Annotated in this window: 64 protein-coding genes (2 of these 64 running past the window's edge); 50 read left to right on the forward strand and 14 right to left on the reverse strand. The window is 67.8% G+C overall.

The features are described 5' to 3' along the window. From sucB to NLX83_RS21385, 7 genes are all read left to right on the forward strand, one after another. Positions 1 to 683: the final stretch of a 2-oxoglutarate dehydrogenase, E2 component, dihydrolipoamide succinyltransferase gene (sucB, locus tag NLX83_RS21355; protein ID WP_254236846.1), read on the forward strand. The gene continues 1,048 nt to the left of window position 1, outside the view; the window shows 683 of its 1,731 coding nt (coding positions 1,049–1,731); its start codon lies off the left edge, out of view; it ends in the stop codon at positions 681 to 683. Positions 684 to 884: 201 nt separating this feature from the next. Next, the gene (locus NLX83_RS21360; RefSeq protein WP_254236847.1) at positions 885 to 1,775 is read left to right on the forward strand and encodes a TIGR01777 family oxidoreductase; all 891 of its coding nucleotides are present in this window, start codon (positions 885 to 887) and stop codon (positions 1,773 to 1,775) included. Next, positions 1,772 to 2,413, forward strand: a complete 642-nt coding sequence (locus NLX83_RS21365; RefSeq protein ID WP_254236848.1) for a phosphatase PAP2 family protein — start codon at positions 1,772 to 1,774, stop codon at positions 2,411 to 2,413. Before NLX83_RS21360 ends, NLX83_RS21365 begins: the two co-directional genes overlap by 4 nt. Then, entirely contained in the window at positions 2,400 to 3,137 is a 738-nt protein-coding gene (gene lipB, locus NLX83_RS21370; protein WP_254236849.1) for a lipoyl(octanoyl) transferase LipB, read from the forward strand. The genes NLX83_RS21365 and lipB overlap by 14 nt, the downstream gene beginning before the upstream one ends. A 62-nt stretch (positions 3,138 to 3,199) precedes the next feature. After that, entirely contained in the window at positions 3,200 to 4,315 is a 1,116-nt protein-coding gene (locus NLX83_RS21375; protein WP_254236850.1) for a serine hydrolase, read from the forward strand. Further along, complete coding sequence (locus tag NLX83_RS21380) at positions 4,312 to 4,794, forward strand: ArsR/SmtB family transcription factor (RefSeq protein WP_254236851.1); 483 nt, start codon at positions 4,312 to 4,314, stop codon at positions 4,792 to 4,794. The genes NLX83_RS21375 and NLX83_RS21380 overlap by 4 nt, the downstream gene beginning before the upstream one ends. A 4-nt stretch (positions 4,795 to 4,798) precedes the next feature. Beyond that, positions 4,799 to 5,986, forward strand: a complete 1,188-nt coding sequence (locus NLX83_RS21385; RefSeq protein WP_254236852.1) for a transglutaminase-like domain-containing protein — start codon at positions 4,799 to 4,801, stop codon at positions 5,984 to 5,986. On the opposite strand, the gene NLX83_RS21390 is transcribed toward NLX83_RS21385, so the two are convergent. Beyond that, positions 5,987 to 6,922 (reverse strand): LLM class F420-dependent oxidoreductase, encoded by a 936-nt coding sequence (locus tag NLX83_RS21390; protein ID WP_254236853.1) that lies wholly within the window; start codon positions 6,920 to 6,922, stop codon positions 5,987 to 5,989. It abuts the gene before it with no gap. Positions 6,923 to 6,950: 28 nt separating this feature from the next. Next, entirely contained in the window at positions 6,951 to 7,592 is a 642-nt protein-coding gene (locus NLX83_RS21395) for a TetR/AcrR family transcriptional regulator (RefSeq protein WP_254236854.1), read from the reverse strand. Between the two features lie 106 nt (positions 7,593 to 7,698). Between NLX83_RS21395 and NLX83_RS21400 the strand changes: the two genes are divergently transcribed. The 3 genes from NLX83_RS21400 to lipA are packed head-to-tail and all read left to right on the forward strand — an operon-like array spanning position 7,699 to position 10,176. Continuing rightward, on the forward strand, positions 7,699 to 8,172 hold the full coding sequence (locus tag NLX83_RS21400; RefSeq protein ID WP_254236855.1) for a hypothetical protein: 474 nt from the start codon (positions 7,699 to 7,701) through the stop codon (positions 8,170 to 8,172). A 45-nt stretch (positions 8,173 to 8,217) separates the two neighbouring features. After that, positions 8,218 to 9,141, forward strand: coding sequence for an oxidoreductase (locus NLX83_RS21405; protein ID WP_254236856.1), 924 nt, complete (start codon positions 8,218 to 8,220; stop codon positions 9,139 to 9,141). A gap of 30 nt (positions 9,142 to 9,171) precedes the next feature. Continuing rightward, positions 9,172 to 10,176, forward strand: a complete 1,005-nt coding sequence (gene lipA, locus NLX83_RS21410; protein ID WP_254236857.1) for a lipoyl synthase — start codon at positions 9,172 to 9,174, stop codon at positions 10,174 to 10,176. 145 nt (positions 10,177 to 10,321) lie between these two features. Here lipA and yidD read toward each other — a convergent pair whose 3' ends face one another. After that, positions 10,322 to 10,717 (reverse strand): membrane protein insertion efficiency factor YidD, encoded by a 396-nt coding sequence (gene yidD / locus NLX83_RS21415; protein ID WP_254236858.1) that lies wholly within the window; start codon positions 10,715 to 10,717, stop codon positions 10,322 to 10,324. Between the two features lie 127 nt (positions 10,718 to 10,844). Here yidD and NLX83_RS21420 point away from each other — a divergent pair, with 127 nt between their 5' ends. Both NLX83_RS21420 and NLX83_RS41925 read left to right on the forward strand, forming a co-directional pair. Next, a complete protein-coding gene (locus tag NLX83_RS21420; protein ID WP_254236859.1) occupies positions 10,845 to 11,573 on the forward strand; it encodes a DUF4191 domain-containing protein in 729 nt (242 codons plus the stop codon). Positions 11,574 to 11,810: 237 nt separating this feature from the next. After that, positions 11,811 to 12,938: a tyrosine-type recombinase/integrase gene (locus tag NLX83_RS41925; protein ID WP_254236860.1), complete on the forward strand. Its 1,128-nt coding sequence runs from the start codon at positions 11,811 to 11,813 to the stop codon at positions 12,936 to 12,938. A gap of 48 nt (positions 12,939 to 12,986) precedes the next feature. Here the strand turns inward: NLX83_RS41925 and NLX83_RS21430 are convergent, their stop codons facing one another. Next, positions 12,987 to 13,274 carry a hypothetical protein gene (locus NLX83_RS21430; RefSeq protein WP_254236861.1) on the reverse strand — a complete coding sequence of 96 codons (288 nt, stop codon included), beginning with the start codon at positions 13,272 to 13,274 and terminating at the stop codon, positions 12,987 to 12,989. 208 nt (positions 13,275 to 13,482) lie between these two features. Next, the gene (locus NLX83_RS21435) at positions 13,483 to 13,944 is read right to left on the reverse strand and encodes a hypothetical protein (RefSeq protein ID WP_254236862.1); all 462 of its coding nucleotides are present in this window, start codon (positions 13,942 to 13,944) and stop codon (positions 13,483 to 13,485) included. 411 nt (positions 13,945 to 14,355) lie between these two features. Here NLX83_RS21435 and NLX83_RS21440 point away from each other — a divergent pair, with 411 nt between their 5' ends. From NLX83_RS21440 to NLX83_RS21470, 7 genes are all read left to right on the forward strand, one after another. Then, complete coding sequence (locus NLX83_RS21440) at positions 14,356 to 14,589, forward strand: helix-turn-helix domain-containing protein (RefSeq protein WP_254236863.1); 234 nt, start codon at positions 14,356 to 14,358, stop codon at positions 14,587 to 14,589. Positions 14,590 to 14,673: 84 nt separating this feature from the next. Next, complete coding sequence (locus NLX83_RS21445) at positions 14,674 to 14,997, forward strand: hypothetical protein (RefSeq protein ID WP_254236864.1); 324 nt, start codon at positions 14,674 to 14,676, stop codon at positions 14,995 to 14,997. Further along, positions 14,994 to 15,413, forward strand: a complete 420-nt coding sequence (locus NLX83_RS21450; RefSeq protein ID WP_254236865.1) for a hypothetical protein — start codon at positions 14,994 to 14,996, stop codon at positions 15,411 to 15,413. The genes NLX83_RS21445 and NLX83_RS21450 overlap by 4 nt, the downstream gene beginning before the upstream one ends. Positions 15,414 to 15,512: 99 nt before the next feature. Continuing rightward, the gene (locus NLX83_RS21455) at positions 15,513 to 16,601 is read left to right on the forward strand and encodes a hypothetical protein (protein ID WP_254236866.1); all 1,089 of its coding nucleotides are present in this window, start codon (positions 15,513 to 15,515) and stop codon (positions 16,599 to 16,601) included. Further along, positions 16,598 to 16,939: a hypothetical protein gene (locus NLX83_RS21460; protein ID WP_254236867.1), complete on the forward strand. Its 342-nt coding sequence runs from the start codon at positions 16,598 to 16,600 to the stop codon at positions 16,937 to 16,939. The genes NLX83_RS21455 and NLX83_RS21460 overlap by 4 nt, the downstream gene beginning before the upstream one ends. A gap of 43 nt (positions 16,940 to 16,982) precedes the next feature. Continuing rightward, positions 16,983 to 17,762 (forward strand): hypothetical protein, encoded by a 780-nt coding sequence (locus NLX83_RS21465; RefSeq protein WP_254236868.1) that lies wholly within the window; start codon positions 16,983 to 16,985, stop codon positions 17,760 to 17,762. Next, positions 17,759 to 18,160 carry a hypothetical protein gene (locus tag NLX83_RS21470; protein ID WP_254236869.1) on the forward strand — a complete coding sequence of 134 codons (402 nt, stop codon included), beginning with the start codon at positions 17,759 to 17,761 and terminating at the stop codon, positions 18,158 to 18,160. Before NLX83_RS21465 ends, NLX83_RS21470 begins: the two co-directional genes overlap by 4 nt. 765 nt (positions 18,161 to 18,925) lie before the next feature. Here the strand turns inward: NLX83_RS21470 and NLX83_RS21475 are convergent. Further along, entirely contained in the window at positions 18,926 to 19,177 is a 252-nt protein-coding gene (locus tag NLX83_RS21475; protein ID WP_254236870.1) for a hypothetical protein, read from the reverse strand. A gap of 1,201 nt (positions 19,178 to 20,378) precedes the next feature. Between NLX83_RS21475 and NLX83_RS21480 the strand changes: the two genes are divergently transcribed. The 16 genes from NLX83_RS21480 (at position 20,379) to NLX83_RS41930 (ending at position 34,186) form a co-directional block, all read left to right on the forward strand. Beyond that, entirely contained in the window at positions 20,379 to 20,825 is a 447-nt protein-coding gene (locus NLX83_RS21480) for a phage terminase small subunit (RefSeq protein WP_254236871.1), read from the forward strand. Between the two features lie 34 nt (positions 20,826 to 20,859). Next, on the forward strand, positions 20,860 to 22,533 hold the full coding sequence (locus NLX83_RS21485) for a Terminase (protein ID WP_254236872.1): 1,674 nt from the start codon (positions 20,860 to 20,862) through the stop codon (positions 22,531 to 22,533). 57 nt (positions 22,534 to 22,590) lie between these two features. Beyond that, on the forward strand, positions 22,591 to 23,964 hold the full coding sequence (locus NLX83_RS21490; protein ID WP_254236873.1) for a phage portal protein: 1,374 nt from the start codon (positions 22,591 to 22,593) through the stop codon (positions 23,962 to 23,964). A gap of 17 nt (positions 23,965 to 23,981) precedes the next feature. Further along, on the forward strand, positions 23,982 to 26,036 hold the full coding sequence (locus NLX83_RS21495; RefSeq protein WP_254236874.1) for a VG15 protein: 2,055 nt from the start codon (positions 23,982 to 23,984) through the stop codon (positions 26,034 to 26,036). Further along, entirely contained in the window at positions 26,037 to 26,339 is a 303-nt protein-coding gene (locus NLX83_RS21500; RefSeq protein WP_254236875.1) for a hypothetical protein, read from the forward strand. A 31-nt stretch (positions 26,340 to 26,370) separates the two neighbouring features. Beyond that, positions 26,371 to 26,898, forward strand: coding sequence for a hypothetical protein (locus tag NLX83_RS21505; protein ID WP_254236876.1), 528 nt, complete (start codon positions 26,371 to 26,373; stop codon positions 26,896 to 26,898). 66 nt (positions 26,899 to 26,964) lie between these two features. Next, complete coding sequence (locus NLX83_RS21510) at positions 26,965 to 27,861, forward strand: P22 phage major capsid protein family protein (RefSeq protein WP_254236877.1); 897 nt, start codon at positions 26,965 to 26,967, stop codon at positions 27,859 to 27,861. 25 nt (positions 27,862 to 27,886) lie between these two features. Next, positions 27,887 to 28,294 (forward strand): hypothetical protein, encoded by a 408-nt coding sequence (locus NLX83_RS21515; RefSeq protein ID WP_254236878.1) that lies wholly within the window; start codon positions 27,887 to 27,889, stop codon positions 28,292 to 28,294. 19 nt (positions 28,295 to 28,313) lie between these two features. Beyond that, positions 28,314 to 28,652: a phage head completion protein gene (locus NLX83_RS21520; RefSeq protein ID WP_254236879.1), complete on the forward strand. Its 339-nt coding sequence runs from the start codon at positions 28,314 to 28,316 to the stop codon at positions 28,650 to 28,652. Beyond that, a complete protein-coding gene (locus NLX83_RS21525) occupies positions 28,589 to 28,933 on the forward strand; it encodes a DUF5403 family protein (protein ID WP_308209347.1) in 345 nt (114 codons plus the stop codon). The genes NLX83_RS21520 and NLX83_RS21525 overlap by 64 nt, the downstream gene beginning before the upstream one ends. 16 nt (positions 28,934 to 28,949) lie before the next feature. Next, positions 28,950 to 29,360: a phage tail termination protein gene (locus NLX83_RS21530; RefSeq protein ID WP_254236881.1), complete on the forward strand. Its 411-nt coding sequence runs from the start codon at positions 28,950 to 28,952 to the stop codon at positions 29,358 to 29,360. Positions 29,361 to 29,378: 18 nt separating this feature from the next. Next, entirely contained in the window at positions 29,379 to 29,951 is a 573-nt protein-coding gene (locus tag NLX83_RS21535; protein WP_254236882.1) for a phage tail tube protein, read from the forward strand. Positions 29,952 to 29,997: 46 nt separating this feature from the next. Further along, positions 29,998 to 30,345 (forward strand): phage tail assembly protein, encoded by a 348-nt coding sequence (locus NLX83_RS21540; protein WP_254236883.1) that lies wholly within the window; start codon positions 29,998 to 30,000, stop codon positions 30,343 to 30,345. Further along, positions 30,297 to 30,707: a hypothetical protein gene (locus NLX83_RS21545; RefSeq protein WP_254236884.1), complete on the forward strand. Its 411-nt coding sequence runs from the start codon at positions 30,297 to 30,299 to the stop codon at positions 30,705 to 30,707. The genes NLX83_RS21540 and NLX83_RS21545 overlap by 49 nt, the downstream gene beginning before the upstream one ends. Before the next feature lie 21 nt (positions 30,708 to 30,728). After that, complete coding sequence (locus NLX83_RS21550) at positions 30,729 to 33,266, forward strand: phage tail protein (RefSeq protein WP_254236885.1); 2,538 nt, start codon at positions 30,729 to 30,731, stop codon at positions 33,264 to 33,266. A 47-nt stretch (positions 33,267 to 33,313) separates the two neighbouring features. Next, the gene (locus NLX83_RS41930) at positions 33,314 to 34,186 is read left to right on the forward strand and encodes a phage distal tail protein (RefSeq protein WP_254236886.1); all 873 of its coding nucleotides are present in this window, start codon (positions 33,314 to 33,316) and stop codon (positions 34,184 to 34,186) included. 2 nt (positions 34,187 to 34,188) lie between these two features. Here the strand turns inward: NLX83_RS41930 and NLX83_RS21560 are convergent, their stop codons facing one another. Beyond that, on the reverse strand, positions 34,189 to 35,118 hold the full coding sequence (locus tag NLX83_RS21560; protein WP_254236887.1) for a hypothetical protein: 930 nt from the start codon (positions 35,116 to 35,118) through the stop codon (positions 34,189 to 34,191). 544 nt (positions 35,119 to 35,662) lie between these two features. Here NLX83_RS21560 and NLX83_RS21565 point away from each other — a divergent pair. Genes NLX83_RS21565 through NLX83_RS21575 form a run of 3 tightly spaced genes read left to right on the forward strand, consistent with a single transcriptional unit; the run spans position 35,663 to position 38,160 of the window. Continuing rightward, positions 35,663 to 36,280, forward strand: coding sequence for a hypothetical protein (locus tag NLX83_RS21565; protein ID WP_254236888.1), 618 nt, complete (start codon positions 35,663 to 35,665; stop codon positions 36,278 to 36,280). Beyond that, positions 36,277 to 37,410: a hypothetical protein gene (locus NLX83_RS21570; RefSeq protein WP_254236889.1), complete on the forward strand. Its 1,134-nt coding sequence runs from the start codon at positions 36,277 to 36,279 to the stop codon at positions 37,408 to 37,410. Before NLX83_RS21565 ends, NLX83_RS21570 begins: the two co-directional genes overlap by 4 nt. After that, positions 37,411 to 38,160, forward strand: coding sequence for a hypothetical protein (locus NLX83_RS21575; RefSeq protein ID WP_254236890.1), 750 nt, complete (start codon positions 37,411 to 37,413; stop codon positions 38,158 to 38,160). It begins immediately after the preceding gene. Here the strand turns inward: NLX83_RS21575 and NLX83_RS21580 are convergent, their stop codons facing one another. Then, positions 38,161 to 38,589, reverse strand: coding sequence for a hypothetical protein (locus NLX83_RS21580; RefSeq protein ID WP_254236891.1), 429 nt, complete (start codon positions 38,587 to 38,589; stop codon positions 38,161 to 38,163). Between the two features lie 153 nt (positions 38,590 to 38,742). Here NLX83_RS21580 and NLX83_RS21585 point away from each other — a divergent pair, with 153 nt between their 5' ends. After that, the gene (locus NLX83_RS21585; protein WP_254236892.1) at positions 38,743 to 39,579 is read left to right on the forward strand and encodes a peptidoglycan recognition protein family protein; all 837 of its coding nucleotides are present in this window, start codon (positions 38,743 to 38,745) and stop codon (positions 39,577 to 39,579) included. 89 nt (positions 39,580 to 39,668) lie between these two features. Here the strand turns inward: NLX83_RS21585 and NLX83_RS21590 are convergent, their stop codons facing one another. The 3 genes from NLX83_RS21590 to istA all read right to left on the reverse strand — a co-directional run bounded on the left by NLX83_RS21590 (position 39,669) and on the right by istA (position 42,405). Next, a complete protein-coding gene (locus tag NLX83_RS21590) occupies positions 39,669 to 39,929 on the reverse strand; it encodes a hypothetical protein (RefSeq protein ID WP_247763211.1) in 261 nt (86 codons plus the stop codon). A gap of 71 nt (positions 39,930 to 40,000) precedes the next feature. Further along, on the reverse strand, positions 40,001 to 40,792 hold the full coding sequence (gene istB / locus NLX83_RS21595) for an IS21-like element helper ATPase IstB (RefSeq protein WP_247763210.1): 792 nt from the start codon (positions 40,790 to 40,792) through the stop codon (positions 40,001 to 40,003). Then, positions 40,789 to 42,405, reverse strand: coding sequence for an IS21 family transposase (istA, locus tag NLX83_RS21600; RefSeq protein WP_247763209.1), 1,617 nt, complete (start codon positions 42,403 to 42,405; stop codon positions 40,789 to 40,791). Before istA ends, istB begins: the two co-directional genes overlap by 4 nt. 265 nt (positions 42,406 to 42,670) lie before the next feature. On the opposite strand from istA, the gene NLX83_RS21605 reads away from it, so the two are divergent. Beyond that, positions 42,671 to 42,892: a holin gene (locus tag NLX83_RS21605; RefSeq protein WP_254236893.1), complete on the forward strand. Its 222-nt coding sequence runs from the start codon at positions 42,671 to 42,673 to the stop codon at positions 42,890 to 42,892. Positions 42,893 to 43,013: 121 nt separating this feature from the next. On the opposite strand, the gene NLX83_RS21610 is transcribed toward NLX83_RS21605, so the two are convergent. Beyond that, the gene (locus NLX83_RS21610; protein WP_254236894.1) at positions 43,014 to 44,198 is read right to left on the reverse strand and encodes a helix-turn-helix domain-containing protein; all 1,185 of its coding nucleotides are present in this window, start codon (positions 44,196 to 44,198) and stop codon (positions 43,014 to 43,016) included. A gap of 221 nt (positions 44,199 to 44,419) precedes the next feature. On the opposite strand from NLX83_RS21610, the gene NLX83_RS21615 reads away from it, so the two are divergent. From NLX83_RS21615 to NLX83_RS21645, 7 genes are all read left to right on the forward strand, one after another. Continuing rightward, positions 44,420 to 44,866: a hypothetical protein gene (locus NLX83_RS21615; protein ID WP_254236895.1), complete on the forward strand. Its 447-nt coding sequence runs from the start codon at positions 44,420 to 44,422 to the stop codon at positions 44,864 to 44,866. Between the two features lie 814 nt (positions 44,867 to 45,680). Further along, positions 45,681 to 46,475, forward strand: a complete 795-nt coding sequence (locus NLX83_RS21620; protein WP_254236896.1) for a S1 family peptidase — start codon at positions 45,681 to 45,683, stop codon at positions 46,473 to 46,475. A gap of 83 nt (positions 46,476 to 46,558) precedes the next feature. Further along, positions 46,559 to 47,071, forward strand: coding sequence for a hypothetical protein (locus NLX83_RS21625; protein ID WP_254236897.1), 513 nt, complete (start codon positions 46,559 to 46,561; stop codon positions 47,069 to 47,071). A gap of 185 nt (positions 47,072 to 47,256) precedes the next feature. Then, positions 47,257 to 48,090, forward strand: coding sequence for a DNA-3-methyladenine glycosylase family protein (locus tag NLX83_RS21630; protein ID WP_254236898.1), 834 nt, complete (start codon positions 47,257 to 47,259; stop codon positions 48,088 to 48,090). Continuing rightward, positions 48,068 to 49,537 (forward strand): B12-binding domain-containing radical SAM protein, encoded by a 1,470-nt coding sequence (locus NLX83_RS21635; RefSeq protein ID WP_254236899.1) that lies wholly within the window; start codon positions 48,068 to 48,070, stop codon positions 49,535 to 49,537. Before NLX83_RS21630 ends, NLX83_RS21635 begins: the two co-directional genes overlap by 23 nt. Continuing rightward, positions 49,534 to 50,184 carry a dTMP kinase gene (gene tmk / locus NLX83_RS21640; RefSeq protein ID WP_254236900.1) on the forward strand — a complete coding sequence of 217 codons (651 nt, stop codon included), beginning with the start codon at positions 49,534 to 49,536 and terminating at the stop codon, positions 50,182 to 50,184. The genes NLX83_RS21635 and tmk overlap by 4 nt, the downstream gene beginning before the upstream one ends. A gap of 132 nt (positions 50,185 to 50,316) precedes the next feature. Beyond that, positions 50,317 to 50,745 carry an NUDIX hydrolase gene (locus NLX83_RS21645; protein ID WP_254236901.1) on the forward strand — a complete coding sequence of 143 codons (429 nt, stop codon included), beginning with the start codon at positions 50,317 to 50,319 and terminating at the stop codon, positions 50,743 to 50,745. Positions 50,746 to 50,956: 211 nt separating this feature from the next. On the opposite strand, the gene NLX83_RS21650 is transcribed toward NLX83_RS21645, so the two are convergent. Beyond that, a complete protein-coding gene (locus NLX83_RS21650; protein ID WP_254236902.1) occupies positions 50,957 to 51,361 on the reverse strand; it encodes an RDD family protein in 405 nt (134 codons plus the stop codon). A gap of 195 nt (positions 51,362 to 51,556) precedes the next feature. Here NLX83_RS21650 and glnA point away from each other — a divergent pair, with 195 nt between their 5' ends. The 3 genes from glnA to NLX83_RS21665 all read left to right on the forward strand — a co-directional run bounded on the left by glnA (position 51,557) and on the right by NLX83_RS21665 (position 55,757). Then, complete coding sequence (gene glnA / locus NLX83_RS21655) at positions 51,557 to 52,981, forward strand: type I glutamate--ammonia ligase (protein ID WP_254236903.1); 1,425 nt, start codon at positions 51,557 to 51,559, stop codon at positions 52,979 to 52,981. Positions 52,982 to 53,211: 230 nt separating this feature from the next. Beyond that, complete coding sequence (locus NLX83_RS21660; protein ID WP_254236904.1) at positions 53,212 to 54,456, forward strand: ATP-binding protein; 1,245 nt, start codon at positions 53,212 to 53,214, stop codon at positions 54,454 to 54,456. Between the two features lie 32 nt (positions 54,457 to 54,488). Next, the gene (locus tag NLX83_RS21665; protein WP_254236905.1) at positions 54,489 to 55,757 is read left to right on the forward strand and encodes an MFS transporter; all 1,269 of its coding nucleotides are present in this window, start codon (positions 54,489 to 54,491) and stop codon (positions 55,755 to 55,757) included. A gap of 38 nt (positions 55,758 to 55,795) precedes the next feature. Here NLX83_RS21665 and NLX83_RS21670 read toward each other — a convergent pair whose 3' ends face one another. Next, positions 55,796 to 56,451: the 3' portion of a penicillin acylase family protein gene (locus tag NLX83_RS21670; protein ID WP_254236906.1), read on the reverse strand. The gene runs 1,693 nt beyond the window's last position; 656 of the gene's 2,349 nt are visible here — the last part of the coding sequence; the start codon falls outside the window, past its right edge — the gene reads right to left on this strand; it ends in the stop codon at positions 55,796 to 55,798.

Below are 56,451 nucleotides of genomic sequence, written 5' to 3' on the forward strand. Positions count from 1 at the left end.
TCATCGCGCGCCGGATGCGGGAGTCGTTGCAGGCCACCGCGCAGCTGACCACCGTGGTCGAGGTGGACGTCACCAAGATCGCGCGGCTGCGCCAGCGGGCGAAGGCCCAGTTCGAGGCCCGCGAAGGCGTCAAGCTGTCCTTCCTGCCGTTCTTCGCCAAGGCGGCGGTCGAGGCGCTCAAGCAGCACCCGGTGCTCAACGCCGAGATCAACGAAGAGGCGAAGGAGGTCACCTACCACGCGGAGGAGAACCTCGTCATCGCCGTGGACACCGAGAAGGGCCTGATGGTCCCGGTGATCCACAACGCCGGTGATCTGAACATCGCGGGCCTGGCCCGCAAGATCGCCGACGTTGCCGAGCGCACCCGGACCAACAAGATCGGCCCGGACGAGCTCAGCGGTGGCACCTTCACCCTCACCAACACCGGCAGCCGCGGCGCGCTGTTCGACACGCCGATCTTCATGCCGCCGCAGGTGGGCATCCTGGGCACCGGCGCGGTCGTCAAGCGCGCGGTCGTGGTGACCGACGAGTCGGGCGGCGACACCATCGCCATCCGCTCGATGGTCTACCTGGCCCTGTCCTACGACCACCGCCTGGTCGACGGTGCGGACGCCGCGCGCTTCCTCACCACGATCAAGCAGCGCCTGGAAGACGGTTCCTTCGAGGCCGACCTCGGCGTCTAGCCCCGCACTCCGGCACGGGAGCGGCCCCCGGCGACCTCATCGGTCCCGGGGGCCGCTCCCGTTCCAGCGAGGGTCCGCCCGTCTTCAAGTACCGCGAACCCCACCCCCAGAGGTCGCAAACCGCAGCAAACACCTGGGCCCACATTCGATCTTGTGGTGGTGGGGTGTGCACGGAGGCGGGTGTTTGGGGAACATCGGGGTATGCGCGTTGTGATCGCAGGCTCGTCCGGTCTGATCGGCTCGGCCCTGATCCCGGTGCTGCGGCAGGCCGGGCACGAGGTGCTGCGCCTGGTTCGCCGCAGGCCGGCCGCCCCGGACGAACGGGGGTGGGACCCCTACGCGGGCAGGCTGGACGAGGGCGCGCTGGACGGTGCCGACGCAGTGGTGAACCTCTGCGGCGCGGGCATCGGGGAGCGGCGGTGGACCGAGGAGCGCAAGCGGGCCCTCATCACCAGCCGCATCGTGCCGACCCGCCTGCTGGCCGAGGCCGTCGCGGAGCGCAAGGTGCCGACGCTGGTCAACGGTTCGGCCGTGGGCTTCTACGGCGACACCGGCTCTCGGGTGGTGGACGAGACCGCCACCGCCGGTGAGGGTTTCCTCGCCGACCTCTGCGAGCAGTGGGAGCACACCGCGGAGCGGGCGATGGTGGGCGGGTCGCGGGTGGCGATGGTGCGCACCGGGTTGGTGCTCTCCCCCGCGGGCGGCCTGCTGGGCCAGCTGCGGCCGCTGTTCTCGCTGATGCTCGGCGGGCGGCTCGGCTCCGGCCAGCAGTACATGCCGTGGATCTCCCTGGACGACGAGGTCGGCGCGATCCGGTTCGTGCTGGAGAACGAGGCGGTCAGCGGGCCGGTCAACCTCACGGGCCCGCTCCCGGCGACCAACGCGGAGTTCACCGCCGCGTTCGGCAAGGTGCTCGGGCGGCCCGCGCCGTGGATGGTGCCCGGGTTCGCGCTGCGCCTGGCGCTGGGCGGTTTCGCCGACGAGGGCGCCCTGATCGGCCAGCGCGCCGTGCCCGCGGTCTTGGAGCGCACGGGCTACGAGTTCCAGCACCCGACGCTTGAGGCCGCGCTCGACGCCGCGGAGGACCGTTGACGGCGCCGTCCCGGCCACTGCTCGCGACGGTCGGCGGCACGCTCTTCGCGGCCTGCCTCGTCCTGGGCACCCTGGTCAACAACAACCCGCCCACGATCGACATCTGGTTCGTCGAGGCGTTCCGCGGCGAGCACGACCAGCTGCTCGGCCAGATCATCAAGCCGCTCACCGACGTCTTCGGGCCCGCGCTCGCGTTGTCGCTGATGGTGGCCCTGGTCTTCGGCTTCGGCTACTACACGGGCGTCGGTGACAGCGCCCGCGCCGGGGTGATGGTCCGCGCCGCGCTCGTGCTCGGGCTGTCATGGGCCGTGGTGCAGCTCAAGGGTGTTTTCGTGCGGACGCGACCACGCGTGTTTCCCGGCGAGAGCTTCCCCAGCGGGCATGTCACAGCCGTCACCGCGGTCACGGTCACCGTTGTCGTGCTGATCGTGTGGAGCGGTCGCGAACTCGCGCGCTGGCTGCCCGGAGCACTCGCGTTCGTGGTGCTCCTGGCCGCGTCCTGCCGCGTGATGCTCGGCGTGCACTACCTGACCGACGTGGTCGGTGGTTTCGTCGGCGCCCTGGGCGTCGGGTTGCTCGTCTCGGCGGCGGTTTGGCCTCCTGGCAAGGGAGTACTGTCGAACCGTGAGTCGTCCTGACATCTCCTGCCGCGTCGCGAGCACTCCGGTCCAGGTCCGCCACCTCGGGCTGATCGACTACGTCGAGGCGTGGGAGCTGCAACGCGAACTCGCCGCCGCGCGCGCCGACGACACCGGCCCGGACCAGCTGCTGTTGCTGGAGCACCACTCCGTCTACACGGCGGGCAAGCGCACGCAGCCGGAGGACTGCCCGGACGACGGCACCCCCGTCGTCGAGGTCGACCGCGGCGGCAAGATCACCTGGCACGGACCGGGGCAGCTGGTGGGCTACCCGCTGATCGGGCTGGCCGAGCCGGTGGACGTGGTCAACTACGTGCGGCGGCTGGAGCAGGCGCTGATCGTGGTGTGCCAGTCCTACGGGCTGGAGGTCGGCCGCGTCGAGGGCCGCAGCGGCGTCTGGCTGGCCGGGGACGCCACCCGGCAGGAGCGCAAGATCGCCGCGATCGGCATCCGGGTGCAGCGCGGCGTCACCATGCACGGCTTCTCGCTCAACTGCGAGCCGGACACCAAGGCGTTCGACCGGATCGTGCCCTGCGGGCTGACCGACGTCGGCGTGACCTCGCTGTCGGAGGAGGTCGGCCGCCGGGTCACCGTCGCCGAGGCGCTGCCGCTGGCCGAGCGCGCCGTGCTGGCCGCCCTCGAAGGCGAGATCCAGGTCAGCGAGATCAACATCGCCCGCGCCGCGCCCACCGCTCCCGGCATCACCTTCGCGCTGCAAAACTAGACGGCCACCGACCACCCTCTCTACTATTCCGGAATTACGGAAGACTAGAGGGGGAGTTCGGAATGCTCAGCAGAAGGCACCTGCTCGGCGCGGCGGCCCTGGCCGTGCCCGCGACGCTCGTCCTGCCCGGAATCGCGCAGGCGGAGCCACCCAAGACGCCGGATGCCTGGGTGGAGTGGTTGCGCGGCAACAAGGACAAGGTCGGCGTCCACCTCGACAACGGCAAGGGCGGCGTGGTGGCGCACCGCCAGGGGGTCGCGCAGCCGCTGGCGTCGGCGATGAAGATCGTGCACCTGGCCGCCTACGCCACCGCCGTCGCGGAGAAGCGCCTCGACTCGCAGCGCCGCGTGCGCATCGCCGACTGGGAGTCCTACTACCTGCCGAACATGGACGGCGGGGCGCATCCGGCCGCGCTCAAGCGCCTGAACATCCCGCTGGACCCGAGCGGCCTGTACGCGGCCGACCCGCGGCGCGAGGTGGCGCTCGACGACCTGGCGCTCGCGATGATCACCTTCAGCGACAACGCCGCGACGGACTACCTCGCCGTGCTGCTCGGCGAGCCGGAGCTGCGTCGCGCCGCCGCCGTGGTGGGCTGGGCGCACGCGGACATCCGGATGATCACCGGCGAGATGCTCATCGCCTTGCACGGCGAGGACCCCAAGCCGGTCGAGGTCCGCAAGGCCACCGGCATCAAGTACGCCAAGCGCTACGCGAGCGACCCGAAGTACCGCGAGTGGGTCATCGCCACGCTCTACCCGAAGCTGCCCGGGTACGAGGGTATGGCGCCGTGGGCGAACGCGACCTGGGCCGCCTCCGCGCACGACCTCGCCAAGCTGCACCGCGCGCTGGCCACCGGGAACTACCGCCCCACCGCGGCCGCGCCGATCGCCAGGACCCACCTGGAGCGCTCGTTCGGCCCGAATCCGAGGCCGGGCTTCGAATCCTTCGGTTTCAAGGGCGGATCGCTGTCCGGCGGCATCCTGACCCTGGCCTTCGGCGCGCGTCGCACGGACGGCACGGTCAGCTCGGGCGCGATGCTCTTCCGCGGGCTCAGCCTCGCGGAGTTCACCGAGCAGCGGTCGCTGGTCGACCTCGTGATCAACGCGGCCGTCGATCCGGCGTGGCAACGGAGGGTGGCCGACGCGCTCGGGACGCGGCCAGGCATGCTCGGAGGATGACCGAGAGCAAGCCGGGCGACCTCGCCGCCAGGGTCACCGAGCTGGAGCTCCGGGTCGCCGCGCTGGAGGGCCGCGCGGCGACCGGGGAGCCCCTGCGGGAGGACGGCGGCGGGCTGCTGGCGTACGAGGGCACCGTGACGCTGCACCACGAGCTGTCCTGGAAGATCCTCTCCCGGCCCGAACCGCTGCTCGGCCTCCCCGACGCGCCGCGGACCGAAGTCCTTGCGGCGCTGGGCAATCCGGTGCGCATCGCGGTGATCCGGCTGCTCGCCACCGACGGTCCGCAGCCCGCGTCGGCATTGCAGGCCGCGGCCGGGCTCGGTTCGACTGGGCAGCTCTACCACCACCTCAAAGCGCTCACCGGCGCCCGCATCGTGGAGCAGGACGGGCGCGGCAGCTACCGTTTGCGCCCACAGGCCACGGTCCCCGTCCTGATCATGCTGGCCGCCGCGTCGGACATCGCGGGCCAGCTGCACTGACCTCATGGAGAGCCCGGATATGCGCCGCCTGACCTGGTCCATCCACAACCACAGCGAATCGCCGATGACGCTGGTGCTGGCGCGGTTGCCCGACACACCGAGGCAGTCGGTCACGTCCTGCTCCGTGGACCCCGCGCCCCACGGCAGCACCGACGACGCGTGGCTGGTGTCCGTCCCGCCCGGCAGGCGTGCCGCTCTGCGAGCGGAAGTCCTTGTGCACCAACCTGATCCCGCGCGCGCGACGCCCGAGCTGTCCGAGGACGAGCGCGCCAGGTACACCGCCTCAACCGCGCTCGTCCCGCTGTCGGAGACCATCCGCGCGGAGGCGCTGCGGCTCGTCGGGGACCGGACCGAGCCGAAGGAGATCGCGCGGGCGTTCTTCGACGAGCTGGTCAGCGACCGCTACCGCTACGCCTGGCCGACCGGCGATCTCGGTGCTGAGGCGATGTTGCGGGACCGGAGCGGGGACTGCGGCGCCTACGCGTTCCTCTTCGTCGCGTGGTGCCGGGCGATGGGCATCCCGGCCCGGACGGTCTTCGGCACCTGGGCCACCGGGCGGCTCCAGGCGCACGCGTGGGCGGAGTTCCACGTCTCCGGGACCGGGTGGCTGCCGGTCGACCCGAGCTTCGCGTGGCTCACCGCGCACCAGCGCTGGCCCGCGAAGAGCAGGGAAGCCGTGGAGAGCAACTTCGGCGACCTGCCCGGCGAGCGGATCGTCTTCAGCCACGACGCCGAGTTCCCGCTGCCGGACGGCCTGGACCTGCCCGCGGCTCCGGAAGCCGCGGCGGGCGGGCGCAACAGCAAGTCGAGCTGGGACGGCACGATGCTGATGGCCGGTCGGCGCGTGCAGTGGGGCGCGGAGACGCTGGCGGGCAACGTTCCCTACCTCCAGCCCGCGTACCCGGTCTACGCCGATGGCAACGCCGACCCGCGCGTCACCCTGGGCAGCTGGCTGGTGGAGACCCCGCGCACCCGGCTGCTCGCCAAGCTCGGCTACGTGCTGTGCGCGCTCGCCGCGCTGCTGTTGCCGTTCCTGGCAAGGGAATCGGCGAACCCGGTCACCTCGGTGCTCGTGGTCGGCGCGGTCGTCCTGTTCGAGGTCTGGCTGATCGCGTCGCGGCGGAGCTTGCTCATCCCCGCCGCGACGCTGGTCGGCCTGCTGGGCTTCATGACCCAGAACCTGTTGACCTAGCTAGGAAACCTGCGGAAGCACCTCGCTGGCGATCAGCTCGATCTGGTCGAGGTCGCCGAGGTCCATCATCTGGAAGTAGACGCGGGTGATCCCGGTCTTGTCCTTCCACTGCCCCAGCTTGTCCACCACCTCGGCGGGCGAGCCCGCGAGGCCGTTGCGCCGCAGCTCCTCGGCCTCGCGGCCGATCGCGGCGGCGCGCTCGGCGAGCCTGGCCTCGTCCTTGGCGACGCAGCCGACCATGACGACGGAGCGCACCACCGAGCGCGGGTCGCGGCCCTTCTCCGCGCAGGCCGCCGCGACGCGTTCGAACTGCGTGACCGCGGTGTCGATGTCGGCGAAGGGCACGTTGAACTCGTCGGCGTAGCGCGCGGCCAGCTTCGGCGTGCGCTTCGCCCCGAGCCCGCCGATCAGCACCGGCGGATGTGGGCGCTGCGCGGGCTTGGGCAGCGCGGGCGAGTCGGTGAGCTGGTAGTGCTGCCCCTGGTAGGAGAAGGTCTCACCCTCCGAGGTCTGCCACAGGCCGGTGATCACCGCGAGCTGTTCGGCGTAGCGGTCGAACCGCTCCCGCACATCGGGGAACGGGATGCCGTAGGCGGTGTGCTCCTCGGCGAACCAGCCGGAGCCGAGGCCGAACTCGACCCGTCCGCCGGACATGTGGTCGACCTGCGCCACGGAGATCGCCAGCGGTCCGGGGTGGCGGAAGGTGCCCGCCGTCATCAGGGTGCCGAGGCGGATGCGCGAGGTCTCCCGCGCCAGCCCGGCCAGCGTGATCCACGCGTCGGTCGGTCCGGGCAGCCCGGTGCCCCCGCCCATCTTCAGGTAGTGGTCGGAGCGGAAGAACGCGCCGTACCCCGCGTCCTCGGCACAGCGAGCCACGCGCAACAGGTCGTCGTAGGTGGCCCCTTGCTGGGGCTCGGTGAAGATCCGGAAGTCCACGGGCACCGAACCTAGTGGCGCACACCACTCACTGCCCAGTGGCAACCGGGCAGTCGGTCCACCCGGTTTCCTTCAGCGCGCGCAGCCCGGTCACCACGCTCTCGATGCAGCGGCCGATCTCCTCGCTGGCCTTCTTCTGGTCCTCGGCCGCGGCGATCATGGTCGCTCCCCCGGCCAGCGCGCCGAAGAGCAGCCGCGCCATCGGCTCCTCCGGCAGCTCGCCGATCAGCCCGGAGTCCATCAGCCCGCTGACCGCCGTGCGGACCAGCCCGTAGCTGAACCGCTCCTCCGCCCGCTTCCACTGCTCGTAGCCCATCACCACCGGGCCCTCGTGCAGCACGATCCGCTGGTAGGCGGGTTCGAGGCAGACCTGGAGGTAGGCGCGCAGGCCCTCCAACGAGGTCTGCCACACGTCACCGGGCTGCGAGACGATCTCCGAGAGCCGGGCGAGCATGTCCTGCTCCACCGCGTCGAAAGCGGCCTCGAACAGGCCCTGCTTCCCGCTGAAGTGGTGGTAGAGCGCGCCCTTGGTGACCCGCGCCCGCTTGCACACCTCATCCAGCGAGGTGCCCGCGTAACCGCGCTCGGTGAACAGCACGACAGCCCCGTTCACCAGGGCTTTCCTGGTGGATTCCGAGTAGTCCACCCGCCGCGGCCGCGCTGTCGCCATGCTCACAACACTACGACATACCGAGAGTACGTACCGATGGTATGGTGACCGTGTCGGCCATACCGCCGGTATGGCGCAAACCACAGGTATGACGGGGAGGCAGGCCATGAGCTGGGAAGACTTCTACCGCCGCCGTGACGCGTTGGACGCTGCGGTCACTGCCGCCTGCGCCCGTTCCGATGCCCTGTTGCCCGCTGTCGCGGAGATTGAAGACGTGCCCGCCGCGCTGCACTACCGGTGGATGCTGCTGCTGACCTCGCGCGTGGACCTCGCGTTGCTGGAGGCCGAGCGCACCGGCGGCGACCGCGTCGAAGCCGTCTCCTCCGCCTGGCACCGCACCGCCGAGACCGAGCCCGCGCTGCGCCGGGTGCTCGACGCCAACCCCGTCCCGGACGCCTCGCTCGCCCGCGAGCGCCGCATGCTCGCGCTCGCCGCCGGACTGGCCGAAGCCGGGGACTCCTCCGAAGACATCGACCGGATCGGCGCGGCGTTCCTCGGCCTCGTGCGCAACGCACCGAAGCCCGTAGCCCGGCACTCCCCGCTCAGCGGGCTGCTCCGCAAGCTCGCGCTGAGTGCCTGACAAACCGCACTGGCGAGACCGACTACTCACAGGTAGGCATGGGACATGTCGAAGTGGACCGCAGCCGACATCCCCGACCAGTCCGGCCGGACCATCCTGATCACCGGAGCCAACTCCGGTCTGGGCCTGGCCAGCGCGACCGCGCTCGCGGCGCGGGGCGCGCGGGTGCTGCTCGCCTGCCGCTCCCCCGAGCGCGGCGCGAGCGCGCTCGACCAGGTCGGCCGCGTCGCCACGGGTGAGCGGCCGGAACTGGTCGCGCTGGACCTCGCCGACCTGTCCTCCGTGCGCAAGGCCAGCGAGGAGATCCGCGAGCGCACCGGTGACCAGCTGCACGTGCTGATGAACAACGCGGGTGTGATGGGCCCGCCGCTGCGCCGCACCACCGACGGCTTCGAGTCCCAGATCGGCACCAACCACTTCGGGCACGCCGCGCTGACCTGGCTGCTGATGCCCGCGATCCGCGACCGCGTGGTCACGGTGTCCTCCCTCGCCCACCGCCGCGGCGGACTGCGCGTGGACGACCCCAACTTCGAGCTGCGCCGCTACGACCCGGTCACCGGGTACGGCCAGTCCAAGCTGGCGAACCTGCTGTTCGCGTTCGAGCTGAACCGCAGGCTGGCCAAGTCCGGCTCGGACGTGCTCAGCGTCGCGGCGCACCCCGGCTTCACCAAGAGCGAGCTGTCCGCCAACATGGCCCGCTCGCGCGGCAGCAGGCTCATCGAGCGCGGCGCCGAGCTGGCCAACCGGGTGATCTCGCAGGACACCGCGACCGGGGCGCTGCCCCAGCTGTACGCGGCGACCATGCCCGACGTGCGCGGCAGCGAGTACTTCGGCCCCAGCAGCCTGCTCGAACTCTTCGGCTCCCCCGCCCGCGCCCGCGCCTCCGCGCGCGCCCGGGACCAGGTGCTGGCCCGCAGGCTGTGGGTGGTGACCGCCGAGCTGACCGGAGTCACACCCGACCCCTCCTGATTTCCGGACGAACGGGCGTAGGCTGGGCGCGTGACCGTGGTTCCTGAGGGCCGCAAGCTGCTGCGGCTGGAAGTTCGCAACAGCGAGACTCCCATCGAGAGAAAGCCCTCGTGGATCAAGACGAAGGCGAAGATGGGCCCGGAGTACTCCGAGCTCAAGAGCCTGGTCAAACGCGAGGGCCTGCACACGGTGTGCGAGGAGGCCGGCTGCCCCAACATCTACGAGTGCTGGGAAGACCGCGAGGCCACCTTCCTCATCGGCGGTGAGCAGTGCACCCGCCGCTGCGACTTCTGCCAGATCGACACGGGCAAGCCCGCCGCGCTGGACCGCGACGAGCCCCGCCGGGTCGCCGAGTCCGTCCAGGCGATGGGCCTGCGCTACTCGACGGTGACCGGGGTGGCCCGCGACGACCTGGAGGACGGCGGCGCCTGGCTCTACGCGGAGACCGTGCGGCAGATCCACGAGCTGAACCCGGGGACCGGCGTCGAGCTGCTGATCCCGGACTTCAACGCCGACCCCGAGCAGCTGGCCGAGGTCTTCGGCTCGCGCCCGGAGGTGCTGGCGCACAACCTGGAGACGGTGCCGCGCATCTTCAAGCGCATCCGCCCGGCCTTCCGCTACGAGCGCTCGCTCGACGTGATCACCCGCGCCCGCGAGGCCGGGCTGGTCACCAAGTCCAACCTGATCCTGGGCATGGGCGAGGAGCCGGAGGAGGTCACGGCCGCGCTGCACGACCTGCACGAGGCGGGCTGCGACATCATCACCATCACCCAGTACCTGCGGCCGAGCCCCCGGCACCACCCGGTGTCCCGCTGGGTCAAGCCGCAGGAGTTCGTCGACCACTCGAAGAAGGCCGAGGAGATCGGCTTCGCGGGTGTGATGGCCGGGCCGCTGGTGCGCTCGTCCTACCGCGCGGGTCGCCTCTTCACGCAGGCGGTGCGCCACCGCGGCGAAGAGGTCCCGGAGAACCTGCGCCACCTCAGCGAGCAGGGCACCGCCGCGCAGGAGGCCAGCGCCGTCCTCGCCCGCCAGTAACGTCCCAGCGGGGTTCCACCGTCTTCAAGTACCGCGAACCCCGCCCAAAACCGTCTCAAACGACACCAAACCCTCCTGCGACAGCTGACATCGGTGGCCGGGATGCGCCGTGCTTGAAGACCAGCGCACCCCGGCCCACCTAGCGTTATCCGCAGGCGGTGACCCGCGCGGCGGCAAGGCGTAGTCCGCTGCGCCCGCCGTGCCGGTGCACGGCGTCGACCGCGAACGCGCTGCACGAAACCGGCTGCGGGCAGGCGACCGTGAAGCGCGAGAGCAGCGCCTGGTAGCCGCGCAACGCGCCGAGCGCGAACCGCCTCGACGCGGCACCGTCTCCCACCAGGCGCGATGCCGCCATCAGCAGCGCGGACGGCCTGGGCAGCAACGTGAAGTTGCCGCCGCCACCGCCGCCCCCTCCGTCGCCACCACCACCGCCGCCGTCGCTGCCGCCTCCCCCGTCAGTCCCGGAGTTGCAGCCGCCACCGCTGCCGTTGTTCGAGGACGCAGCCCCGCTCCACCCGCTGTTGCCTTTGCGTCGTGCCATCGCGGACCCCTAACGATCGCTCACTTGGCGCATCGGACAGCTCCGATACTCCAGACTTCCGAGGCACCGCGCCAGGAACTCGTCGGCCCGGCGCAACGGCCCGCGCTCACGGCCGTATCCTGGAGGCATGGCCCCCAAGCAGGACAAGGCTGCCGCCAAGGAAGCGAAGCGCGCACGCCGCGAAGCATCCCGTCAGCGCCGCAAGCAGATCTTCGAGGCGTTCAAGATGCAGCGCCGCGAGGACCGCGGCCTGATCCCGTGGATGCTCGGCGCGTTCCTGGTGGTGGCGGGCGGCATCTTCGCCCTCGGCCTGATCTGGGACATGCACTGGGTGTTCCTCGCCCCGGGCATCGCCTTCGGCGTGCTCGCGGCGGTGGTGATCTTCGGCCGCAGGGTGCAGCGCAACGTCTTCACCAAGGCCGACGGCCAGCCGGGTGCGGCGGCGTGGGCGCTGGACAACATGCGCGGCAACTGGCGGGTCACCAAGGCCGTCGCGGGCACCACGCAGCTCGACGCCGTGCACCGGGTCGTCGGCCGCTGCGGTGTCGTGCTCGTCGGTGAGGGCGCTCCGCACCGCGTGAAGCCGCTCCTGGGCCAGGAGAAGAAGCGCATCGCCAGGGTGATCGGCCAGACCCCGATCTACGACCTGATCGTCGGCAACGAGGACGAGCAGGTCCGGCTCAAGGACCTGCAGCGGCACATGACCAAGCTGCCCCGCAACATCACCAAGGCGCAGGTCGAGGTGATCGAGACCCGGCTCTCGGCACTGGCCGCGCGCGGAGCCGCGATGCCCAAGGGCCCGCTGCCCCAGGGCGCCAAGATGCGCAACGTCCAGCGCGCGATGCGCCGCCGCTAGCCCCAAGAACCCCGTTTCGTACTCATAACGGGAGGCCCCACGGAGGCAGATCCACCGAGGGGACGTACCCGCAGGCTAGCGGCCCGCACCGGGGCCGTCGGGGGTTTGCGCCGAGGGGCGTGGGGCGAGCACTTGCCCCGCGACCTCGGCGGGAAGCCCTGGAGTGTCGGTGCTGGTCGGTAGCCTGGGGGCACGGGTAATCGCTAACGCGCGGGTGCGTGAAGGGACCCCCCGCGAGTGAGCGTCAAGAGCACCATCCCCGGTACTGGTTGGGTCGAGGATCTTCCGTCGGGCAACTTCCGGGGCCGTTATCTGGACCCGGTCACGGGTAAGAAGCCGGGCAAGTCGTGGCCGTCCTGGGATGAGGCCAACGCCTGGCAGATCGAGAGGCGTCTGGACGTCCATAGCCTGTACACCGATGCGGGTGTGGAGCTGCGGACGTTGCAGCGCGGCGTCCCGCTGTTCGAGGCGTTCGCCACGGAGTGGGTGAAGACCCACCCGACCAACAGCGCGGCAACGCGCCGCACCTACGGCAGCCATGTCCGGGCGCTCAACGTCCACCTCGGCGACAAGCGAGTGGATCGGATCGAGGAAAACCACGTGCTCGTCATGATGGGTGCGTGGCGGGAAGCCGGGTTGTCCTCGGGCACGATCGCCGCGCGGCTGGTGGTCTTTCGCCAGATCATGAAAGCGGTCCATCGGAAGTACAAGACCGAGGACCCCTCTGCCTCGATCTCGGCGCCGCCGTCGGGGCGCAAGCCGGACCGGATTCTGTCCGAGCAGGAAGTGTGTCTGCTGTTGGCGTTCATGCCGCATTGGCTGTGGCCCGCTGTGCTGTTGGCCTTTGACTGCGGGCTGCGCTTGGGCGAGGTCTTGGGACTGCGGGTGCTGCGGCTGGACCTGGACGGCGCCATGGTTGAGGTGGCGGATGTGTTGGAAGAGAACGGGAATCTCCGCAACTACCCGAAGGGCAAGGTGGCCGAGACGATCCCGTTGACGCCGCGCGTGGTAGCAGCCCTGCGCGGGCACCTGGTCGACTTCCCCGCCGGACGCATGGAAACGGTCTTCCGGGACCCGAAGACGGGCGGGCCGGTGGGGCACGCGCAGTTGAAGTACCAGTTCTACAAGGCACGCAAGGCCGCCGGACTGGACGACCCGCAGCCCACCTTCCACGACCTGCGGCACTCGTGTGCCACGCGTCTGGCGCGGCGGGGTGTTCCGGCCACGATCATTCAGATGATCTTGCGGCACAAGAACCTCGCCACGACTCAGCGCTACATCGAACGCGCCGCGCAGACCGATCAGGCCGCGTGGATGCGCTTTGCGTTCGAGGGTGGGGAGTCGCCGCTGCCGGTGGCCGCGTAGTGGGCAGGTGCCGGACCCGTCGGGGGGCGTCGGGTCCGGCACCTGCGGTCAGGGGGCCGCACGAGGGGAAGGCGCGGCGGGAAGGCGCCGAGTCGAGCACGCGGTGAGCAGGGTCCGCGACAGCCGATGTATCAGGGAGCGCTCGCCCTCGGCGAGTTTGGCGCTGTTGTGTTCGGCAACGAAGACGCACTGCCGAGCGAACTCGCTCACCTGGACCGGGTCGGCGAACCGCAGTCGCGGCGAGACCAGCAAGACCAGAAGGCCGTCCTCGGCCTGGTCCATCGCGAGTGTGGCAGTGGTCAACGTGTCATCGACGCGAACACGCAAGCCGTCCATTCATCCCCTCCGTCTGCGTCCACATCGGACGCACCCCACTTGCCCCGCTGCTCCGCCCCCCAGCGGCACTACGGCACGGGACAAGCGCTCCTGCCTCGGTAACCGGGCCATGCTCGTTCGCATACCGACCGACCGGTTACTTTGGTCATCGTTGCAGGAGGGTGGCGGCGTTACCCACCAGTTATTGCAAGTTGCATCTTCTGGGTGACTACGCGCCCGAGTCCCCGGCTCGCCGCGCTCCGGCGACCATCTCGCGCACGATCCGTTGCGGCACTGCGGGGAGGTCGCGGAAGTCCGCGAGGACGTCCCGCGCGAGCCGCTGACCTTCGGGCGAGAGCGCCCTGAAGTCAGCCACCAGCGCCGCCTCGGCGTCGGTCAGAACCACATCCGCCTTGGCCGACTCGCCCGCCGCGAAACCGGCATCGGCCAGCGCCGCTTCCGACAACTCGGCCAACGGAGCCCCGATCGCCTCGGCGATCTTCAACAGAAGGTCCGGACTGGTTCGCCTGTACTTGTCTCGCGTCGACGGCTTGAGGTAGTAGGCAATCGCCCCCGCCTGCAATCCCGCTTCGCGCTCCAACTGGGCGACCGAGCGACCGGCGACATATCGGCGGATCACTTGTCGTAGCAACGGTTCCGCGCTCTCGCGCCCCTCATCCCCCCTGGACACGCTTCCCCCTTCAAGGTCCTCGTGAGACCTCTGTGTCATGCGTGCCGCAGCACGCCGAACGAGTCGACCTTAACGGCTTCGCCGCGCTCGGATGCGTGTTCGAGCACCCGATTGATCTTGCTCTCACGAAGCCGCGCGCGTCTCCGAGCGACACAGCACGCCAGATCATGACACGTGACGCCAAGCACCGTGGCATCGGTTGACAAAGGTGTCTGGAGATCGGCACGGTAGTCACAGGTCGGGGCACGGCACGGACGGTTCGCAGGAAACAACAACCGCCATCAACGCCCGCACCCGCGCGCAGCATCCGGAATGCCTGGACTGGCCCTCGGTTGCCGTGCCCCGACCACGCACACGTAGTTCATCCGAGGCGCCGGGGGGCGCCTTGTCGCTGACCGGGGGACGTTCGTCATGACCAGCGCAGGCCGCGCCGCTGCCACATCCGAGCTGAGCTTTCAGGAGGCGGCGCGCGAGCTGGGAGTGTCCACCCGCACCATCACTCGCCTGCGCGCCTCCGGTGAGCTGGCCGTGGTCATGATCGGCGGACGGCCCCGCGTGCCCGCCTCGGAGATCACCGACTATCGCGCCCGCGCGCTCAAAGCCGGTCGCAACGCCGCCGCCGCACGCCGCCGCGCCACGCGCTGACGCGCCCTCTCCTCTTTCCGCCACACCGCGCCTGCGGGCGCGTGTGCCTACCGACGTCCTCGGCCGTCAGGAGGCGGCTCCGCCATGCCTGAAACACCCACGCGCACAACACCATCCGGCCCGACCGAGGTGGAGTTGGACGAGCACCGCGCCGTGATCGAGTTGATCGGGCAGGTACGCGCCCAGCGTGAGCGCCTGGCCGCCGTGCTCACCACCTTGGAAACCTCGGTGAAGGCGCGGATGGGCGAGGCCGAAGTGGGCACGCTCGACGGCGAACCCGTGGTGCGCTGGACGGCGACCCTGCGCACGTCCCTGTCTCAGCGACTCGTCAAGGCGTTGCACCCGCAGGTGGTCACCGAGTGCTTGGAAACCCAGCGGGTCCGCACGTTTCGGTGGGTGAGCCGGTGATCGGCGAGCCCGAGGACGGCGTGCTGCCCGATGAGATCGAGCTGAAGCGCGTCACCGTGCCCGCCGCCCGTCGGGCCGTGCGGGCGCCGGTCGACCGGGGCGATGTCGTCTCCGAGGTGTGCGCACTGCTGGTGCTGGACCCGATGCACGCCCGCGACACCGAGGCCGTGGTGTCGGCAATCCTGGCCGCCGCCCTACGCCAACCACACCACCTGGTCACCGCGAACACCTGGCGAGCGCACCTGCCTACGTGGGTGGCGCCGCAGATGGTGGGAGCGACGGTCAAGCGCCTGGTGGACGCCAAGGTCTTGTTGCCGACCGGCCGGTGGGTGCGGTGTTCCGATGCCGCCGCGCGCAACGTCGGCAAGCCGCAGCCGGTCTACCGCCTCGCGCCCGAACTGGCCGACACAGCCTGACGAGCAGCGGTTTCACCCCGTCTTCGATGTCACCGCGGAACGTCTCTGCGCGTTTCCGCGGGCACACCTTTCCGTTACACAGCAAGGGAGTTCTTCACTGTGGCGCGTGACCACGCCCGTATCGAGTGCGGCATCTGGGCCGAAGGATCGGACTTCCGCACCCTCGGAGAGGGGGCGCAGCGGCTGTACTTCCTGTTGCTCTCGCAGGAAGAGCTGTCCTACTCCGGGTTGCTGCCGTTGCGGGTGCGCCGCTGGGCACGGATGTCGCCGAGCAGCACCCCGGAGAGCATCGCCGCCGCGCTGGCCGAGCTGGACGCCGCCCGCTACGTCGTCACCGACCACGACACCGAGGAAGTCCTGGTGCGCGCCCTGATCCGCCGCGACGGGATCTGGAAGCAACCCAACATCCTGGCCGCCGGGCTCCGGCAGGCGTTCAGCATCACCTCGGCGCTACTGCGGCAGGCTCTTGCCGCCGAGCTGCGGCGCCTGCCCGCCGAGGTCTGCGGCCCCACCCCGGCGTTGGTCGCCGAGGCGTTGGTGGCCGGTGCCCAGCACGCCCCCGAAGCCCTCGCGGCACGCCCCGCTCGCCGCACCACCAAGGCCACCCCGCCCGCCGAGCCGAAGCGGCGCACCACCCGCTCGGCGCCGCCCGCCGAGCCCGCTCCTGCACCCGCCGAGACCCCTCTGGACGCCCCGGAAACCGAGGGTTCGCCGAAGGGTTCCGGGAACCCTTCGGCTCAGTCTCAGGGGGTAGGGGGAAGGGTTATAGCTGTTAAGCCTGAGTTGGTACCAACTCAAGTTGGTGTGTCGCGCGAGCGCGCGAGCACCGCGCACCGACGTCTCGCTGAGCACCTGGTGGCCGAACACACCCCGCCCCAGCCCCAAGCCGTCCGCGCCAAGCTGATTGGGCACGCCGAGCGGTTGCTGGGTGAGGGCATCGTCGAGGCGCACGTGGCCGCCGGACTGCGCCGATGGTCAAGCAAGACCCTTGGCGCGGCGATGCTCGGCGAACTGGTCGCCGAAGCCATGCGCAGCAACAAAACAGCAGGTCAGACGATGCCGGCTGGGGCCGACGCGAAGGTGGCGGGCTGGTTGGAGCTCGCCGGTCAGCTCGGCGGCGCCCACGCGCCCGGTTGGGGTGCGCTGCCGCAGCTCGGCCCCGCGATCAGCGCCGGGGGCCGAGGGTGACCGGCGAGGAAGCCGCCGCGCTGCTCGCGGCGGTGGCCTCGGTGGACCGCATGGCCCAGCGCCCGTCTGCGGCCGTGGCGACCGGGTGGGCCGAAGTGCTCGCCGAGGTGCCGCTGGCCGTGGCCCTGCACGCCGTCGGCAAGCACTACCAGCGCACCAAGGACCCGATCAGCCCGGCCGACATCTGGGCCTTCCACCGCCGCCGTCAGCTCGCCGAAGCCGAGCGCCGAGCCAACCTGCCCTCGGGCTTCACCGACCGGGCGCAGGCCGCCGCCGCCGGACGCCGGGGTATGGGCCGCATCCGCGCAGAAATGGGCTGGGAGAACCGGACCCGATGACCACACCGCCTATCCACACCATGATCCACAACCGGGGGACAACGTGACCGTGCTCGACTGGGACACCGCCTACCGCTGCCACCGAGGCCACCGTTGCACCGACGCCGAACGCGTCGAACTCGCGCTGCTCGCCCCGCACTTGGTGCGCGCCGACGGCCCTCGGTGGGTTCGCCTCGGCGCCCGCATCGCCACTTTGAACGGCTTGTGCTCGGTGTGCACCGAGCATGTGCGCCGCGCTATCTCCGCCCTCCCGTTGGACTACGCCGAGTTGTCCACCGTCCTCGGGGTCAGCGGCGGCGGGGGCGCTGAGCGGGTCGCCGGATCACGCGAGCTGCCCGTGCCTGTGCGCCTGGAAGTCGAAGCCACGCAACGGAAAATCGCCTTCGAGGCTGACCGGTGGGCCGAGATCGTCGCGGACGTCCGCTGCCTGTCCTGGGCGGTGGACGGGCTGCGGCCCGCCGTGATGATCGAGCGCGCCGCCGCGCTGCTCACCGAGCGCCTGGACGTGCTGCTGACTGTGCCGCCGTGGCCGGTCACCGAGTGGAACGCCGAGGGCGCCGAGTGGTCCGTGGTCGAGTGCGACGGACTCACCGGCGCGCTGACCCTGATGGCGCTGCACACCGCCGTCACGGCGCTGGCCGGACGGGCCGAGCAGGACACCCGCCTGCCGATGCCCTGTCCGCGCTGCGAACGCCTTGCGCTGCGGCGGCCCAACGGGACTGATCACGCGGACTGCCGCGCCTGCCACCACCGCCTCACCGCCGACGACCTCGACGCGTTCACCGTGGCGCTGACCGGCTCGGCGCCGGGGGTGTTGCGGTGAGCCGCGCGTGGCCGTGGCCCGCTGACACCGCGTTGGACCGCGCCCGCCGCCTCGCGCTCGGCTACCGCGCTGCGCTGGCCGAGGCCGACCCGCAGCGCTGCGCCCAGCTCGACACCCACGCAGTGAACTTCGGCGAGGCGTGGGTGAACCACACGCCGAGCACCCTCGCCCCGGACGCAATGCTCTCGGCGGTCGAACTCGCCGAGGCGTTGGGCGTCACTCCGGAGCGCATCCGCAAAGCCGCCAGCAGAGGCACGATCGACCGATTCCCCACTTCGGCGGGACCGCGTTACCGCGCCGGTGATGTCCTTGACTGGCTCGCCATACAGCGTCGCGCTCGCCACCGCCAGCCATATGTCGACAGACAGCGCCACGACATTGACGGCGACCAAACGTGACTGTCACAGTTATGGCCTACCACCAGTCTGCCTACAGGCCGCAGAGCTGTGCGAATAACTGAAGAGATCGGGGGGTTGCGGAATCTTCGACTCCGCAACCCCCACAAGATCAGCTAGACCGAATCCAGCTCAAGGTCACGTGAACGACCTTTGCCGCCGCCGCAGTCATCGCCACCAAGCGCTCGGCGCCCCGAGGAAGCGCGCTGACCAGCGCCTCAAGTGCCGCTGTGGCGCCGCAGAGGTAACAAGCGGTTCCCTTGGACGCTGATCTGCACGACGTTGCGCAATGACGAAACATTCCCCTGCTCCACAACTGAGGAAACGGACCTTCCCTCGCGAGGTCTGAACGGACTTTGCGCTGACGAGGCCAGTGTCAGCGACTAAATAGGCACCCGTGGAGAAGGTATCCAGATTCGGCACCGCTGTCACCATGTCTAGAGTGGAAGCGAGGTGGAAGGTAATCCGCAATTGCGGCTCAGTTGCCGCAAGTTGCCTGGAAAGTGAGGCTCAAGTTGCCAACTTGATCTCTATTTTCTCCAGTTTCTGCGGAATGATCTTCCACTTTTGCCTACTGTTGCCGACTCAGCTTCCACATCGAGGCTTACCCGTTCGGGTGATGGCCGCCCCTCGCGGCAGGCTTGCGTCAACCAGCATGGTCAACCTCGGCCGCGCTCGGCCAGAAGGCCCCTGCTGCCCTCGGACCATCTCCTTCCGGTCCGAGGGCATCTCTATGCTCGGGGGTGGTGGGTGCCCGGCTGGCGAGGATCAACCCGACGCTCTCGCCTGCCGCCGGACTGGCCGCAGCGCCGCGCCCGCGTGCTCGCCCGTGACCCGCTCTGCTGCCACTGCTACCGCGCGCCGTCCACCGAGGCCGACCACATCGTGCCCGGCGACGACCACCGGCTGACGAACCTGCAAGGGCTCTGTTCCCCTTGCCACCGAACGAAAAGCGGCCGAGAGGGCGCCGCTGCCGCGCACGCTCTCCGCGAGCCACGGCACCGTCCACCCGAGCCGCACCCCGGACTACTGCGATAGGAGAACGACCATGCGCGTGCGCATGCTGACCGACCTCGGCGGGCATCCCGCCGGAAGCGTCATCGAACTGGACGCAGCAAGCGCGGAGTGGCTGTTAGAACGTAGCCACGTCGAAAACGAAGCGAAGAACGAGTCAGAATCTAGTTCGCCTAGCAGATCGAACGGAAGATCGCGCAACTAACCGGTGCGCTGATGTGTGACACGTGGGATAGCACAGATTCTGTGCTAGCGGGCTAGCACAAGAAGTTACCATCTGACTGGTAACATGGTTCTAGCTTGCGCAGGTGACAAACGCGCAAGGCGTGCTCGATCTTCATCGTCGAGTGCGTGTTAGGGGTCGGCGCCCGGCGCGCTAACGCCGGGACACCGACTGGCCGGTGCTTATTCCGAGTCGAACCAGTTGGACAGACTAGAGACCCGGAGCACCACGAGCAGGAGCCTGAACCAGAACTTCGGGCTCCTGCTCCGCACCTTCAGGTGCTTGACGATGCGTCGCAGACGAGCCCCGAGCGAGCCAGCTGACGGCTGCTCCCTCGGCTCTGGTGGTTCCCGATCGCTTGAGTCGTGCACATCTTCCCCTTCCTGTCCTTGCGCCGAGTAGACGCGGGACGCGCCTGCGTCCCCCGAACGCAGGCAAAGGGAGTTGTTCACCACTCACGTCCACAATATCGCAGTCCGTCAGCGACTCACGCAGGGAGCAGTGGACATATGGCGCGCCATGTCGCCAGAGTTCCCGCGAGGGATTGGTTGCTCACCAAAAGAGCTGGTCAGAGCTAGCTCGCTGTCTCACCTTACAAAATGTTGTAAGGTGACCAGCTCACCCGAAAGTGTAGTAGGAAGCCCTGTCCTACCGTATGGTTAGCGATTGATGCTACTGGCAACCCGTATTCGGATTTCCAGTTTCCGGTAATCCCGTATACGGCTTCCTGGTGCTGGTCTCGATTGCCGTTCCGCTGCCAGGCGACTGGCTTGGCAGGGGGAGGCCCCCGGCAGGAACATCTCGCCCCCGCCTTGTCATAGCTAGCCGCCCTCTGTACGGGTCTGGGAGTTCCGGCCGCTCGGCGGCGGGGGCTGGCGCGGCGGCCAGCTCGCCGAGCGCGTGGCCCAGCCTGAGCCGAGCCGGATGTGGACGGTCTCCGCTTTGCTGGGCGAGTACGGAAAGCGAATTGCGCGAGGGGGTGCCATGGCTGGATACGGTCCGCCACCCAACAAGAAAAAGCGTCGCCGCAATGCCGATCTTTTCCAAGGGCAGCACGTCGCTGTTTCCGCTGACGGGCCAACGGATGCCCCCGACTTGCCGAATGCTTCGGCTTTCTCGGAGTGGACGCGGTCATGGTATGAGACATGGACCCGCGCGCCGCAGGCGTCTGCTTTCGTGGCTACCGATTGGCAGCGACTCCACATGCTCGCTTCCCTGGTCGAGTCCTATTATGCGGAGCCGTCCGCGAAACTGCTTTCTGAGATTCGCTTGAATGAGAGCCTGCTCGGCGCGACGCATGTTGACCGGCTCCGCGGTCGCATTGTTGTTTCCCGTGAAGATGAGGCCGCGGACTCCGGCATGGAAATGGGTGATTCCGCGGCTTCGGTGACGCGACTCGCGGAGCGGCGAAATCGTTTGAACGGAGCGTGAGGGGCCGAGTCAGCCGGCCCGGAGAGGGGCGAGTGTGCCGCGCGAGTTGGTCTACGCCCCAGGTCACGACCGTAGCCGCTCGCTCGGCTGGCTCTGGGCCGCGTGGGTTGAGCACTTCTGCGTCCACGGACCGGGTGATGTCCAGGGCGAGTGCATTGAGCTTGACGATGAATTCGCCGGATTCGGTGTTGATGCCTACGCGCTCGACGAGAAAGGACGCCGCCTCTACACCCGTGCTGCTCTCGTGCGTCCGAAGGGGCGAGCAAAATCCGAACTCGCCGGGTTTGTCGGCCTGTTTGAGGGATTTGGGCCGTGCCGGTTTGCCGGCTGGGCGCAGGGTGGTGAGGTTTTCCGGTGGCGAGACTTCCGCTACACCTATTCTCTCGGCGAGCCGATGGGCCACTTTCTGACCTATCCGTTCATTCGCTGCCTGGCCACTGAGGAATCGCAGACGGGCAATACCTATGACGTCATCCACTACAACCTGACGGACGGCCCGTTGGGTGAAGGATTGGATTCGTCGGTGGCCGGTCTCACCCGGATTCTGCTTCCGGGCGGCGGGGAGATTGTGCCGTCTACGGCGTCCAGTAGCGCGAAGGATGGCGGCAAGGAATCGCTGGCGATTTATGACGAGCCGCATTTGTACGTCACGCCGGAGCTGCGGCGGATGTTCCGCACGGTCGACCGGAACCTACGGAAGCGCAAGGCCGCCGAGCCGTGGGGACTGTTGACGTCGACGATGTACCAGCCCGGCGAGGGCTCGGTGCTCGAAGACGTCGACCACCAGGCGACCGCGATCCGCGAGGGGCGCACCCGTGCCTCGCGGCTGCTGTGGGATCACCGGCAGGCGCCGGATGAGGTGGACCTGACCGACCTGGACGCGGTGGTGGCGGCGCTGGCCGAGGCATACGGTCCGGCGGCGGCGTGGATGGACTTGCCGGGCATGGTGACCGATGAGTTCTGGGACCTCACCAAGTCGGTGACGGAGTCCCGGCGCTACTTCTTCAATCAGCGGCAGGCCGCGAGCGATGCGTGGACCACGGCGGCGGATTGGGATGCCTGCCACGATCCGCAGCGCCCGCCGGTCGATGTCGGCGAGACGGTGGTGCTGTTCTTCGACGGCTCCCGCAATGACGACGCCACCGGCCTGGTGGCTGTGCGCGTCGCCGACGGGCACCCGAGGGTGCTGCACTGCCAGGAACGGCCGCCGGATGCCAAGCGCGGGACCTGGGCGGTGGACAAGGCCGCTGCTGATCTCGCGGTGGCCGAGGCGTTCGCGGACTTCGACGTGGCCGCGTTCTACGCCGACGTGCGGGAGTTCGAGGACGAGGTGGACGAGTGGGCGCTGACCTACCGGGACCGCCTGTTGATCAAGGCCACCACGGGCAAGAACGCGCACGCGGTGGCGTTCGACATGCGCGTGCGTGGCGTCGACTTCGTCCCGGCGGTCAAGCGCACGCTGGTGGACATCGAATCCCGCTCGCTCACCCATGACGGGGACCTGCGGCTACGGCGGCACGTGCTCAACGCCCGGCGCGCGCCAGGTCGGTTCGGGGTCTCGATCAGCAAGGCCACCCCGGAGTCCCCGCACAAGATCGACCTTGCGGTGTGCCTGATCGGCGCCCGGCTCGCCCGGCGCCATGTGCTTGCCTCCGCTGCGTGGGCCAAGCGCGCCAAACCTCGCCGAAACACTGCCTATTTCGTTTAGTTCCAACATGATCGCGCGAACACTGGGGGTGATGTGGTTCTCTCCCAACGGGATACGATGGACATCGCTACCCGCATCCACGCGGCCAACGGCGGCACGCGCGGCCGAACCGCGAGGCTGCTGCGCTACATCAACGGTGAGCACGACACCCCGCGCCTGCCCAGCGGGGTCAGCCCGGAACTGCGGCGGCTGGCCGAGGACTCGCGGCTGAACCTGTTGCCGCTGATCGTGGAATCCCACGTGCAGCGCCTGAAGGTGGACGGCTACCGCACGAAAGGCGCCGAGGCGAACTCCTCGCCGTGGGCGGACTGGCAGGCCAACCGGATGGACGCGCGTCAGTCGAGCGTGCACCGGGACGCCATTACCTACGGCGTGTCCTACGTCGTGGTGCTGCCCGGTGAGCCCTCGCCGGTCATCCGCCCAGTGTCCCCGCGTCGCATGGTCGCGGTCTATGACGACGAAGCCTCCGACGACTTTCCGTTGTACGCCTTGGAGGTTCGCCGCTCGGCGACACCGGCCGGGCCGCGCAATCTCGCGCGCTTGTATGACGCGAACGCGGTGTACTTCCTGGCCGCCGAGGAACACGGCGGAGGATGGTCCTATGTGGAGCATCGCGAGCACGGCTTGGATGTCTGCCCGGTGGTGCGGTTCCGCAACACCTACGAGACCAACGCCGAGGGCTACACGCTCGGTGAGATCGAGCGCCGCATTCCGATGCAAAACTCCTTGAACCAAACCAACTTCAGCCTTGCGGTGATCAAGGAGTTCGGGGCGTTCCGGCAGCGGTACGCCATCGGGTGGGAACCACCGCGCGATGAGAAGACCGGGTTGCCGCGCGAGGATGCCGCGCTGACCGCGTCCATCCGCCGCCTGTGGGCCTTCGGCGATCCCGACGTGAAGTTGGGCGAGTTCGACGCCACGAACATGGACGGCTACCTGCGCGCCCGCGAGGACGAGGTGCGGTTTCTGGCCGTGCTCGCCCAGGTTCCGCCCCAGGCGTTGCTCGGCCAGCTCGCCAACCTCTCGGCCGAGGCGCTGACCGCGACCGGCGTCGGGCAAGACCGCCTGATCGAGGACAGAGAAACGCTGTTCGGTGAGTCGTGGGAAGACGTTCTGCGCCTGTGTGCACGAGTCCGCGGTGACCTGATTGCCGCTTCTGACAACACATCCGAGGTGATTTGGCGCGACACCACCGCGCGCTCGCTGGCCCAGATCGTGGACGCGCTCGGGAAGATGGTTCAGATGCTGAGCGTCCCCGCTGAAGCGGTGTGGTCGCGCATCCCCGGCGTGACACAGACCGAAGTCGAGTCCTGGCAACGGATGGCGCGCGAAGGTGACAGCCTCGCCCAACTCGCCGCGACCCTGGACCGCCAAGCCGACACCGCCACGGAACCCACGCCCGCCGCCGAGGTGCCCGCGAGCACCGCGTGACGTGATCGGGGGTGGTCGTGGCCACCACCCCCCAGGGCCGTCAGCTCACCGTCGCGCACCGCCAGGCCCAGCTCGGCCACCGTGCTGACCTCACCCGAGGCGTGCTTGCCGCGTGGGGCGGGCTGGACGTGGCCAACCTCGCCGTGACCGCCAAGGCGGTGGCCGTGGTGCTGGCCGAGTTGGTGCGCGCGGCGTTCTCCCGTTCCGTGGACACCGCCGCCGAGTACGTGGTGCGGCACGCTGCCGCCGAGGGGGTCAAGATCACCCCGCACCGCGCGCTCGTTCCGGAGCGGGATCGGTTGCGGCTGCACCTGGAAACCAGCGTGCGTGCGTCCACCCTGACCGCTCTGCGTGCGGGCAAGAGCCCGCGTGAGGCGGGCGCGGTGGCGTTGGTGCGCACGACCGGGACCGCCACCCGGCTGGCGCTGGCAGGGGGCCGCGCCACGGTGACCGGTACCGCGCGCCGCTCGCGCCGCGTCAAGGGGTACCGGAGGATCACCAGCCAGACCCCGTGTCCGTTCTGCGCGCTGTTGGTCAGTCGAGGCGCAGTGTACCGCAGCAAGACGACCGCGTTGCTGGACTCCAGCGGCGAGTCCTACCACGACCATTGCGCCTGCCAGGCCGAACTCGTCTACCACGACGAACCAGCCACCGAGCACGAGAAGTGGTTGGCGGAGCTGTGGGAGGAAGCCACCAAGGGACTCAGCGGACGCGAAGCGCGGCTGGCCTTCGCCCGCGCCTACACCGCGTCCCTGGACGTGCGGCCAGCCGCGTTGCCGCCGTTGGAAGAAACCCGCATCGTTCCGTTCGCCTCGGTGGCCCAGCGGCACACCGTGTCGACCGAGACGCTGGCCGCGATCGAGCGGGCCGCCGCCGAATTGCCGACCACCACAGAGGAGTGGGACGCCCCGGTACAGCGCCCGATGGAACGGCGAATCGATGTGCGGCTACGCGAAGCCGAAGCGGCCGTGGAGGAAGCCGAGCAAGCGCTGTTCGCACGGCGCCAAGAGACCTCTGAGTACTTCCGGAGCAAGCGCACCCCGCACCATCGGCGTGACCGGCTCATGGATGAGCGCACCTCGCGGGAGCGCTCCGCCGTGGTGCTCGCCCGCAACCTGGTGGACTACCTGCGGGAGCTGGCCGATGGGGAGCGGCCCGAGGAGTTCGAGCGTGACGGGTGGGGCCGCGCGGATGAGCGTCCGAGCTACCTCTACCCGACCGACGCCAACGGTGTGCGGGTCCCGCCGACGATGTACGAGCGGCACCTGGACGCGGTGCTGGACGTCGGGAACCGCATCCTCGCCGACCTCCGTGCCGCGCTGCCCGAGGTTGACCTGGAACGCCGGGACGAATCGACCGAGGCCGAGTGCCGCGCCGCCGCCGCACGCGAAGCGGCTGTGCTGCGGGACTTGCTCGCCTCGGCTCGGTCCTTTGGTGGCTCGCACACCGATGCCACCGCGCTGACCGAGGACGATGATCGGAGCAACAGTCGACGGGGCCGCCGCGACTGGCGCGAACGCCTCGCTGAGGCCGAGGCCGAGTTTCCGGCGGACTGGATCGCGTTGTCTTCCCTCCGTCCGCTGCGGCTCGCGGCGTCCCCCAGGGCGTTCTACTCCTCGGATAGAGATCATCTCGCTATGCCGACACCGGACCGGGATCGCTCGATCTATGACGGCGGCTACCGCGACAGTACGGCCGAGGTGGTGGTGCACGAGATGGGCCACCGCATGGAACACACCGTGCCCGGTCTAACGCACCTGGAGTTCACCCTGGCACGTCGTCGCTCCACAGTGGACGGTGTGGTGGAACCGCTGCGCACCCTGCGCGAACTGACCGGCGTCGACGCTTACGGCCACCGCGAAGTTGCCTATCCCGATCGTTGGGCTGAGCCATACACGGGCAAGACCTACGAGGCATGGAGTAAGGAGCACCCGGCGAGCGCTGCATGGGAGGTCTTCCAAACTGGACTGCAAGACACCTTCGGCCGAGGAACACGGCGCTTCGGAGACACCGAGCTGCAAGCGTTCGTGCTCGGCTGCCTCGCCACCCTGCACCGGAAAGGAGGTGCCTAGGTGGCCTGGCGCATCACCAGCACGCCACCCGCGCGGTGGGTCGCCCACGACGGCCGGAGCTGGTCAGCGGACGCGGTGACTGCGTCCCGGATGACGGAGTGGTCGGGCCGCCCTGTCGAGCTGTTCCCCCTCGGCCCGATCTACACCCCCGACGACGCCGAGGACCAGAACGGCCTTTTCCTTCTGGCACAACAGGTTCTTCCCGGACGGCACCGCATCTCCGGTTCACCGCCGATACCCGAGCCCGCCATGGCCGCGCCTCTGGACGAGGCGTCAGAGGAGATCGCCGGGCTGGCCTACTAACCGCGAACCCACGCTGCACCGAGGAGAATCCTTGTCTAGCAACGAAAACATGCCCGCTCCAGGAGATGCCGCGCCGGTTGCCCTGTCACCTGGTGAGCCCGCAGGAGACATCAGCACCCTGCCGGACTGGGCACAGGCGCACGTGGCCGCCGTGACGCGCAGCGCGCAGACGTGGCAGGCGCAGTACGAGAAGGCCGCGCCGCTGGCGCAGCGTGCCGCCGAGCTGGAAGAGGCGGGCAAGTCCGAGCTACAGCGCGCACAGGAAGAGTTGATGCGGTTCCGCACCGAGGCCGAGACCGCAACCGACGCACTCGCCCGGCTGCGCGTGGCCCGCGCCGCCGGGCTGGCCGATGAGTTTGCCGAGCGGCTGGTGGGCACCGCGCCCGAGGACCTGGCCGCCGACGCCGCGAGGCTGGCCGCGCTGATCACCCCGCAGGCCAACACGCCCGAGACTGTTCCCCGCCGACCTGTTGAGGCGTTGACACCCGGCGACCGCATCGAACCCGACGCGGTCGACATCACCGACCTCGGCGTGCTCGGCAAGCGCATGTTTACCTGACCGCATCCGTCCACACAGGACAGAATCGGGCTCTGCGGTGAGCTGCCCAAACTCTGAAAGGCATTGATGCCCAACAACTTCTTCACGCCTGTGCAGGCCGCGCGGTCCTCTCTGGCCGCGCTGCGCTGGGTCACGACCCTGCCGAGAACCGTTCACCGCGACGCCGAAACCGACTTCGTTCCGGGGCTCGGCGCGGTCGTCAACGTCCGGAACCCGATCGACGCGGGCGAAGCCCGCACCTACAGCCAGGCCGACCGGGACGCCAAGCGCGAGATTGTACTGGACAACCTGTCCGAGACCACGGTGCCGGTGAAGCTCGATACCCATCTGTACAAGGCGGTCGGTCTGTCCGATGAGGACTTGACGCTCAACATCAGCGACTTCGAGCGGCAGGTTCTGCGCCCGCAGACCGAAAGCGTGGCCAAGTCCCTACCGAATCCGTTGATCGCCAACATGGTGGCCATCGCCGGAGATCCCGGCACTGTGATGTCCGCTGACGGCGCGAACGCCTTGAAGGTGATCACCAGGGCGCGCAGGATTCTCAACAGCCGTCAGGTCCCGCTCGATCAGCGATGGTTGGCCCTCGGCGTTGGTCTGGCCGAGGCCGTGTGCAACCTGCCGCAGATCACCGAGGCCGACAAGTCCGGCACCGACGGCGCCCTACGCGAAGGGATTGTGGGTCGGCTGCGCGGCTTCACGCTGGTGGAGGACCCGCACCTTCCTGAGGACGTGGGCGTGGCGTATCACCGCGATGCGTTTGCGTTCGTCTCCCGCCCACCGGCGAACCCGTCCGGGGCGACGCGCTCGGAAACCGTTGCGGCGGACGGGTTCTCGGTGCGCTGGATTCAGGACTACGACCCGAGGTTCTTGATGGACCGCAGCGTGGTGTCCGCGTTCGTCGGCGCCACCACCCTGGACGCCAAGCGCGCTATCAAGATCACCACCGCGTCCACCACTCCCTGACCAACCGAGAGGAGGCGATCCCGCCGTGGCGTTGCCTGCGCTCGCATCCCTTCCCGCTCTGGTCGCTCGCATCGGCACCACCGTGGACGCACTGTCCGATGTGGAGCGAGCGCGAGCGCAGGCAGCGCTAGAAGACGCCTCGGCGCTCGTGCGTTCCCGCACCCGCCGACCGTTCATCCCACCCGAAGTACCGGATGCGGTTTCCACGGCCGCGCTGTTGATCGCCGGGCGTCTCTATGCCGCGCGCACCGATGGGCTGCGCGAGCTGCGGGTGGGCGAAGTCGCCGAGTCGTACATGCCCGGTGCCGGAGGTGGCGCCGACGGGCTGACCGCGATTGAGCGCGCCCTACTGGGCCCGTGGTTGTCCTCGGCTACCTCGGTACCCCTGGCCCTGGACCGCGCCGTCAACCCCGACCCTTGGGACCTGCTCTAGCAACAGATGCGGGGGTGAGGTGGGCGCGCTCGATCACGGTCCCGAGACCGTCACTATCTACCCCGCCGTGACGACAATCGACCCCGACGGCAACACGATCACCGTCCCGGACGAAGCGCGCCCGGTCGTGGTGCGCGGCTGCCACATCCAACCTGAAACCTCCACAGTGGACACCATTCTGGGGCAAACCGCTGAGATCCGGTATCGGCTGATCGTGCGCGACGCACCGTTGGGCGCGTGGGCGGTCGTGGTGTGGCGGGGCCGCCGTTACGACGTGCTCGGTGAACCCCGGCTGTGGCCGCACCCGCCGCGCCTGCGTCACATCACTGCCACCCTGCGAGCTGGAAAGGCCCTCTGATCGCCACGGTTTCCCGCTACACCAACAACATCCTCTCCCGCATGCGCGGTGTCCGACACGCACTCATCGAGCACGCCGAGGGCATCGCCGCGACCGCGCGAGCAGACCTCGGCCAGCACCGCCACGGCGGTGACGCCCGCATCACCCGAAGTCGCGGAACCGTGGATTCCTTTGTGTCACTGGAAGATCCTGCGGCCGAGGCAATCGAGTTCGGTCACCTCGCGCCCGACGGGACGGTGGTGGAAGGGCTGCACATCCTTACCCGCGCCGCCGACCTGTAACCCGCCGGAGGTGAGGATGGGCCGTTATCTCCCCGACGCCGAGGTGCTGGTGTGCGCCATCCTGCGGGATGCCCTCCCGGACATCGATGTGGTGACCCTGATTCCGCCTGATCTCGCTGACCGTCCGCGCCCGCTGGTGTGGGTGCGTCGTATTGGTGGATCGGCGGTACATCCACAGTTTCTCGACCGCGCCACTGTGGACATTCAGTGCTGGGGAACCGGCAGGCGACAAGTCGCCGGCCTGGCCGAGCAGGTTCGCTCGATCCTGTGGAACACCCACCGCGCACAGACGGCTCGCGCCGAGGGTTCCCTTGCCAGCTACCAAGAATCCAGCGCACCCGCCGAGATCCGCACCGGTACGCAGTCGCCTCGGCTCTACCGCTACCAAGCCACCTACTCACTTGGCATCCGCCCACCGCACTCTTGAATCCATTGTGGAGGTTCGTTGCCGCTCGTTTCCGACGCGGTGTTCCTGCCCTCGCGCATGCACATCTTCACCGCGCCCACCACGCTGGCCATGCCGACCATCGCCATGGTCAAGGCAGCGCCCGACGTTGTCCCGCAAGGGATGGACGACCTCGGCCACACCGACTTGGAAGACGATGTCGAGTTCGATGTGGACGGCGGAGACTCCGAAACCAAGGGCAGCCGCCAAGCCAAAGCGCTGCGGGAGATCGTCGAAGAGACCATTGACCGCGTCACCGTGCGCTCAATCCAGCTCACCAATGACATCCTGACCCTGTTCCACGGCGGCGGAACAACCAGTAACCCCAACAGGTTCGACGCTCCGTCCGCATCCGGGACCACCGCGAAGGCGGTGTTGTTCGTCTTCATCGACGGAGCCAAGCGCGCCGGGCTGTGGTGGCCGTTGACCAGCATCCGCCGGGACGGCGGGCTGCGCGCCGACGCCGAGAACTTCCTGGCCTGGCCGCTGCGCATCACCCGCCTGACCCCGACCGGGAAGCCTCCCGAGTCGTGGCTGGCCGACGGGCTCGGCACCACACCGGCCACCCCGTAGTCCGCGGTTCCTTGCTTCCCTTCTCCTGCAACGAAAGAGGCATACCTTGCGTGAGACATTGGATGATCTGCGCGCCCACCTGGATGCGCGTTTCGGTGACTACCTGGTGGCCACCCCGGAAGGGGACGTGGTGCTGCGCGCGGTGATCCGCTTGCCTAAGGACGCTCGCGGTGAGATCGAGTCCCGGCTGGCGTTGATGGAAGAATCCAACACCGCTGACACCGACACCGCGTTGGGGCACATGCGGGATGTCCTCTCGATCGCCGCGAACCGGCCCGATGCGCTGTGGGCGATGATCGAGGCCGACCCCGAGGCCGACGCGCTGACCACGATCCTGTTCGAGCGATGGGCAAAGGCGACGCAGCCGGGGGAAGCCTCGCGCTCGCCGCGCTGATCGACTCCCACGGCGGCGAGCTGATCGCGGACTTCCAAGCCCACTACAGACTCGATCTCTCCGACGTTCTTCGGCCGGACTCCGGTCTCACCCCGCGCCGCACGCTGCTGTTGGCCGAACATCTTCCCTCCGGCAGCGCGACGGTGGCCGCGCTACTCGGCGGCCCGGAGCACCGCGAGTGGTCGACCCTGGCGCACCTGCTCGCCGCGCTTGTGGACGCCACGCAGGCGGGGAATTGGCAACGCGGCGGCGGCAACGGCAAGCGGCCGAGGCCGATCACGCGGCCACGGCCGCGCCGAGCCGGGGCACGCGCCGCCCGCGCGGTCTCCCGCATGGTCACCGCCAACCACCGGAGCGCCTGACGCTCGGACGGGGGTGCGCGGATGGCGGGTCCCGGCGGCCGAGAGATCGGCCGTGTGTCCGTCCGGGTGCTCCCGGACACCAGCGCGTTCGGGCGTGGTCTTCAGCGCTATCTCGATCGCACCGAATCCCGGACCCGGCTTCAGATTGGCGTCGGGGTGGACGCCTCGGCGATGGCGGCTGAGGTCCGCACTGCCGTCACGGCCGCGACCGCGTCCGCCCCGGAGATCGCCCTCACTCCGAGCGTGGATCGCGCGACGCTGGCCGCCGAGGTCACCACGGCCGCGCGGAACGCGGGCGGCAAGGTGGAGCTCGCAGCGGCGGTCAACGGCACCAAGGCCACTACCGAGACCGTGGCGTTGGCTCGGCGGCTCGGCCGAACCCCGGTCGAACTCCCGGTAGAGCTTCAACGCCAACGGCTCGCCGCGCTGCGCACCGAGGTCCGCGCGAGCCTGACCCGCCTCACGGCCGAGGCCAAGGTGCAGGTGCGCACCGAGCTGGAGTCCACCACGGGCGGGCGCCTCGCCCTCGCCGTCGCGGCCCTGGCCCGGCGGGCGGCGGCCACCATTCCCCTGTCGGTCGACCTCGACCGCGCCAAGCTCGGCCGCGCGGTCTCGGCACTGGGCGCCATGGTCACCAGCCTCGCCACGGTCGCGGGCAAGGGCGCCGCGCTCGGTGGACTGGTCGGTGCCCTGGTGGCGGTGGCCTCGGCCGCCGCGCAGGCCGGTGGCGCGGTCGCGCTGCTACCCGCCGTCGCGGGTGTCGCGTTGATCGCCTTCACCGCGCTCAAGGTCGGCATGGCCGGGTTCGGCGAGGCCATGGCCAACATCCGCGATCCGGCCAAGTTCGCCGAGTCCCTGGCCAAGCTCTCGCCCGCCGCGCGTGAGACCGCGCTCGCGGTCAGATCCCTTGTCCCCGCTTGGGACTCTCTCAAGCTCGACGTGCAAGACCAGCTCTTCCGAGGGCTCGGCGGAACCGTCCGCGAACTCGGCTCGGCCTATCTTCCGGTGCTGCGCACCGGCCTGTCCGACACCGCCGGAGCACTCAACGCCGGTGCACAGAACTTCGCGAAGTTCGCTTCCAGCAAGCAAAGTGTGGCTGATCTCGGCCACCTGTTCGACAACGCGCGCGGCGCGGTGTTCAACCTCGGGCAGGCGTTCACCCCGGTCATGGCCGGACTTCGGGACATCGCCGTGGTCGGCTCGGACTTCCTTCCCAAACTGACGGCCGGTGCCGGTGCGGCGGCACAGAGGTTCGCTGATTTCGCTTCCCGTGCAAGGGAATCAGGGCAGATGGCGCAGTGGATCTCCGCCGCGCTGGAGACCTTGCGGACCCTGCGCGAGATCCTGGGCAACGTCGCCTCCGCCTTCGGTGCGGTGATGCGTGCCGGGCAGGAAACCGGCGGCGGCCTACTCCAGATCATCCGCGATCTGACCGGCCAACTGGCCGCGTTCCTGAACTCCGCGCAGGGACAGGAAGCCCTCAAGGGCGTGTTTGCGGCGGTGGCCGAGGTCGCCCGCCTAGTCGTGCCGCTGCTGATCGATCTCGCCCGGATCATCGGCACCACCGTGGCGCCGGCCATCGGGCAGTTCGTTTCCACGCTGGCGGCGGGCGGCGGACTGCAAGCCGCGCTGAGCGCTGTAGGTGTTGCGCTACAAGCACTTGCGCCCGCGTTCGGGCCGATGGGAGCAGCGCTCTCCGCACTGCTCGCGGCGGTGGCTCCGCTGATACCGCCGCTGGCCGAGATCGCCGGAAAACTGCTGACCGCCATCGCCGAGGCCATCGCGAAGATCGACTGGACGCCGCTGATCGACGGTGTGCTAGCGGTGTTCAACGCGCTGCTCCCGCTGCTCGATCCGTTGGTATCGCTGATCAAACTCGGTGGCGAACTCGCCTCGGCCGCGCTGCCCATCCTCGGAACGGCGCTTCAGGTGGCGGCGGACATCATCGGCTTCGTCGTTGGGATCGTCGTCGGAGCGGTGACCGCGTTCGCCGATTTCACGTCCGCGATCGGACGTGGTGTGTCCTTCGTCAGTGACAAGCTCGCCGAGTTTTCCGCTTGGGGTGGAAGGAAAATTGACGAGTTCGTTGACTTCGTCGCCGACCTTCCGGGCAAGATCGGGCGCTTCTTCGCCGACGCCGGATCATGGCTGCTCTCCGCCGGGGCCGACATCATCAACGGCTTGATCAAGGGCGTCAAGGACGGCGCGAAGTGGCTCTACGACAGCCTCAAGGGCATAGCCCGCGGAGCGATCGACACGGTCAAGGGCTGGCTCGGGATCTCCAGTCCCAGCAAGGAAATGGCCAAGCTCGGACGATGGACGAGCGAGGGATTCGCACGCGGGATCACCGACGGAATCCCGCTCGCCGCCCGCGCGGCGGCAGCTCTGTCCGACTCGGCATTGATCGCCCCACCCGAGGCGACCTTACCGACGGCAGAGGGCACCGGAAGCGGTAGTGGCGGCGTGGTCATCAACGTCTATCCAGCTGCTGGGCAGTCCGAGGAATCCATTGCCGCCAACGTATCCAGGCGGCTGGCGTTCGCGGGGAGGTTCGCCTGACCCACCCCGTTTTTCCCACCGGGCTGCCCCTGCCCGAAACCTGGACTGTGGACGGCACGGTGATCAACGGAGCCCCGAACCTCAATGGCGGCGCGGAAATCGTCGCCGACGAGATCACTGGATGGGCTGGGTCGGCGGCGCCGAGGACATCCCGTCCGCCTCGGCCCGCCCGCTCCGGCACCTACCGCAGCCCGACCTACCGCGACGCTCGCGTGATCACCCTCGCCGGGTGGCTGTGGGCGCCCACCCCCGCTCTGCGACTCGCCGCCGAGCACCGCGTGGCGGCGCTGTGCTCCGCCCCTGACACGCTGTATCCCCTGCGGCACAACGATGTCCGCTCAGGCGAGGACCTGGTGGCCACAGTCGAGCTGGACGGACCGGTAATGGTGACCACCCGCACCGACCACCACGCCGTGTGGTCGGTACAGCTCGCTGCACCGGACCCGCTCAAGTACGCGCCCGAGCCACTGATCACCTCAACGCGACTGCCGATCGATGGCACTGGCATCAACTGGTCCACCCAGGGCAAAGGAGTGGACTGGACCGGAGGCGGGCGCGGTGGGATTGATTGGGGCACAACGACATCAACCGGTACCGCAGTCCTGCGTAACCCTGGAACCGCGCCGAGCTGGCCGCACTTCACCATTACCGGCCCGGTCAACACCCCCGAGATCACAGACACCGCAACCGGCCGCACCCTGCGCTACTCCGGAACCCTGACCGCCGGGGAAACGCTCACGATCGACACCCACCCCCACCGCCGCACCGTCCGACTTGACGGCACATGGGTGAGGCCCCGACTGGTGTCGGCTGAATGGTTCCCATTGCCACCAGCAAGCAGAAGGTCAGTCTCTTTTCGAGCCGCGCGAATCTCACGCGAAGCACTGCTGTCGATCGTTATATTTTCGGCATACAATTGACCCTACCTGGAAAGTGATACAATCAAAGCAAGAAGAGATGTCACCAAGCTTCCCCAGCTGGCCAGTGGATAAAGAAAGTCCTTTGCGACACTGGACCTGCTGTAATTTCTCATGGGATCCAGGTATTGAGCATATCTATCGGGAATAGGCTCATCTTCTCGGTATGCAAAGGCGATTTCACTATAGAGAGCACGTAGGTCGGGTAGTAGATCTGGAACGTCCAACGCCACAATTATTGATGCGTCTCGCAAGAACTGTGCGTATTGCTTACGAGAAGCCTTGGGGTTTTCTTCCAGGTCGATATTTATGAGAGGAGCTGAAAGGTGCAGCGCTCGCTCTGATACAGCCGGAGGAGAGCGCCAGCTCAACCTGCCATCCTGAACGCTGCGAAATAGATGGCGTGCTGCGCGGCCTGTGATATTCGCCGTCAGGACCATGTGGTTTCTGCTAAATGGCGATATGTGCTTTCCCTTAAGTGCGCGCTCAGCCTTCCGCATCTCCCATTGGAAGCGGTGATAGGGATGCCAAATGTTCACAACAGCTGCAATTGTTGACCTGCCGCCAAAGAATGCCATAATGCATAGCGGTACGGCCGATACCACCACTTTCCACGGCGCAAGTGGGGTGGATGGTCCAGCTTTGAGCATTTCCCACACCTGCGTGCACCCGAAGTAGAAGAGTGCGGGAATCATCAGGGCTGCGGCGAGAGAAATTGCCGGGCGCAGCCGCGCGTACCGAAGATCCTTTTTCAGAATGGTGGCAGGAACGTCCTTGTCGGTGAGTTTCTTGACCAGTATCGCAGCCCTCTCCAGGTCGAGCGGAGGATGAAATGCATGCCTCTTTGGTGGACGGTAGTTGATATCCACCAAGGGAAAGTCACTTTCGGCCTGCGCGGCTTCGTTCTCGTCTGCTGAACCTACCGCTCTCGCCATTCCCGAAAGCATAGATGTCGCGTGTGACGCAAGGGTCAAAATTTTGGAACAGATTGGACTACTTCTGCCTTCCAATGTGTCGATGACGGACGCTTGGTCGTTGCAGTTATCGAATTCCTCGCGGGATGGTCGTTACGCCCTAGGTGCACTTCTCGGCCCTGCCTCCGGCGGGCCGATGGCATGGCGAGACGGTGTGCTGCCCTCCGCCTCTATCTCTGGGTCTGTCGTGGACTTGCGTCCGATCCCCTCGGCTACTCCGGATCGCAGCCTCCGCGTCTACCCCGGCTCCTGCGTCATCTCACGAGGACCTGAAGGGCCGTACTTGTGTTGGACTGCAACGACATCCACGATCACAGCCGAGCCCGCGGATACCGCCAATGACCGCATCGATCTCTTGATCGCGCGGTTGTACGACGAAGCCATCGGTGACCCAAAATCGGGTCCGTGGCTGGAAATTCTCACCGGTCAGCCCTCCGCCACGCCCTCGACACCCGCTGTACCGGAAGGCGCGATCGGTCTCGCGGACTTGACTCGCCGCGCGGGTGTGGATGCGATCGGTCTCGCAGAGATCCGCGACCGCCGCCGCGCCGCGTGGGTACGCGGCGGTGTTCGTCTGCTCCTGCCTGGCGATGACCGGGCCGAGCCGGGCGCCTACGTCGGGGAGTACCGGCACCGCAACGGATTGGAGGCGTGGGATGGCTCCCTGTGGCGCGGAACGCGTGCGCTGCCCGCGCTGCACACCACGACCATCAGCGAACGCCGAGGCGTCACCGAACCGGTGAGCGTCGCCGCGCTGACGGTGCCCGATCCTGGGTGGCCGTACCAGCTCACCGTGTCCGCATCGGCCGAGCTGGTCGTGTCCGATCAGGACGGAGAGAACGTCCCCGCCGGGCGCGCCGACCTCTCGGTGCGGCTGGACGCGCTCACCGGGCCGGTGCTGGCAACCGGCGTCGGCCCGGACACCACGGTGTTGCGCGGCACCTACCGTCAACCCGTGGTGCGGCTGGGCAAGCACACCACGACCAACGTCGGCCGCTCCGGCACGCTCACCGGTACTCACACCGTGCACTTGGTCGCCGCAGGCGTCTACGGCGATCCTGGGTACCGCCATGGGGTCGCGCCGTTCAACGGCTCGCTGTTCGTTCAGGCGGTGGCCGTGTGAGCGACGCAGGCTCACCGTGGTCGGTGTGGATCGCCCACACCCGTACCGGGCGCCTGGTCGCCGAGCTGCCCACCATCGGCACCCCGAAGTGGACCTGCGCGGTCAACGCGGCCGGGTCGGTGGAAGTCGTGGTTGCCCTCGGCGACCCGGGGGTGCCGAAGCGCGATGCGTTGCGGGCGATGCTCGCCCCGGTCCGGTTCTGCCTCGCGGTGGCCTACGGACAGCATCTCGTCCAGGCCGGGCCGATCTGGACTCACCGCTACACCGACACCAACGCCACGCTCACTATCGGTGCCTCGGGACTGTGGGGCTTGTTCGAACGGCGCTTGGTGTTGCCACCGCACTATTCCGCGATCACCGATCCCTCGGCGGATCTTCGGATCGGCCCTGCCTCGCTGCACTCCCTCGCTCGCGCCCTGGTCGAGGCAGGCGAGTCCCGCCCGCGTGCGGATCTGCCCGTCGTCTACCCGCCGGAGATCGCGGGCACGAACTCGCGCATCTACCGGGGCTTTGACCTCCGGCCGCTCGGTGACGCGTTGCGCTCGCTGGGCTCCGAGGACGGCGGCAGTGAAGTGGAGTTCCGGCCGAGGTTCACCGAGGACCGCGAGCGGCTGGAATGGGTGATGCGGATCGGGGCGCCGCTGCTCGCGCAGTCCGGTGCGCCCCGGGTCTATGACTACGGGGCCGGGCTGGTCGCGGTGGACGCCGACACCGACGGCTCCAATCTCGCCTCGGCGGTGTTCGTGCGTGGCAACGGAATGGAACGTGGCCTGCTCACCGGACACGCCGTGAACGCCGAGCTGGTCGACGCCGGGTACCCGTTGACCGAAGTCGTGATCGGCGACCACACGTCCGTCACGGAACAGTCCACGTTGGACTCCTACGCCCGCGCCTACGCCGCGATGCTGTCCCGTCCCACCGAGCTGTGGTCCGCCGTCGTGCGCACCGACCCCGGCGACGGCGGCCCCACCCTCGCCGGACTCGCCCCTGGGGACTTCGTCGTGTTCGGGCTCGACAGGCACCCTTGGCTCCCCGATGGGCACTACGAACAGCGCGTGCTCGGCATGGAGTCCGGCGAGGACACCGAGCACGTTTCCCTGACCCTGCAACGCGAACTCGCCGAGGTGTGAATGCCCGCGACCCCTGCCCGCGCCAATGACTTGCTCGCGTGGGTCAAGCGGATCGAGAACCGGATGGACGAAGCCGATCGACGCACCCTGTACAGCGTGGTGATTTCCTCCGGCGGGCTGACCATCCGCGACCTCGGCGGCATCACCGCCCAGGATCTCGACGGCGACACGACGTTCTTCACCGGAGGATTCGGCGGCGACTGGTCACGCCCCGACGGCACCGCGCAGCCCATCACCTACATTGCCGACGACCGGGGAGCCTGGCGCATCGCGGTGTTCGACAACACGCCCAACAGCGGGGTCTACCGCCAGTTCGCGGCGGTATTCGACTACTCCGGGAACATCGTGCTCGGCGACGACGCCGAGTCCGGCCAAGGGCTCGCCCGCCCCTACATCCCGCTCTCGGTCTCCGCCGCCCAGTACAAGGCGTGGCCCGCCACCGCCGCGACCGGATGGGAGACGCTGGAGACGATTCGGTACTGCAAACAACATCCACGGATCGACGTGCACCTACGCGCCACCACCGACACCGACCCCGCCACGCGCGGCGAAGTCCGCCTACGCGAACAGGGCGGGACGGTCATCGGCCCCGTGCACGCGATCGAGTACGCGCAGACCCTGCGCTACAGCAACGGCCCCGTCCCCGGAGACTTCTCCGACCTACGCGAAGTCCACCTGGAAGCCCGCCGCACAGCAGGCACCGGAGTGGTGCGCGCGACCGTCGCCTACGCCGCAGGCGTCCAAAGCTGATCAGGCCGAGCCGTTGCGCACCCCGTCGTCGGCACAATCGGGCACCTTGAACTCGCCCTTGAGGCACTTCGTGTACACCGGCGGATCGATGAGCTTCGGCGGCGTCGGCGCGCCCGGCTCGCTGGACGGGGCAGGCGGCACCGGGCGCTGACCGGCATCGCGCTGCGGCTGCGTGCTCGGCCGCGCCACCGGCGGATTCGTCGGCCGCGTCGCCGAGCTGCCCGACGGCGCCGGGATCACGATCGTCGTCGTGGTCGGGATGACCGGCGGCGCCGAGCTGGTCGAGTGCGGCGTGCTCGGTCCGTCGCCGACCTCGGACAGGTTCTCGTCGTTGGCCGTCAAGCTCGCACCGATCGCGATTCCGACGACCGCGAACACGGCCAGCACTCCGGCAACCACTCTGCCCGGTAACGCAGCGATCCCGCGCACATCAACCCCCTGCAATCCCCTGACGCGCCACGTGAAAGCGCGTCCCCGCCGAGATCATCGCCGAACAACCCGCCCGCGCTACGCGCCCGGCGCACGAATTCGGCAAACACCCCAACGAAAAGGAGTCTCCGACTGCCGTATGCACTGACATGGATGCCCGCCGTTCTGCGCGCCGCAGGACTGCGGGTCGAAGAAATCGCCGGCTGGGAAACCCGAGGTCACGGCAACTTCTCCACCCCGAAAGGGGTGTTGCTGCACCACACCGCAGGACCGGCCGCGGGCACCTTCCCCTCACGAAACACCGTGGTCAACGGCCGTCCCGACCTCGCCGGACCACTCGCCAACCTCGGCCTCGGCCGTGACGGAACCTGGTTCATCGTCGCCGCCGGGCAGGCATGGCACGCGGGCAAGGGCTACGTCCCGTGGTGCGGACGTGACAACGGCAGCGCCCACCTGATCGGTGTGGAAGCCGAGTCGACCGGCAAGGGCGACTGGACCCGCGAACAGCTCGACACCTACCCGCGCGGCACCGCCGCACTCCTGCGACACCTCGGCCTTCCCGCCGAGCGCGCCCTGGCCCACAAGGAATGGGCACCGCGCAGAAAGCCCGACCCGCACGGCTGGCCCGGCGACATGACCGGCTTCCGCACCACCGTTCGCTCACTACTGGAAGGGGACGATTTGCCGTCCGCACAAGAGATCGCCGAAGCCGTCTGGGCTCGCGTGCTCGTCCACCCCGACAACGCGCAGCTCGCCTACCCCGCGTGGGTGTGGCATTGCCTGACCAACACCGCCGCCTGGCGAGCCGCCAACGGCGACTGGTGGCAGGGCACCGAGCCCTCCGCCATTGACCCCGAGATCCAGGTACGCCGCGTCGATCTCCTGCGCTTCGCCGACGCCAACGCCCACGCCACGCGCGGCTTGGTCGCCGAGCTGGACACGGCCGTGGACCAGCTCGCCCGCGCGGTCGCCGACAAACACCAGCTCTGATTTTGACGGTGTGAAGCGACGTCACTTATTCGTCGATTCGGACGTCACTTCCTCTCCCAAGCCATGATCGATGTCGGTGAAAGATGACGTCACTCGCGCCGACTCGGTGGCGTGGTCCGGAGGCCGTGTGCGGTGAACTCCAGGATGTCGAGGTAGGCGTCTAATCCGGTCTTGGCATGCCATCCGTGCCGGGTGGTGAGGAAGAGTGCGAGTTCGGCGCGAACCTGGGGGCTTGCTTGCCGGAAGAAGCCCGCGGTGAGTTCAAGCAGCCCGGGCAGGTGGTCCTGCTCGTCGTCGGTGTCCCAGGTTGCCCCATCCAGTGGGAGCTCGTCGGGGTCGGGTGTGAGCATCGGTCGTCCTCTGCTCTGGTGGGCTTCTCATCGGGGTCAGTGCTGGGGTGTCGTGGTTGGTGGGGAAACGGTCAGGTGCTGGCGCGTTCGGCGCGTGCGCGGGTTTGGGCGAGCCGGTAGGAGTCGGTCCCGGTCTCGATGATGGCGCCGCCGAAGGTCAGGCGGTCGACGATGGCGGCGCAGAGCCGGGGGTCGGTGAAGGTCTTGGTCCAGCCGCCGAAGGACTCGTTGGAGGCGATCGCGACGGAGTTCTTCTCCTCGCGCTCGGTGAGCACCTGGAACAGCAGTTCGGCGCCGCGCCGGTCGAGTTCCATGTAGCCCAGTTCGTCGATGCAGAGAAGATCGACGCGGCCGTAGCGGGCGATGGTCTTGGTCAGGATCTTGTCGTCGGCGGCTTCGACCAGTTCGTTGACCAGCTTCGTAGCCAGGGTGTAGCGGACCCGGAACCCGGCCATGGCGGCCTCGGTGCCGAGTGCGATGAGCAGGTGGGATTTGCCGGTGCCGGAGTCGCCGATCAGGCAGAGCGGCAGCCCTTTCTTGACCCACTCGCTGGTGGCGAGGGTGTGGATGACCGCTGGGTCGACGTTGGGGTTGGCGTCGAAGTCGAAGGCGCGCAACGACTTCTCACGGGGGAACGCCGCTGCTTTGATCCGCCGTTCCGAGCGGCGGCGAGCTCGGTCGTCGCATTCGGCCATCAGCAGCTCTGCCAGGAATCCGCGGTAGGACATCTGTTCGCGGGCCGCGGTTTCGGCCATCTCGCTGAACTGGGCGCGGATCGTCGGTAATCGCAGCATCCGGCATGCCTGGTCGACTGCGGCGTCGGCGGCCTGCTCGGTGAGTCCCCGGTGACGTGGAGCGCTCACGGGCTCGTCCCTTCTCCTGAGGTGTGGCCGCGCAACAGCTGGTCATAGATGGCGACCGAGGGCAGCGGCCGGGTGTCGGAGGGCAGCTGCGTCAGGCGGCGACGGGTCAGCGAGGTGACCTTGCCCGGCGTCGCGAACTCACCGACTGACGCCGTCGCGTCGGTGTCCTCGCCATCGGCGGCCTTGCGTGCCTCCAGAGCGACCGCGTCGGCGGTCAGCGCCCCGACGCGCAACGCGGTGGCAAGTCCCGCGACCACGTGCTCGTGGGCCATGTGCCGGTGCAGCAGAAGGACTTCGATCAGCGCGCGGGTGCCGACGGTCTCGCCGTGGACCTTGTTCGCCTCAGCCCACCATGCGTCGTGCACCGGGGTGAACTTGCCCGCCGAGCGGGCCTGTTCCAGTGCGGTCGCCCCGGGCAGCGCGCCGGGCTTGCGCACCAGCGCCTCCAGGTAGTGGTCCAGCTCCAGGCGGGTGCCGCCCTTGGCCAGCAGGCGTTCGTGCCGGGCGACTTCGATGCGACTGTCGTAGACGACCAGCTCGGAGGCGTGCAGCAGGACCCGCACTCGCCGCCCGATCAACCTCACCGGCACCGAGTAATGGTTGGTGCGGACGCTGATCTGGCTGTAGCGGTCGACCTGCGGGGTGAACCAGCGCCCGGTCTCGAACGGCTCGTCCGGCAACGCCCGCAGCAACGGCTTCTCGACGGCGAACATCTCGCCGATCGTGCGGGCCCGCAGGCCGATCCGGCGGGCCTCGTCGGCGGTGTCCCACTCATCGATCATGGCGTTCAGCTCGGCCAGCGAGTCGACCTCGGGGACCGGGACCAGGTGGTTGCGGCGGAACCAGCCGATCTGCCCTTCCACCCCGCCTTTCTCGTGTGCCCCTTCGATTCCGGGTTGGCAGTAGAAGGGCTCGACGCCGTGGTGCGACCGGAACGCCGTCCACCGCTCGGTTTCCACCCGTTGCCGGGAGAACCCCAGCACCTGGGCGACCGCGGACTTGAGGTTGTCGTAGCGGAGCTTGCCGGTGGGCACCCCGCCGAGCACCCTGAAGGCGTGGACGTGGCCCTCGAAGAACGCCTCCTGTCCACCGGATGCGGAGATCCGGTGCACCGCCCTGCCGGAGAAGGACAGGCGCAGGCAGAACAGGAAACAGCTGACCTGTTCCCCGCGCAGCCGCACCATGACCTCACCGAAGTCGACCTCGGCCTCCGCGCCGGGCAGGTGGGTCTGCGGGATGAACACGTTCACCGGCTCCCGACCGGTCTCGGTCCTGATCTCCGGTTTCCGCGTCGCGACATAGGCGCGCACGACTTGGTAGGACACCTCGGTCATCGCGTGCTCGTCGATCAGCCGGGCGAAGATCCGCGTCACGGTGTGCCGCTGCTTGCGGGGCGCGTCCAGATCCGCCCGCAGGATCGCGTCGATCACCGGCTTGAAGGGGTCGAGCTTGGAGGCCCGGGGCGGGTACTTCTTCCGTTCCTGCGGCCAGGCCGAGGACATCGCCTGGGTGACCGTGCGCCAGCCCACGCCGTACTTACGCTCGATCGCGCGGCCCGACATCCCCGCCCGGGCGTCCCGGCGGATCGCGGCGTAGAGCTCGACCTTCGACATGGGCGGCATAGGCGCTCCTCATCCCGAGCACGCCCATGCTCCCACCGCAAGCACCCAGGTGACGTCACAATTCACCGACACGAACTTCCGCCGGAGCCCAGTGCTGTCGTCGTTGCCTGACAACCGACGTCGAAGTTCACGTACAAAGCCACCAGCTCGACGCCGAAACCATCGCCAAAGCCGTTCGTACCGCCATCAACGACTCACTCATGCACGTGGACATCACCGTGTCCAACCGCACCGACACCAACTGAAAGGACCCCAGTTGAACTTCCTGCGTGACCTCGCCGAGCGCGTCCTGGGCGCCGCCTCCGCCGCCGCCGTGACCGCCATCGGCGGCAACGCCGTCTCCCTCTGGGACATCAACGGCCACGCCGTCCTCGGTGTCGCCCTCGGCGCTGGACTTCTCTCCGCACTCAAGGGGTTCGCCGCTCGATTCGTCGGCAATCCCGACACGGCGGCTCTCCTGAGGCGTAACGCGAACTGAGACACAGCGCTAATGGCGTTCGCGACAGAACCGCAGTCGACACCGTGAGTAAAGGCCCCGCGTTCCGCATCTTTAGCGGAGCGCGGGGCCTTTACTGCATTTAAAATGACCTCATATCATTTCAAAGGCGCACGCCAACCCATGCACTGAAGTTTGACAGTGAATCCGTCTGTGACCGCTCAGCCATTGCGATCCCTCTAAGGGTTTCGCGGACCTGTGGGTGAAGTCGGGTCTGTTGCGGGGCAGCCTTCCTTGCCCGATTAAGCGCCGCAAGAGATTTGCGCGGTTCGCCCATGAGCAGAAAAGCTCGTGCTGTATCTTGCCAATGGTGCCCTTGTCGTGGCGGCGCCATATCCTTGGGAAGCTTCAGCTTCCATCCATCAAGGGCAGCCTTGGCGTATTCGCCAATCTCCAAGTTTACGGCCACATTATGTACGCCAACGTTTCCGATACCAAAGAGCGTGCCGTAGGCGTCCGATTCACCCTCTACGCGTCGAGCAAGGTCGGCAGCCTCGGACAGGTGATCCAATGCAAGGTCGCGTCGGCGCCCACGGACTGCAACAATGGCGCCACAAAGGTGGCCGTAACCACGTACAGCGAGCGATTCTTGCGAGTCTCCGGCCGCCGCTTCTGCTCCTTCTTCAACGAGCGAAAGCGCGAGATCATAGCCGTCGTGGTACATGAGAATACGGGCACGTTTGATCTTCGCTTGTGCCGCAAACAGTGGGTCATCAGCCTTTACCGCTACGGACTCAAGCATGTCGAGTGAAGGCGCAGCGAGCGACATGAAGCCAAACCGTCTACACAAGCGTTCCGTGAGCACGTAGGCGGCGGACAGCAAGGCATTTGCACGTCCACGTTCGCCGTCAGAGTTGGATGCATGGACCGCGCCGTAAAGGCGACGAATAAGTGGCGTTAACTCAGCAAGAGCTTGGCGCCCCTTGTCGTTGCGGTACAGTCGCTCAAGGCGTTCCATTTTGGAAGCTAGAATATCCAGCGAGCCAGGCTCCTCGGCCCGAACATATTTGCCTTCGGCTAGCAGTGCCTGAAGCTCAGGCATTCCAACTAGCGGACCTTCTTCGTCTAAAGTTTCCCGATAGGGAGTATTGGTGAGACGTTGCTGGTCCACATGAAGAAAGCGGCACGCGGCTGCGATATATGCAGGTGAAGCCGGTTCGTGCCCGGACTCGACTTTAGTCACCGTGGAAATCGAATAGCTCGCCAAAGCTGCATACTGTTGCTGGGTTAACCCCGCCAGCTTTCTTGCGGCTGCGATGTTCTGACCGATGCTGCGGTCGTCTGGCACGGTGGGCCTCCCGGTAGGGGTCGGGGTGCTCCCTTCAGGGTACTGCGCGTCCCGTTCATCCAAACGGACTGAAAGTCAACTGAAAGTCACGGCGCTGTGATCCGACTTACGTTCGTCGGGCAGCGGGGCCGCAGTCGCTTAGGCCCAGCAAGAGCGCGCTTCGGCGGCGCTCCTGCGGCCCTGCTGCATCCATCGGAGTAGATGCGGCAGCGGGGGGCGACGTGGACCGAGCAGACCGTGACAAGTGGGTTGCCAAGGGCACCCAGATCGCGCTTCAGGAACTGATCATGAGCGAGGAGTGGTGGCTTCACGGCTTCGGCAACCGCGCGAGGGACTGGCAGCCGGACGTCATTGCTGTGACTCGACTGTGGCAGCACACGGCCGATGTCGTGGTGCTGCACTCCGAGGAGCGGGCAGTTGCGTACCGCGCTCCGGAGATCGAGGGCAACGGGACCAGGTTCGCCCCCCGGATCGTGACTTGGATCTTTGCGGGGGCTGCCGTTGACGCCCTACGCGCCATGCTGCGGCTACCGCTCCCTGGTTCGGAGTCCGAGCCCTATGCGCCTACGGCCTTTCCAAGTTCGTCCGGAATACCCAATGCGCTGCTCTCGCTCGAAGTCGTGAAGCCGCTCCGCACCTCCTGTTCGTCTACACAGGACAGACGATGAGCACGGCCGCCATGGTGGAGATGTGGGTAAAGGTCGCCGTCACTCTCGTGTGCATCGCGCTCGTGCTCACGGTCGTTGCGTACCGCATCGGTGTGGGGCCAACGGGAATCATCGTGTGGCTTCGGCGACTCCTGCGCATCCGTACTGATCGCGTGGCAGTGCCGAGAAGTGACGGCGCTCCTCACCCTGCTCCCGAAGTCCCACATCCTCGCAGCGCACCTGACGCGAACGAGGCTGTCACTTCGCCCACTCTCGTGCGGGTGGTCTCCGGTGGTCGGTCGCATGTGCTTGTGGATCTCACCGGACACGTTCGCGACGGCAGAGACAGGAATAAGCGGTGAGCGCGGCGTGGATGGTCGCGGTGTTGACGGTCGCGTGGCTAAGCGGCGGCGGGTATCTCGCGGTGGCCGTGCTCGCCGAGTCCTCCGGCCACACGGCGCGGTCATGGGTCACCGGGTGGACGACGCGGCGTTCCACGCGAGCGGTCCGCGCACGATGGGCGCGGACAGGTGGCCGTGTCGGGGGACACGGAACCCCTTGCAGCGCAAGGGGATTGGCACAGGTGGTGCACGTAGTGACAGCGGATAGTCGCCGTGCTGAGCGCTGGGAGTCGGAGCACGTCTCGTACTTCGGCTCCCAGCACGCCGCGTAGCGCACCAACCGAGGGGCAGACCACGAGTGATCAACGCACCATCGTGGACCACTCCCAAGACCCTGCATAGGCATCCAGGCGCGTGCCTGGAGTTGTTGCGACACAAGAGGAACAGTGAAGAGACGACACATCAGATCGACCGTTGCTGCGTCGCTAGGGCTAATGCTCGCGGCGACGTGCCCGGCGGCAGCCGACGACGCGTCCGCACGGATCATCGGCGGCACGCCGTCGGAATCCCGGTCCTACGCGGTCGCGATGCAGTTCGACCGCCACGGCGAGAAGGACTTTCACTACTGCGGTGGCACGCTGATCTCATCGGATGTGGTGCTGACTGCCGCCCACTGCGTGGATGCGCGTCTCGGTGCACCGCCGATCGATCAGGTGCACGTGCGGGTTGGTCACCGTGACCAAGCGCAGGGCTTCTACGCGCGGGCGGTCGCGACGGCAACCACCGGGTTCTCGATCTCCCCGCCCGGCCGCGACATCGCGTTGATCAAGCTGGACCGCCGGGTTCCGCACCGGCCCGCCCTGGTCGGCACCTCCCCAGGCAAGACCGGCATCGCGTTGACCGCGATCGGATGGGGACGCACACGGCCGGACAACACCGGTCCGTCATCCCGAATCCTGATGCAAGCCAACGTCTCAGTGCTCCCGACAGCCGAGTGCAAGCCCGGTCTGATCGGAACGGCCGAAGTCTGCGCCCAAGGCATCCACGGCCAAGGCGTGTGCGCCGGGGACTCCGGCACCGGCCTGTTGCGCAGCTACGGACACGGGCGCTTTGAAGCCGTGGTGGGACTCGCCTCGCGGGGAACCGGCGGCGGGAAGTGCGGCACCGCCCCGGACATCCACACCGACGTGACCAAGTACCTGCGGTGGATCTACACCACCGCCGCCCGCATGGGCGCCCAGGCACCGCTCGATGAAGACGACGTCACTCGTCTCACAGCGGTGAGCTGACCACGTGGGGACGGCCCTGACCCCGACAAGGGCCGTCCCCACCTTCCCGGTGCCAGGTAACGAAAACAAGCTAGGGGATACCAGTGGCAGTTGAGCGTTACGCCGAGCTGTGCGACCCGAGAGGCTTCATTGCCCCGCACGTGTGGGTGCAGAACGAGATGGGCATCAGCGTCCCGTCAACCGCCTGCGCTGAAACCATCTCCGTGGACTACCGCCCCCCGAACGCCGCCAAGGACGAGTTGTCGCTGACGTACCAGCCGTTCGCGTTCTTCACAGCGCTGAAAGTGATGAACACCGCTGGCACGGCATGGCTGGCTCAACACGGCTCGCCGGAACAAGCACATGAGAAGTGGCCCAACTCTCCCTACGAGTCCTCACACGCGCGACTCGCCCGCATACGCGAACTCGATGTGCTCAGCCCAGCCCACCGGCGGCTGCTTGACGACATCGCCACGGCGGCGGACAACTCGCTAGGCCCGGTCGGTCTCAACCACGTCGTTCCTCTGGCACGCGCTCTTATCCGCTGCGCCAAAGAAGACACACGGCATACCTCCGGCTACGTCCCGGCAAACACGGATGCTGACGGGCCTGAGTAGCGACGGCTCCCGAAGCCGGGATAGGCGCGCGTTATCGGTGCGATCCGGGGCCGAGCACTACCCCCGTCGGAACTTCCTATCAGAGAGCCCGCACCACAAGCCGCCCTCTCACATCGCGCCGATCCGGCACACGCCGGAATCGGGCTCACCCCAAGCTGAGGTGGTGCCGAAGGAAGGATGACTACATGAACGAGGCAAGGAAGGGAGCACTGATGACGGGGCTTGCGATGTTGGACCATCCCGCGTGGCGGATCGGCCACACTGGCACGGCAGTGCGAGCGGTGCGGGTTGGTGACGCCGTGTGGCTCGCCTTGGTTGTGCCGGACGGTGGGATCGGGTGCGCGCTGGCGAGAGGCTCTGAGAGTGCCCCGTCGGTGGATGTGTTCGCTCCCGCATCCGTGAGCGGTCCGGCCGAGCTGATTGGCCCGCTGTGCGAGGCGGGACCGGTGGTGCGGCTACGCAATCCGGACTTGTGGGACGCGCTGGGCACCTCGGTGATCCGTCAGGTGATCTCGGCACCGCAGGCGCGCAAGCTGCACCGGATGTTCTGCGAGCAGTTCGGCGACCGTATCGACACACCGCATGGGCCGGTGTGGTTGTTCCCTTCCCCGGAGACCGTGCTAGGTCTGCCCGACCGTGACATTGACGCCCTGGGGCTGAAGTTCCATCGCCCCAAGCTGCGCACCGCAGCACGGGCGTATGGCGAGTTCGGGCAGAAGTGGGCTGAGTTGGAACCAGCCCGCCTAGTGACCGAGGTGCAGGGGGTACGTGGGATCGGGCCGTGGACGGCCGCCGCGACCGGCGCCGACGTCAGTAACGACTTTGCCTTGTACCCGTACACCGATCTTGCGGTGCGCAAGTGGGCGCGGCACATAGCTCCGAGCCTGCCCTGGCCCGATACGAAGGACGTCCAGGGGTTCGGCGCGCTGTGGAAACGGTGGGCGGGTGAGCGCCTGTCGGAGTTGACGGCGCTCACGCTTGCATGGGGAGTACGACATGCCGCAGGAGCCGCAGTCTGACCGGATAACCGGACTCGACCCGACCCGAGCTGTTGACGTTGTATTCGTCAACGCGCCGTTGCGTGACTACACGCGGCGGGCACGGGTCAACGACTACACCTTGCCCGTGCTGGGCATGGCCTACATCGCCACCGTGGCAGCAGCGCACGGGTTCAACGTCGGCGTGCTCGATGCCGAATCTCTCGGGCTCGGGCTGGCCGAGGCCGCCGAGATCGTCAATGCAGTCCGGCCCCGCTGGGCGGGGTTCAACTTGTTGGCGCCCACCTACGAGATGTCCGCACGGATCGCCGCCGCACTTGATCCCGAGATCGAGGTCATGGTGGGTGGGCACCACGCCAAGGCCCTGCCGACGGAGATCCTGACCGATCCCCGATGGTCCGGGCTCGGCGCGTTGGTAATCGGCGAGGCCGAGACACGGGTGGTCGAGTTGCTGGGCGACAAGCACCGCCGCAGCGAGCTGCCTCAGGTGATGTGGCTCGACCCGATCATGAAAACCCCGGTCAGCGGCGGACGGCCCGGAAACGCCCACCACCTTGCGCCGGACATCAACACCATGCCGTTCGTGGATCGCCGGTATCTGGCCGATGATCCGTACCGGGCAGCCGATGGGCGGGTGGAGGCCAATATGGTCGGTGCTCGGGGCTGCCCTTATGACTGCTCCTTCTGCGGCGCCGCCGTCTCGGCGAACCCGGATGTCACGATCCGCACCCGCGACCCGCACAACATTCACGCCGAGATGGTCGAGCTGCACGAGCAGTACAACGTAACCGCATTCCGGTTCGTCGATGACCTCTTCCTCGGACACCGCCGCTTCATCGAGCAGTGCATGTCCGCCTTCACTGAGCACAAGGTGGGCGAGCGGTTCGTGTGGGACGCCACGGGGCGCATCAACATCCTGCACCGGGCACCGGACACCCTGCTGGACACGATGGCGACCAACGGGTGCCGCGAAGTCGCGCTGGGCATCGAATCCGGCAGCCCGCGCATGCTGGAATACATCGACAAACGCATCACACCGGACATCACGTGCTCGGTGGTCAAGCGGCTCACCGATCGGGGCATCAGCGTCAAGGGCTACTTCATCTTGGGCTTTCCAAGCGAGACGCGCGCCGAACTGGACGCCACGGTGCGCCATGTCCGCGAGCTGTGGGAGCTGACCGACAACCAGCCGGGTCGCTTCCGCGTCTCGGTGTTCGAGTTCCGTCCCTACCCCGGCACACCGGAGTGGCACCGCCTGATGGCCACAGGGAAATACACCACCGCGCAGTTGCTGAATTATGCCCCGGTAGACCTCACCGATGGCGGAGCGAACGACGCAATACGCGAGCGCGACGAATTCAACTTCTCGGTGGGAATCCAGTTCGGTGAGGCTCCCGTGGACTACGTGCGCCGCCAGCTCGCCGCCCTGACCCATGAGCAGCACCTACGAAAGGCGGCAGCGGCGTGACCATCTCCGCAACCCGTCAGCGTGGCTTGCTTGTCTCCCTGGACGGCCCAGGAGGCAGCGGGAAGAGCACTGTCACCGCTCTGGTGACCAAGTTGTTGACCGAGCGGGGTTACCAAGCGCACGCGACCACGCAGCCCTCGCACAACCAACTCGGCGGTATCGCCCGCACGATGACCGACACCTACAAGGGCGAGTCGCTAACCTGTCTGGTCGCCGCCGACCGCTACCACCACCAAGCGAATGAGATCCGTCCGCGCCGGGCCGCCGGACACATCGTGATCTGCGACCGCTACGTGCCCTCCTCCTACGTGTTGCAACGCATGGACGGCGTGCCGCTGGCATTCATCGAGGCTGTCAACGCCCTGGTGGACCCGCCCGACCTCGCAGTGATCCTCACCGCAAATCCGAAGATCACCAGCAAGCGGATCGCCAAACGCGGGGCACACAGCCGGTTCGAATCCGGGCTGCACACCAGCACCACCGAGGAACGCCTGTACCGCGAGACCGTCGAGCACCTGGACAAGTACGGATATCCGTTCGTGGTCCTGGACTCCACCCACGCCAAGCCCGACGTCATTGCCACCACCATCGTGGCCCGCATCGAGCAACTGCTATCCAGCGACGAGACCGAGGTGGCTGCCGAGTAGCCTCGCGCCCACCCCAGTGAGGACCCGCCCGCAACCACAGGGGCGGGTCCTCACTGCGTTGGCGCCCACCGAACCCACCGCGAGGACACACCGGCATTGGACCAGCACCGCGCGCTCGTAGACGTTCACCTGATGCTCATCCGTGACGACCATGTGTTGCTCACCCAACGGCGCGGCGGCTACGGCGGCGGCATGTGGCACCTGCCCTCCGGCAAGCTCGACGCGGGCGAGTCGATCGAACACGCCGTCGTGCGCGAGGCCCACGAGGAAGTCGGCGTACTCGTCACCCTCGAAGCTCTGGAATTCGTCCACCTCGCCCACGTCCACGGCTCAGGACCTGAACCCCGCATCGGCGTGTTCTTCGCCGCCCACACCTGGGTCGGCGAACCGACCAACCGGGAACCCGACAAGTGCAGCGCGCTCGCCTGGTGTCCGCTGAACGACTTGCCCGCTGACGTCATTCCCTACCCGCTCGCTGGTATTCAGGCGTACCGAACGGGCCGCCGCCACAGCGTGCTCGGCTGGACCGACCTCACGCCCGTTGTCTCTGCACGGGGGTAGTCCGCGTGGGGCAAACGTGGGGAAACAGCCTGCTCAGAGTGTCCCTGGCAGGCGTGGAATGGCGACCTTGGTCACTGATTGACGCAACACGCCGAGACGTGGCAAAGTCATCTCATTGAATCCCGCAGTTCGCGGATACCCCTTCCCGATATGTACTCATAGCGGGAAAAAGAGCGCTCCCAAATCCCGCTATGAGTACGAAACGGAAGACCTAGCGGGCGCTGACGACCGCGGTGCTGACGACCTTGTCGTGCAACCCACGACCGTCCTCGTCACTGACCACGGCGGGAATCACCAGGCACAGCAACAGGGTTCGCACCAGCACGCGGCCCGGGTCGGGGCGCAGCCCGTCGATCTTCACCAGCCGCAGCCCGGCGATCGCGTAACCCAGCGTCCTGCCGAACAGCGAGTGCGAGATGATCGTCACCGCCGCGAAGATCACGATCGCCGACAGCGACAGGTTCCTGGTGAGGAAGTAGGCCGCGGCGGCCGCGGGCAGCCAGTCCACGACCAGCGCGAGGACCCGGCGGCCGAACCCGGCCAGCGAGCCGGGACCGTGCGCGGGGAAGCCGAACCGCGCTCCGGCGTGGGTGGCGGACTCCGGTTCGGTGCTCACGCTGTCAAGGGTAAGACCGGGTGGCTCCGGTGCCCCGACCAGGTGGGTCAAGACACCGGTCCGGGTTGCCGTTAACACTGAGGAAACACTGGGGTAGCGGTCGAGCAACACCGCCCACCTAGCGTCAGGTCCATGGCCGGCGGCAATCCTGCACCGGCGGAGGAATCCATCACGCGCGTGAAGGAGCCAACGAGGGTGTTCACCAATCCCGACGAGGTCCTGCGCTTCATGTCCGAAGAGGACGTGAAGTTCGTCGATGTCCGGTTCAGCGACCTGCCCGGCATCATGCAGCACTTCACCGTGCCCGCCGAAGCGTTCGACGCCGACGCGATCGCCGAGGGTCTGGCCTTCGACGGCTCCTCGGTGCGCGGCTTCCAGCAGATCCACGAGTCGGACATGCTGCTGCTGCCCGACCTCGCGACGGCGCGCATCGACCCGTTCCGCGAGGTCAAGACGCTGATCGTGAACTTCTTCGTGCACGACCCGCTGACCCGCGAGCCCTACAGCCGCGACCCGCGCAACATCGCCCGCAAGGCCGAGCAGTACATCGCCGAGTCCGGCCTGGCCGACCTGGCGTACTTCGCGCCCGAGGCGGAGTTCTACCTCTTCGACTCGATCCGCTTCTCCAGCAGCGAGAACGCCTCGTTCCACGAGATCGACTCCGAGGCCGGCTGGTGGAACACCGGGCGCGAGGAGGAGGGCGGCAACAAGGGCTACAAGGTCAAGTACAAGGGCGGCTACTTCCCGGTCACCCCGACCGACCACTTCGCCGACCTGCGCGACCAGATCGTGCTGAAGCTGCAGGACTCCGGCTTCACCGTCGAGCGCGCGCACCACGAGGTGGGCACCGCGGGCCAGGCCGAGATCAACTACAGGTTCAACACGCTGCTGCACGCCGCGGACGACCTGCAGCTGTTCAAGTACATCGTGAAGAACACCGCGTGGGCCGCGGGCAAGACCGCGACCTTCATGCCGAAGCCCCTCTACGGCGACAACGGCTCGGGCATGCACTGCCACCAGTCGCTGTGGAAGGACGGCGCCCCGCTGTTCTACGACGAGTCCGGCTACGCCGGTCTGTCCGACACCGCGCGGCACTACATCGGCGGCATCCTGCACCACGCGCCGAGCCTGCTGGCCTTCACCAACCCGACGGTGAACTCCTACCACCGCCTGGTCCCGGGCTTCGAGGCGCCGGTCAGCCTGGTCTACTCGCAGCGCAACCGCTCCGCGTGCGTGCGCATCCCGATCACCGGCACCAACCCGAAGGCCAAGCGGGTCGAGTTCCGCTGCCCCGACTCCTCGGGCAACCCGTACCTCGCCTTCGCCGCCATGCTGATGGCCGGTCTGGACGGCATCAAGAACAAGATCGAGCCCCCGGCGCCGATTGACAAGGACCTCTACGAGCTCCCGCCGGAGGAGGCCAAGGACGTCGCCCAGGTGCCCGCGTCCCTGGACGAGGCGCTGGTCAACCTGGAGAACAACCACGACTTCCTCCTCGAGGGCGGCGTGTTCACCGAGGACGTCATCCACACCTGGATCGCCCTCAAGCGCGAGCAGGAGATCGACCCGATCCGTCTCCGCCCGCACCCCTACGAGTTCGCCCTCTACTACGACGTGTGATCCGCCAGCTCGACAACGGCCGAGGGCCTGGTGACCATTCCGGTCGCCAGGCCCTCGGCCGTTTCAGCGCTCGCGACCAAGGCAGCACACCATGGGGGATCGCCACAGTGCGCTGAGCTACCGCCGCGTGCTCATATTCCGGAAATGGCTACCCGCCACTTCCGGAAGTGGCTACTCAAGCCTTCCGCATTTGGCTAGCAAACACCTCCGGAAGTGGCTACTCTGCCCCCATGCCAGCCCCCTACCAGCCACGTCTGGTCGACGACCTCCTGGCCCGCCGACTCGCGAACCATCCCGCAGTGCTCCTCGTGGGGCCACGAGCGACCGGCAAGACCACGACGGCGGCGCGACTGGCACGGAGCGTGCTCAGGCTGGACGAGCGAGCACAAGCAGTCGCGGTGGAGGCCGACCCGGACGCCGCGCTGCACGGTTTGGACGAACCGATCCTCATCGACGAGTGGCAGATCGTGCCGGATGTGCTCGGCGCCGTGAAACGATCCGTGGACGCCGACCCGCGACCCGGTCGGTTCGTGATCACCGGATCGGTTCGCGGTGACGTCGACTCGCCCATGTGGCCCGGGACCGGCCGCCTGCTGCGAGTGGCGATGTTCGGCTTGACCGTCGGCGAACTGCGCGGCTCGCTCCCCTCGGTGCCGCTCCTCGACCGGCTCGCAGTCGACGGCATCGAGCCACTCATGAATGGTTCGACCGAACAACTCGATCTGCGCGGCTATGCCGAATTGGCCGCAGGCGGCGGATTCCCCCAGCCTGTGCTGCGACTGCCAACGACCGAGCGGGGGGCCTGGCTGGAGAGCTACGTCGATCAACTGCTCACCCGGGATGCCGCTATGGTCACATCTCACCGCGACCCGCAACTGCTCCGCAGATACCTCGAAGCGTGTGCCCTGAACACGGCTGGCATCACCGGTCACCGCAGCATCTACAGTGCAGCCGGTGTGGCCAAGGCAACCGGTGAAGCATACGAACAGCTGCTGCGGAATCTGTTGATCATCGACACGCTGCCTGCGTGGTGGACCAACCGAATCAAGCGGCTGATTCGCGGCCCCAAACGCTACATCATCGATCCCTCACTCGCGCTGGCCGCCCTGCGCGTCAGCGTCACGGGGCTGATGAAGGACGGGGATCTGCTAGGGCGGATCATCGACACGTTCGTCGTGTCCCAACTACGCGCGCAGCTCGTCAACTGCGAGACGCAGCCACGACTGCACCATCTCCGCCAGGAGAAGGGACAGCACGAGATCGACATCATCGTCGAATACGGCGGCGGACGCGTCTTCGCCTTCGAAATCAAGTCGGGCAACGCACCCACTCGCGACGACGCGCGTCACCTCGCTTGGCTGCGTTCCGAACTGGGCGACCGCTTCATTGGCGGCGCCGTGCTGCACACAGGGCCACGAGCATTCCGGTTGTACGACGACATCGCCGCCGTGCCCATTGCCGCGCTGTGGAGCTGAACCGCGACAGGTAGGCAGTTACCTTTACTGCCGTGGGGGAATCACACGGCACGAGCGCATCGCTGCGCGGGCATCGGGACTTCCGGCACCTGTGGGCGGCCGACGCGGTGAGCCAGACCGGGACGCAGTTCGCTGACTTCGCGATACCCGTCCTGGCGGTCGTCTCGCTCGGCGCGACGCCCTTCCAGGTCGGCCTGCTCGACGCGAGCCACACGATCGCCTTCCTGCTGATCAGCCTTCCTGCGGGCGCCTACCTGGACCGCATGCGGAAGAGGCCGGTCATGCAGGCGGCGAACCTGTTGCGCGCGCTGGCCCTAGTGGTCATTCCGATCGCCTACTTCGCGGGCTTTCTGTCGTTCGGCGTTCTCTTGGCTTCGGCGGCGGTCGTTGGACTTGCCTCGGTCCTGTTCGACACGAGCTACGCCGGTTACCTGCTCCCGCTTGTCGGCTCGGAACGGCTCACCGCCGCGAGTTCTCGGTTGCAGGCGACGAACTCGGTCGCCCAGATCGGCGGACCGGCGGCCGCGGCGCAGTTGATGAGGATCGTGGCGGCGCCTGTCGTTCTCCTGTTCACGGCACTGTCCTTTGTGGTCTCAACGCTGCTGCTCTCGCGAATCACGATGACCGAGACGATTGAGCAGCCAAAGCGCAAGCCAAAGCTTTGGCCGGACATCGTGGCGGGGTTGAGCCTCATCAAGAAGCAGCCGGTCATCAGGTCGATCACCGTGAGCACCTTCGTCCTCAACGCGTTGCTGGGTGCGGAGAGCGCGGTGCTGGCCATCTACGTTCTGCGCGATCTCTCGCTCGGCGCGGGAGCGCTGGGAATGTTCCTGTCCGCAGGTGCGGTCGGCGGCCTGCTGGGCGCGACGTTCGCCAACCGCATCAGCGAAAGAGTCGGCTCGGCACGAGTAGTCACGGTGTCCGCTCTGCTGTTCGCACCCGCGTTCCTGCTCTTGGCGATCAGCGGTGACCTCACCGGGCTCTCGGCGATTCTCGTTGGCGCGTCGCTGTTCCTGCGAAGCTTCGCGGTCGTGTTGTTCAACATCTGCTCCGGTGCCCTGCGTCAACGCACAACACCGAAGGACATGCTGAGCCGAGTCGCGGCGTCGAACCGATTCATCACCTGGGGGATCATCCCGGTCGGGAGCCTTGCCGGTGGCCTGCTCGGCGAAAGCCTGGGTGCGCACGGTGTGCTGTGGACGGGCGCATTGGCCTCGCTGCTGATCCCGCTGCCGATTCTCCTGTCACCACTGCGAAAGCTGCGGACTTTCCCCAACGAGTGGGACGTCCACACAAGCTAGGCGCGGCCCTCGCCACCTGGACGAGGGCCGCGCTCAGCTCAGCGTTGGCGCACCTCGACAACGCGCAGGTTCGGCGAAGCCATGATGTCCTTCTCACAGAACCGTTCGGTCACCCACTGCTTGCGCGAGTACAGCTTCGTCTGGTCGCTGTAGTGCGGCGAGGCGGGGTTGGAAGACTGCGAATAAGCCATCAGTGTCGCGCTGTCCGGGCACGAGCTGTTGTTGAACGACAGCGCGTGCAAGTACGTCGCGCCGTGCACCATCTCGGTGTAACCCTTGGCAGGGTCCCAGGTACCGGAGATCGAGTTGAAGACGCCCCACCGGTTTTGCCCGCCACCAATGGGAATGCGCTCACCGTTGCGCACAACGTAGTGGTTGTCGCCCCAAGGAGCATTGACGGGAATGTTCGCCGCGCGAAGCTCGGCAACCGCGTGAGCCAATGCCTTCGCGACGTCGGGGTGGTCGGTGTTCAGGGTGTTCGGGGTCGTAATGGGCTTGGCCAGGTCAAACGGCACCTTCCACTGAGCCGGACCTGACAGCGACGTGCGGAGCTTCGTCCAGAAGCGGTCGAAGAGCAGCGCTCCCCGGCTCTCCACATCGTGCTTCCTGTCCCAAGTGGACAGTGTGTCGCATGCATCCTTCAGGTCCGCAGACATCGTGCGGCACAAGCGGACGAGGTCGTCGACGGCAAGCT

Source organism: Allokutzneria sp. A3M-2-11 16, from assembly GCF_024213555.1.
Taxonomy (GTDB): domain Bacteria; phylum Actinomycetota; class Actinomycetes; order Mycobacteriales; family Pseudonocardiaceae; genus Allokutzneria.

Coding starts and splice junctions, on each gene's coding strand:
- NLX83_RS21360 (WP_254236847.1), top strand. CDS start 885: ATGCGCGTTGTGATCGCAGGCTCGTCCGGTCTGATCGGCTCGGCCCTG.
- NLX83_RS21375 (WP_254236850.1), top strand. CDS start 3,200: ATGCTCAGCAGAAGGCACCTGCTCGGCGCGGCGGCCCTGGCCGTGCCC.
- NLX83_RS21380 (WP_254236851.1), top strand. CDS start 4,312: ATGACCGAGAGCAAGCCGGGCGACCTCGCCGCCAGGGTCACCGAGCTG.
- NLX83_RS21385 (WP_254236852.1), top strand. CDS start 4,799: ATGGAGAGCCCGGATATGCGCCGCCTGACCTGGTCCATCCACAACCAC.
- NLX83_RS21395 (WP_254236854.1), bottom strand. CDS start 7,592: ATGGCGACAGCGCGGCCGCGGCGGGTGGACTACTCGGAATCCACCAGG.
- NLX83_RS21400 (WP_254236855.1), top strand. CDS start 7,699: ATGAGCTGGGAAGACTTCTACCGCCGCCGTGACGCGTTGGACGCTGCG.
- NLX83_RS21405 (WP_254236856.1), top strand. CDS start 8,218: ATGTCGAAGTGGACCGCAGCCGACATCCCCGACCAGTCCGGCCGGACC.
- yidD (WP_254236858.1), bottom strand. CDS start 10,717: ATGGCACGACGCAAAGGCAACAGCGGGTGGAGCGGGGCTGCGTCCTCG.
- NLX83_RS21420 (WP_254236859.1), top strand. CDS start 10,845: ATGGCCCCCAAGCAGGACAAGGCTGCCGCCAAGGAAGCGAAGCGCGCA.
- NLX83_RS21430 (WP_254236861.1), bottom strand. CDS start 13,274: ATGGACGGCTTGCGTGTTCGCGTCGATGACACGTTGACCACTGCCACA.
- NLX83_RS21440 (WP_254236863.1), top strand. CDS start 14,356: ATGACCAGCGCAGGCCGCGCCGCTGCCACATCCGAGCTGAGCTTTCAG.
- NLX83_RS21445 (WP_254236864.1), top strand. CDS start 14,674: ATGCCTGAAACACCCACGCGCACAACACCATCCGGCCCGACCGAGGTG.
- NLX83_RS21480 (WP_254236871.1), top strand. CDS start 20,379: ATGGCTGGATACGGTCCGCCACCCAACAAGAAAAAGCGTCGCCGCAAT.
- NLX83_RS21490 (WP_254236873.1), top strand. CDS start 22,591: ATGGACATCGCTACCCGCATCCACGCGGCCAACGGCGGCACGCGCGGC.
- NLX83_RS21510 (WP_254236877.1), top strand. CDS start 26,965: ATGCCCAACAACTTCTTCACGCCTGTGCAGGCCGCGCGGTCCTCTCTG.
- NLX83_RS21530 (WP_254236881.1), top strand. CDS start 28,950: ATGGGCCGTTATCTCCCCGACGCCGAGGTGCTGGTGTGCGCCATCCTG.
- NLX83_RS21545 (WP_254236884.1), top strand. CDS start 30,297: ATGGGCAAAGGCGACGCAGCCGGGGGAAGCCTCGCGCTCGCCGCGCTG.
- NLX83_RS21550 (WP_254236885.1), top strand. CDS start 30,729: ATGGCGGGTCCCGGCGGCCGAGAGATCGGCCGTGTGTCCGTCCGGGTG.
- NLX83_RS21560 (WP_254236887.1), bottom strand. CDS start 35,118: ATGGCGAGAGCGGTAGGTTCAGCAGACGAGAACGAAGCCGCGCAGGCC.
- NLX83_RS21575 (WP_254236890.1), top strand. CDS start 37,411: ATGCCCGCGACCCCTGCCCGCGCCAATGACTTGCTCGCGTGGGTCAAG.
- NLX83_RS21585 (WP_254236892.1), top strand. CDS start 38,743: ATGCCCGCCGTTCTGCGCGCCGCAGGACTGCGGGTCGAAGAAATCGCC.
- NLX83_RS21590 (WP_247763211.1), bottom strand. CDS start 39,929: ATGCTCACACCCGACCCCGACGAGCTCCCACTGGATGGGGCAACCTGG.
- istA (WP_247763209.1), bottom strand. CDS start 42,405: ATGTCGAAGGTCGAGCTCTACGCCGCGATCCGCCGGGACGCCCGGGCG.
- NLX83_RS21620 (WP_254236896.1), top strand. CDS start 45,681: ATGCTCGCGGCGACGTGCCCGGCGGCAGCCGACGACGCGTCCGCACGG.
- NLX83_RS21630 (WP_254236898.1), top strand. CDS start 47,257: ATGAACGAGGCAAGGAAGGGAGCACTGATGACGGGGCTTGCGATGTTG.
- NLX83_RS21635 (WP_254236899.1), top strand. CDS start 48,068: ATGCCGCAGGAGCCGCAGTCTGACCGGATAACCGGACTCGACCCGACC.
- NLX83_RS21645 (WP_254236901.1), top strand. CDS start 50,317: ATGCTCATCCGTGACGACCATGTGTTGCTCACCCAACGGCGCGGCGGC.
- NLX83_RS21660 (WP_254236904.1), top strand. CDS start 53,212: ATGCCAGCCCCCTACCAGCCACGTCTGGTCGACGACCTCCTGGCCCGC.